Consider the following 55,637-nt stretch of genomic DNA (forward strand, 5'->3'; position numbering starts at 1 on the left):
TGAAGCAATCAAGGAATACATCGAGTATTACAACAACGATCGAATTAAGCAGAAACTAAAAGGCCTGAGTCCGATAGCGTATCGAAATCAGGCCTTGAAAGCCGCTTAGAACAGAGTCCAACTTTATGGGGTCAGTTCAAAATTGAGCTCTTTTTTTATGCCTGAAATTCAGGCAAAGTGTTGCTTTTCTATCGATCTAATATGAAAGGCTTTTCACATGAAAAATAAAGAGACGTGGTTCCCAGCCAAAGAGAATGGATTGGGTTGGGGAAAGCCGACTACTTGGCAAGGCTGGTTGGTCTTGTCATTGTACTTGTTTGTTTTGTGTCTGATTTCCATTCTCGTTGATCCCAAAGAAGCCTTAATGGCGTGGGCTTTTTGGGTCGTGTGTGACACGTTCGTTTTGCTCTTGATATGTTATTTAAAGGGCGAACCACCAAGCTGGAAGTGGAAGCCAATTGAAAAAGAAAAACGTAAGTGGTTTAAGTAATCTTAAAGATTTTAATCGCAGATTAATGCTTTAAACTGTCAGAAAATACAATTACTTGCTTTTAAAAGGATGTATTCATGCGAACTTCTGGCATTTTGTTACTGATTGCTTATTTGGGCTTTATTAGTCTCGGTTTGCCAGATGCGGCACACGGTATTAACTGGCCCTTTGTCAGGGCAGCGTTTCATGTTCCAACAGGATGGTTGGGGGTGGTGATTGCTGGCGGAGGGATTGGCTATTTAATCTCGAGCTTTTCAGTGGGCTGGCTATTGTCCAGATTGGGGGTAGGCTGGCTGCTTGTGCTGAGCAGTGGCTTAGTAAGTTTTGGCTTATTTGGCTTCTACCTAAGTACCAATTTCACGATTTTTGTTTTGTATGCCATGGTCATTGGTTTAGGGTCTGGAGCGATTGATGCGGGCCTCAATGCTTATGCCGCAGAGCACTTTTCCACTAAGCACATGAACTGGTTACATGCAGCGTTTGGGGTTGGTGCAACAGCTGGCCCTATTATTGTCACCAGTGTATTGCTGCATTTTTCGCAGCATTGGCGATTGGCTTATGCGGTGATTGGCAGCATTCTGTTGTTAATGGCATTGGTCTTTTTCTTCAGCCGTCATTTATGGCGAAGCCACCAACATGCACCGAAAACCTCGATTGAAGAGGTGAAAGAAGACGATCTAAACATTACCCAATGGCAAGCTCTAAAACATCCCGTTGTCCGTTTCCAAATCGCCTTTTTTTTACTCTATACTGGTGTTGAAGTCGGAGTTGGACAGTGGGCATTTACGCTTATGACGGAGACTAGAGGTATTTCCATTGCCAGTGCCGGCACTTGGGTGGCCGTGTACTGGGGAGCGTTAGCTTTTGGACGAGCCATCTTTGGTTTTCTGGTGGAGAGGTTTTCAGTCGATCGATTATTGGGCTTATGTTTGTTTGGCTTGGTGTTAGGCGCTTTGTCGTTTACCAGTAGTCTGCATGCTTATTTTAGCTATTTTGGTTTGGCATTAATGGGCTTTTGTGCAGCGCCAATTTTCCCTTGTATGATTTCTCAAACCGCCAATCGTGTTGGAAAAAAAATGGCTACTTATGCGATTGGGTTTCAAATGAGTGCCGCTGTAACAGGCGCTATGACCTTGCCATTTCTAAGTGGTTTAATGGGTGAGCAGTTTGGTTTGATGTTTGTCAGCTTAAGTTTTTTCGTTTATGCCGCGGCATTACTGATCCTATTTATGGTCATTATCAAGCGAGCAAACTGACGTTCTTTCGCTTGATATTCTGCCTGAAAAACGTTTTATTTTCTTTCTTCTTCCAATGTATTTCTTTGCACGAGTGTGGGGAACAAATACATCCAGATACCAACCACGGCAAGTGTGCCGACACCACCCACAATAATGGCCGGAACGACACCAAACCACGCGGCGGTGACGCCAGATTCAAATTCACCAAGTTGGTTAGAGCTGCCAATGAATATAGAATTGGCGGCACTGACTCGTCCCCTCATTTCATCTGGTGTTTCTAATTGCACCAGCGTTGAACGAATCACCACGCTGATCATATCGGAAGCACCCAATAATACCAGTGCGAACATGGAAAGGATGAGTTGATCTGATAAGCCAAACAGAATGGTCGCCACCCCAAATACGCCGACGGCAGCAAACATAATTTTGCCAACACTTTGAGTTAACGGATGTCTAGCCAAGTAAATAGACATGAGCAAGGCACCTAGTGCGGGCGAGCAACGCAGTAGACCAAGTCCCCATGGCCCGGTTTCTAGTATGTCTTTGGCAACAATCGGTAACAGTGCGGTCGCGCCGCCTAATAATACGGCAAACATGTCCAATGAGACGGAGCCCAGAATGACCTTATTACCTTTGATAAACATCAAACCGCCGAGTAAGTGTTCTAAGCTAACGGGCGTTTTATGTTTAACGGTAAAGTTGTAGCGCAAGAAGGACAAGATGACACAGGAAATAAGAAAACAGCTCATGCTGGTGCCGAACAAGGTTGTTGGCCCTAATAAGTAAATGACACCACCGAGAGCGGGACCAGCAATGACAGATATCTCGCGAGCAGATGCCATCGCACTGACCGCTCTGGAAAGTTGTTCACTGGGAACTAGGTTCGGCAGAATGGCCTGATTGGCAGGTAATTCAAAGGCCCTTGCTGTACCAAGTAAGGCGGCACAGGCATAAATCATATTAGCGGATACGGTATCGGTAAAATTGCCATAGACCAAAATTGCGACAGTGCAGGCCATGGTTAGGCGTGTAAACACGCAAATTAGACGGCGATTGTAGCGATCAGCCACATGGCCGACCAATAAGGTTAATACAAGTTGCGGTAAAAATTGACATAACCCCACAAGCCCAAGAGCTAAAGGACTGCCTGTTAAATCATACATCTGCCAACCAACGCCAACGCTGAGCATTTGAAAGGCAAAGGAGGACGCTATTTGGCCGATCCAGTAGTGTAAAAAGTTTCTGTGTTTGAAGAGGGAGGGTAAGTCTTGGCTCAAGTTGGCATACTCATTAGGTTACTGAATTTATATTCTATCCTGCTTTGAGGTTGAATAAAGGGGATTGGGTCTTCAGAAAAAGTTTAAGAATTGTGAATTTTATAATCTTTTTCCTGATAACTGCCTTTTTGTTCGATGAATCAGGAATAATGTCGAGTGGATATAAGCAAGCTTGGATGGCTTGCTTTTTAACAAGATAAAACAATAGGCACTTCCCCTTTACCCTATTGAATAAGCCACTCTGGCTTATGGTTTTATAACTTTATAAGGACAGATCTTGATCAATTCAGAAACCTATACCTCAATGCATGAGTCTGTATCCCGTTGGTTATTGCTGATTTGTTTGGCGGCAGTGGGCATTGGGCAGTCATTTGTATTTACTTCCTTGCCACCGATTGGTCGTGAAATCGGCTTGGCAGACGTTCGCATCAGTACCTTGATCACCGCAGGGGCGGCGACGTTTGTGATAGCGGCTTTTTTCTGGGGCAGTATTATTAATCGTATTGGTCGGGTGCGCTCAGTTATCTTTGGTATGAGTAGTTACGCAGTGACCATTTCAGCGACTGGGTTTGTGTTACAAGAAGCACTAGCGGGACACCTTTCTGCCGAGCAAACCTATGTCTTTGTGTTTACCTTGCGGATCATCTTTTCCATGGGGATTGCGGGCATTTTACCTTCTATCCAAACGTTTCTGATTGCTCATACGGACATTAAGCACCGCAGTGCCACGATTGCCATGATTGGCGCGGCTTTTAGTATTGGTATGATTTTAGGGCCTGCATTTGCTTCTTTGTTAAGTAACCTAGGTTTGACGGTGCCTTTTTACATTATTGCCTGTCTTGCAGGTTGCGCGGCGATTTTAGTGGCTTGCTTTGTGAAAGATGGTAAACATGTGCGTCAGTTTCAAAAACCGCCCAGAATTAATTGGCTGAAGCAGCCTGTCATGCCGTTTCTGGGAATGTCGACTCTGGCGATTTTGTCGGTAACTGGCATTCAACAGATTATGAGCTTTCTAATTCAAGACCGTTTCCAGTTAGACGTTGCAGAAACCACACATCAGTTGGGTTTTGTGATGATGACCATGTCTTGTTTTAGTATCTTGGTGCAGATGATTCTAGTTCCGCGTTTCCGGCTCGGTGTGGTCACATTGATCTCAGCTGGCGTGATATTGGGTGTATCCGCTCAATTAGCCTTTATTTTCTGGCATTCGATGGTCGGTGTATTTGTTGCCATGGCTCTTTTCGGTGCCGGCTTTGGCTTTCTTTTTCCCGGTATTGTGACCGCACAAACCTTACTTGTGAAAGACGATCAACAAAGTCGTTTGGCCAGTATGAATGCGTCAATGCAAGGGTTGGGAGCTGCCCTTGGCCCCGTCATTATGGCGTCGCTGTATCAACTGGAACAATGGGTGCCTTTTATTGCACTTATCATCGGGCTGCTTTTCTTGTGTGTGGTATTTGCCTACTGCAAAGCCAAGTTTGGTACGGCTTTTAAAACTAATTAATCAATTTAGCCTGAGCCACTTGACGTGGTGTGACACCAAAATGTTGGTGAAAGCGCCGACTGAAATGGCTTAGGCTCAAATACCCTAATTCATAGCTGACTTGGGTGACAGAACCGTTTTCTTTTAGTCGTTGGTAGGCTTTGCTCATTCTTCTTTGGTGCTGATATTCTAATGGCGTACAACCAAGTTGGCGTTTAAAACAGTCGTAAAAACGACTGCGACTCATGCACGCCATTTTAGCCAGTTGGCAGGTATCCAGAGGCAGTGATAAATTGTTTTCGATCCAATGAATCACATGGGTGATGCCATTAGTATCAGGGGCATTTTTTGTAAATTGCAGTAATGCTTCGCGACCATGGTGGCGTAAGATTCGAGTAATGAGTTCACTCACACCAAAGTCCACCAGTAAATCTCGATCAGGGTCATTTTGCACATAGTCACTCGCGAGGCGGTCTAGCACTTGCTGAGTGGCTTGGGTGTGTATGGTATGTAGATGCTGGTTGGGATCAATCGGTTGACTGGAAGGCAATGACGCGTGCATCACATCATTCATCCGATCGCATATTTGTGCCACTTTTTCGTTTGAAATTGCGATGGTTAGGCAGGTCGTAGGCTTAGTCAGTTCTGCTTCTGGGAAATCAATAAAGACTTCTTCATCTGGTGCGAGAATAAAAGATTCATGTGGTAGAAAAGGGATGTTGTTTTGGTCTTTGGTATGCATGACTTTCGCGCCCGTCACCATACCGCAATAGAGTAAGCTATCGGCTTTCAAGCTGACTCGATTGGCCTGCTCATAAGTATCGTAGATACTCAATTCTGAATGAGGGCCAGCAAAACAGACTCGATTCTCAACCAGTTGAACTGGCGAACGTTTTCGCGCCAAAATGGCTTTTGTAGATAAGGTTGAAACACTCATAATCACACCTCTTGTTAAACTTGTTATGTTGGCGTGTTGCGCTTTCTGTTGTTCATCATCGCCCGAGCTGAGCTAGGGGTCAATCCTAAAATTTGGATCACCAGACAAATATCATGGACTGGCAGGCAAGTTTTCTCCTCAGTTTGTTTCTACAGTTAGTTGTTAGTCAAAAACAACAAAAACAGAAACGATAACGGAGATAGAAAGTATGATTTATTCTAAACCTGGTACCAGTGGTAGCTTAATTTCTTTTGAAAGTGATTATGGTAACTTTATTGGTGGTGAATGGGTTGCGCCCGTAAAAGGCCAGTATTTCGATAACACAAGTCCTGTCGATGGTCAGGTATTTTGTCGTATTCCGCGCTCTACTGAAGAAGACATTAATTTAGCACTTGATGCCGCTCATGCAGCACGAGTTGAATGGGGTAAAGCTTCTGTCACCACTCGCTCCAATATTCTGCTCAAAATTGCCGATCGAATCGAAGCAAATCTAGAAGCATTGGCCGTCGCTGAAACTTGGGATAACGGTAAAGCGGTGCGCGAAACACTGAATGCAGATATTCCTCTAGCAGCCGATCATTTCCGTTATTTTGCAGGTTGTTTACGTGCTCAAGAAGGCAGCACCGCAGAACTAGATGAACATACTGTGGCCTACCATTTTCATGAACCTCTTGGTGTGGTAGGACAAATTATTCCTTGGAATTTTCCGATCTTGATGGCCGCGTGGAAACTTGCACCAGCCTTGGCGGCGGGTAACTGTGTGGTATTGAAACCTGCAGAACAAACGCCAGCGTCTATTTTGGAGCTGGTTAAGGTGATTCAAGATTTATTGCCTGCAGGCGTTTTAAACATAGTCAACGGTTTTGGTAAAGAAGCCGGTCAAGCTTTAGCAACGAGCAAACGTATTGCCAAAATTGCCTTTACTGGTTCTACGCCTGTTGGTTCTCACATTTTGAAATGTGCTGCTGAAAACATTATTCCTTCTACCGTCGAGCTAGGTGGTAAGTCACCCAATATTTATTTTGGTGACATCATGAAACAAGAAGAGTCTTACATTAGTAAATGTGTGGAAGGCTTAGTATTGGCTTTCTTTAACCAAGGTGAGGTATGTACTTGCCCTTCACGTGCTCTGATTCATGAGTCCATTTATGATGACTTTATGAAGCTGGTGGTCGAAAGAACCAAAACCATTAAACGTGGTAATCCGCTTGATACTGATGTGCAAGTGGGGGCGCAAGCGTCGAAAGAGCAGTTTGATAAAATTTTAAGTTACATTGATATCGGTAAAAAAGAAGGCGCTGAATTACTGATTGGGGGGGATGTAGAGAATATCGATGGCTTGGATAATGGCTTCTATGTGCAACCTACCTTGTTCAAAGGGTCGAATGAAATGCGTATTTTCCAAGAGGAAATCTTTGGTCCTGTGGTCAGTGTGACGACGTTCAAAGATGAAGCCGAAGCCTTGGCGATTGCGAATGACAGTGAGTTTGGTTTAGGCGCTGGAGTATGGACGCGTGATACTAACTTGGCCTATCGCATGGGAAGAAACCTAGAAGCAGGTCGAGTGTGGATGAACTGTTATCACCAATATCCAGCTCATTCTGCATTTGGTGGTTATAAAAAATCTGGGGTTGGTCGTGAAACCCATAAAGTGGCATTAGAGCATTATCAACAAACGAAAAACATGTTGATTAGTTACGATGTCAATCCGCTTGGTTTCTTCTAATAAGCAGCGAACGGTACATTTAGTATCTCAAGCCAGAGCATAAGCTCTGGCTTTTTTGTGTTGTTTGACCGAGTTTTTTGGTCTTGTCGCGTCATTTATTTGCCTATCATCGAATACTTTTCTTGTTTCCTATTGGAAACTATCTTTCATAAATGATAATTTCAGCGTATTCATTTTGTCTGTTCATCACAGATTAGGTCGCTAAATGGCGAGGACTTACTATGGCAATCAGTTTATTCGATCTTTTTAAAGTAGGAATTGGTCCTTCCAGTTCGCATACTGTCGGCCCTATGGTTGCAGCGAATCAATTTTCTCATCAGTTACAAGAGCATGGCCTTTTAGGCAGAGTCGCGCATTTAAAAGTGGATTTATATGGTTCTCTTGGCGCAACAGGCAAGGGTCATGGAACGGGTGTTGCTGTACTAATGGGGTTGGAAGGAGAGCTTCCAGAAAGCATTGATCCGAGCAGTGTGTCTGCACGAGTAGCACAGATTGAGTCTGCTTCTATGGTTCGTGTTTTAAAGGAACACAGTGTTGCTCTAAATGTGTCACAAGATTTGACATACCATCGCATTGATCGTTTAGAGTTTCATGCCAATGGCATGGTATTAGAAGCGTTTGATGAAAACGGCAAAAACCTGCATCGAGCGACTTTTTACTCTGTCGGAGGTGGGTTTATTGTCGAAGAGGATGAGCAAGGCAAGGTGTCTTTGGTTGAGGATACCACAGAGCTGCCTCATGTTTTCCATGATGCTGAAACCCTAGTGGCCTTGTGTCGAGAAACTGGTAAGTCCATTGCTGACATCATGTTGGAAAATGAGCTGGCATGGCGAACGGAAGACGAAGTGAAGCAAGGTATTTTGTCGATCTGGTCGGTGATGAAGGAATGTGTGCAGAAGGGCATTCAAAATGAAGGCATTTTACCTGGTGGTTTAAAGGTTAAACGGCGTGCCGCCAGTTTGTATCGAGATCTGTCGAGCAAAACACGCATGGATATGATTACCCCCTCTTTGGGTGCAATGGACTGGGTGAACTTATACGCTTTAGCGGTAAATGAAGAAAATGCAGCGGGAGGTCGAGTTGTGACGGCACCAACCAATGGTGCAGCTGGCATCATTCCTGCGGTTCTACATTATTATTGGGAGTTTTGCCCACGTTCCAGTGAAGAAGGTGTAATTGAGTTTTTGTTAACCGCTGCTGCGATTGGTTTGTTATTTAAAGAAAATGCGTCTATTTCGGGGGCAGAAGTCGGTTGCCAAGGTGAAGTGGGTTCGGCCTGTGCGATGGCGGCGGCTGGATTGGCGGCGGCAACAGGTGGATCACCAGAGCAAATTGAAAATGCGGCTGAGATCGGTATGGAGCACAATTTGGGGCTAACCTGTGACCCAATTGGTGGCCTAGTTCAGGTGCCTTGTATTGAACGAAATGCCATGGCTGCGATGAAGGCAATTAACTCTGCGACTATGGCGTTGAGAGGAGATGGCTCGCATTATGTCTCTTTGGATAAGGTGATTCGTACCATGAGAGAAACGGGTAAGGATATGAATGACAAATACAAGGAAACCTCTAGAGGCGGTCTTGCAGTGAATGTGATTGAATGTTGATGACATTTTTGTGGCAAAAATATGACAAGTAATAAAACTGTCATATAACTGTAGTATATTGATTTCCAGTGCCTTTCAGGGCACTTTTTTTTACCTGTAAATAATGTCGCTGTCTTTCTGTCTTGACTGGGGTTTTTATCTATTAATGCTCAGTGTAGAATGACGCCGCATTGAATTTTACAGAAATGTGACGGGATGATTTAAGCACCAAATTACGTCGTAATGCTGGGATAAGCATTCGTTTGAATTGAGAAAACTCATATTTCAAAGATTTGGTAGAAATTAATTATAGATAGTAGAGCCTCATGGATCTTACAAATAATTCCAAAAAAACGTCCGGTTTACTAGCCGGTAATGATTTTATCCGAGTTTTGGTTGCACTTGCCTTTATTCTTGCTTGTGGCTTTTATGCTTCAGTGAATGGTGTTGCCGCCTCTAATCTGTCCATCTTAGCCATTGCTGCGGCGATTGGTGCTTATATGGCAGTTAATATTGGTGCTAATGATGTGGCCAATAACGTAGGTCCAGCGGTTGGTTCAAAAGCCTTGTCGATGACAGGGGCGATCTTGATCGCGGCAATTTTTGAAGCGGCTGGTGCGCTTATCGCTGGTGGTACTGTGGTTGGTACGATCAAAAAGGGCATTATTAATCCGAATGCGATTGCCGATGCAGAAACCTTTATCTGGGTAATGATGGCGGCATTATTGGCGGGAGCAATTTGGTTAAACCTTGCCACCTACCTTGGTGCACCAGTATCAACGACTCACTCTATTGTCGGTGGTGTGCTTGGTGCAGGTATTGCGGCTGGCGGTTGGGACATCGCTAACTGGGATAAAATGGTTGCGATTGCTGCAAGCTGGGTAATTTCACCTGTATTTGGTGGTGTGATTGCGGCGGTGTTCTTGATTTATATTAAGCGTGCTGTTACCTACAAGAGCGATATGATTGAAGCGGCAAAGAAGACGGTTCCGCTACTTGTTGGCATCATGGTATGGGCATTTTCGACTTACTTAATCCTCAAAGGCCTTAAGAAAATCTGGAAATTAGACATTATTTCTGCAGGTCTGATTGGTTTAGCTATTGCTTTAACAGTTTATTTTATTGTTCGTCCAATTGTAGATAAAGCAGCGTCAAGTTTGAAAAACGACAAAGACTCAGTGAATAGCTTGTTTACCATTCCTTTGATTGTTTCGGCTGCTCTGTTGAGTTTTGCTCACGGTGCCAATGATGTGGCAAACGCGATTGGGCCGTTGGCGGCGATTAATGATGCTTTGATCTCAGGCACTGTGTCTGGCAAAGCAGCGATCCCGATTTGGGTAATGCTAATTGGTGGTGTTGGTATTGCTTTTGGTTTGGCTTTATTTGGACCAAAACTGATTCGCACAGTGGGGTCAGAAATTACAGAGCTGGATAAAATGCGTGCTTTCTGTGTGGCGATGGCAGCTGCCATTACTGTCATCATTGCCTCTCAATTAGGTTTGCCTGTGAGTTCAACACACATCGCTGTTGGTGGCATCTTTGGCGTGGGCTTTTTGCGCGAATACTTGAAGTTGTCTTACAACAAAAAACTGGCAGCTATTATTTCTCATTCAGAGTCTGCCGGTCATGATGCTGAACAAACGCAAGCTTTTGTTGAGCGCTTCGAAGTGGCGGATGTGATTGAAAAACGTGCCATTTTGCGTGAGCTAAAAGCAGCTAAAGCGTCATCGCCAATTAGTTCTTCTGAACGTAAAGGTTTGAAGAAAGCGACCAAGAAAGAGTTGGTTAAGCGTTCCGCACTACTAAAGATTGCAGCGGCTTGGGTGATTACAGTTCCAGCTTCGGCAACCTTAGCAGGTCTAATTTTTTACATGCTGTTGGGCTTCTCAGTTACCCACTCATAAGTTTGTCAAAATAGACCTTTAAATTTTGTTTTAACGAGCAAAGTTGGCGATAAAAAGACCAGTATTCTGGTCTTTTTCTGTTTTAATGGCTCTGTCTGTGGTATATAAATGTAAAGTTTTAATGCACAGATTTGTTTTGGCCCACTGGAATGTCTTAGTTAAGGGAATTACGCTTGTTAGGTTTTATTGCCATTCTTGTTACGATTGCTGTAAGTGGCTTGTTTTTCTTTGTACGCTGGAAACAGAAACAAGATGAACTGAGAAAACGTTTATTAGAACGATTATCAAGCCGCGGAGAGAAAATGCTGCATGCGTTTAGCATGTTGTCTGATCGATATTTCTTAAAAGAGACGAAGCTTTTTTTAATTGAGTATCTGTTATCCGTCATTCAACAGTTAAAGCGTGCGGGCATTAATACGGAATTTACTTATGAGCAATATAATTTGACCAAGTTATACTCTGAAATTGCGTCTGGTAAAAACGTATCAGAGAAACGCAGAGTAAACAGCCAAGTAGAGTTTGAGCAAACTCAGGGAGCGTTGCAATTTATCCTTAAAGAGCTTCGCAGCTTGTTGGATGGGAATAGTATGAGCCGAGTAATGATACGTCATCATATTGGTTTAGTTCGTTTTACTTATTCCTTGGCCTATCGAGATCACTTGGTGAGTCAGGCGAAACAAGATTTAGAGCATGAACGAAGAAGCCGAGCGCTGGAAAAGTATCGTTTGGCTTTAACGGTGATGGATAAACACAGTACACTCGGTTTGGCGCGAAAGGAATCTTCGCGTTTGCAAAATATGATATTGGATGTCGAAGAAGCGTTATTAGATAAAAAAGAAGAAAATCAAGAATAGTATTATCTTTAAATAGTGGGTGTTTAGTTTGAATCGACTAATCATCGACTGAATATTAACCTAGTAAACGACGTATTATATGAGTGCTGTTACCATTACCGTGCTGTTGTTAGTGATCGGAGGCTTTATTGCTTTTGCCATCGTGCTGCAATTAAAAGAGCAGGCTCGTTTGGAAAAGCTTCGTAAAATAGCTTCCTTGAACAACCAATTGCGTCAAGTACGTCGTTATTTGGATGAAATGCCGCCTCAATATCAACCAAAAGACATGCGAATATGGTTGTTTACTCGAATGCTGGCCATTTATGATCAACTACTCTCCTTACAACCTGATGCGAGTCTAAGTCGTCGTCGAAACCATTTGGCGGAAGAGCTGTCAGAGTTTCAAGAAAGCAAGCAAAAACGTCGTGCTCAACCCATGAACGATGAATTAAAAATCATCGAAGTGAAGCGTCTTTTTGAGTCGTTTAAATCTTTTTTAATACAAGCGCAAAAAGATAAAATTGTCGGATCCGATGTAGCTCATCGTTATAAAAAATTAATGGATTTCTATCATTATAAGGTCAATGCGGATTACCATGCCTATTTGGCACGACGAGCATTCCTAAGTGGGCAAATGGAAAGTGCGATTGATCTTTATAAGGAAGCTTTGGTGCAGTTGAACCCTATTCAAGAAGAGGTGGAAGCTCAACCTATTATCCAAAAATACCAGGATATATTACAAGAAATTGAAGAAGATTTAGCGCTACAAAAGGCGGAAGAAGAGCTAACCAAGAGCATGGACAGTGAAGAGGAAGAAGAGCTTGATGATGAATGGAATAAGTTTATCGAAGGTTCTACTTTTCAAGAGAAAAAACGTTTTTGAGGCATTTCTTTTTAAGTTCGTATCCCCTATCCTAGAGTGAATTCTCCACTCTCGCTTTGTTTTTATTTTAAAAGGATCTGCTCAGTGAATCTGGCTTTACTTTCTGCTTTTGTCCCGACATTTTTTTTTGTTTCTGTGACACCAGGTATGTGCATGACGTTAGCCATGACTCTGGGCATGACGGTTGGTATTAAGCGCGCATTATGGATGATGGTCGGTGAGTTAGTCGGCGTTGCAACTGTAGCGACCTTATCGGCCATTGGCGTGGCAGCATTATTGCTGAATTACCCAAGCGTGTTCATGGTACTAAAATACTTAGGTGGTGCTTATTTGGCCTTTATTGGTGTTCAAATGTGGCTGTCTAAGGGAAAGATGGCCATCAAAACAAATGACGACAGTACCCCAGCATCACGTAAAGAGTTAATGTCTCAAGGGTTTGTTACCGCGATTGCTAACCCTAAAGGTTGGGCTTTTTTTGTGGCCTTGTTGCCGCCTTTCTTAGTGGCTGATCAGCCATTAGCGAGCCAATTGGTTGTGTTGATTACTATCATTTTGACATTAGAGTTTAGCTGTTTGCTCATATATGCGGCTGGCGGCCGAACATTGAAATCCTTACTCATGAAAAGCGGCAATGTACGCATCATGAATCGCATTGCAGGCACTTTAATGATTGGTGTTGGCGTTTGGTTGGCAGCGGGTTAAAGGTGAGTCGCTAAGCTGGCTTTTTGGCTTTGCTTTTCGGGGTTCTCTTTCTAGTGGCAGAGCGCTTTTTAAACACTTTTTTCTTTGGTGCGGGCAAGTGTTGTAACGACACTGTTGAGATACTTCTAGATTGAGTTAAGAGTTTTGTTAGGTTATCGGTGAGTCCAGCCATAAAGTCTTGATAGCGACTCTCTCCTAAGCTCATGGCATTTAATTGAGCTTCCCACTGTGCTGTCATATCCGGTGTGACTAATTCAGAAGGTAAAGTGTCTGCAAACGCTCGGCCAGTTTGACTCGCATGAATTTGTTTACCTTGTCTGATTAAAAAACCTCGCTTAAATAAAATTTCAATAATACCTGCTCGCGTTGCATCTGTGCCGAGGCCGTCCGTTTCTTTTAAGATGGCTTTGATGTTTTTATCGGAAACAAAGCGACTGATTCCGGTCATGGCCGCTAGCAGAGTCGCGTCCGTGAAGGCAGCAGGTGGCGTGGTCACTTTATCTTTAATGATGCCTTGATTGCACCAAAGGGAATCCTCTTTTTTTACATTGGGCAGTTGTTCTTGATCTTCTTCTTGATCGGTTTTTTTCTTAGTAGGAAGAAGTGAGCGCCAACCTAACGATACTGGTGTACTGCCTTTTGCTTCAAATTTCCCTCCCGCGATATCGAGCTGAATAAGCGTGGAAAGATACTGATAGTCTGGATAAAACTGCATCAGATATTGACGTGCAATCAAGCCAAATATTTGGCTTTCGTTTTTGTTAAGTGAAGCGGCTTTATGTGCTTGTGATGTTGGAATGATAGCGTGATGGGCGGTGACTTGTTTATCATTCCACGCTTTGCTTTTAAGTTTAGCGTTGGCATTCTCCGCGCTGTTAGCGAGTGCTTCTGAACCTTTACTAAGAGCATCAATAATGGCTTTGGCGTCTTTATGTTGCAAGGTCGGTAAATAGCGACAATCAGACCTAGGATAAGTAATGATCTGGTGGCGTTCATACAAAGCTTGGCAGGTGTCTAATACTTGCTGTGCCGACATGGCAAAAATTTTCGCAGCATCAATCTGCAATGAGGATAAATTATAAGGTAAAGGCGGTGGCTGCTTTTTTTGCTTGTAATCTGCTTGTGTTACAACGGCAGGTTGGTTGGCGATTCGTGAGGCAACATTCTCTGCAAGGGCTCGATGAAGTACTCGGCCTTCTTCATCCATGTAGGGGTGACAAGCCTCACTTGGTAGCCATTTGGCTTGAAAGTGCTGATCTTCCGGGGTGGTGATTTGTGCCCAAACTTGATAATAGTTTTTAGCGACAAAATTTTCTCTTTCCGTATCTCTTGCCACAACTAGACCGAGTACTGGTGTTTGCACTCGACCTACGGATAAAACGCCTTGGTAGCCTGCTTGACGACCTCTAATGGTGTAAGCGCGTGTTAGGTTTAGGCCAAATAGCCAATCGGCTCTCGCTCTGGCTAAGGCAGAACGTGATAGGGCGGCGAATTCAGCATTGGATTTAAGTTGCTGTAAGGATTTTTTGACCGCTGCTGGAGTTAAGTCGCTGATGAGTACTCGTTGAGTTTGTTGTAGTTTCTGAGCGGGCACCTTGGTGTAATGCAAGACTTCGTCGACCAGCAGTTGACCTTCGCGGTCAGGGTCACCAGCGTGGACCAGCTGTGTAGCTTGTTTAATTAGTTTCTTTAAAATACTGAGTTGTTTTTTGGTATTGGTTTTTTCTTGCCATTGCCAATCATTCGGTATGATGGGCAAGTGATCAAGTTGCCATGCTTTAAAGGCGGGGTTATAGACGTGAGGTTCGGCCTGCTCTAATAAGTGGCCAATGCACCAACTAATGCAGTCGCCATTTGGCAACCAAATACAGCCTTCCTGTTTTTTTTGTGGACCTGGTAGGGCAGCGGCAATGGCTCGTGCCAAGCTGGGTTTTTCGGCAATATAAAGAATCATAGTTACACTTACTGTTTATATATACAGTAAGTGTAACTAAGAGTCGAAATTAAGACCAGCCTATCTGGCTATTTTATTGGCACAACCATGACAGGAATGTCGCTGGAGTGAACGACTTTGTTAGCGGTTGAGCCTAACACCATTTGCCCAATGGTACTGTGAGTACGACTGTTCATGATGATTAAATCTGCTCCCTGTTGCTGGGCGGCTTGCTGAATAGCTTCGGCTGGTAAGCCGCTAGTAATTAGGGTCTCTGGTTCTATGGTGAGTTCGCTCAGCTCATCTTGATGGCGTTCTATGAATTCTTTTAATAGTGTATTCATGCGTTGTTGCACGTGACTATTGGCTTCATTGCGCATGGTTTCTAAGACATCGTCACTGATGTAGTTATGAATCATACTTGCAGCTTGGGGATTGAGTGGCTCCATAACGTGCATCAAAACGATTTTAGCCTGATGCGTTAGCGCTAAACTGAAAACCAGTTCAATTGCTGACTGGGTTTGGTTTTCTAGATCGCAAGCGTAAAGTAGCGTGTTGATTTTCGGTAACATATTAAGGCCCTCTTGTTATGTTCCTTGATCGGATCCTTTTAGCTTAGTCTCTTTAGCTTTTTCTTTGCTGATCTGCATCAATTATTTGTGTACTGATTTTGAGTGATGTGCTCGAAGCGCTGGAGGTATTGGGTTTATTGACGTGATTGGCAAACAGAAAACAGCTGATTGATGAGATAAAAATAAAGCTGATAAACAACATGCTCCAGTAATCAGTCGCTTTGCTATCGCGTTTATTGAGTTTGGTTGCTGGAACAAAGGCTTTCGTCTTCATGACATTCTCCTTCTGTATCTGTTTATAGTTGATTAATGATAATCAATATCATTTAAAAAAGCTATCTCTCTGATAACTATTTTCAACTGCTGACAGAGAGGGGCGTGCCATGTTCCAAGCGGTTTGGCTATGTTATGATGGCGGCCTAATTTTTTAAGCGATAAAAAGAGAGTGTAAACATGTCAGAACTGTCGTTCGACTCAAATGAAGCAAAAATTGCATACGGCATTGGTCGTCAAATCGGTGATCAGCTACGTGGTAGTGATCTAGGTGAGTTATCTTTAACGCATTTGTTCGCTGCGATTGAAGACGCTTTGAACAATGCTGAAATGCGTGTTCCTGGTGCTGAGTTGGAAGCGGCATTTGCTGAACTTCAACAAAAAATGGAAGAGAAAAGCCGTGCTGCTTCTGAAGAAAACATTGCAGCGGGTGACGCTTTCCTAGCAGAAAACAAAGCGAAAGAAGGTATTCAGGTAACTGAATCAGGTTTACAGTACGAAGTACTTGAAGAAGGTACGGGTAACGTGCCAAGTGGTGATGCGACGGTTCGCGTTCATTACGAAGGTCGATTAACTGATGGCCAAGTTTTTGATAGCTCTATTGCTCGTGGTGAGCCGATTGAGTTCCCGCTAACTGGCGTGATTGCCGGTTGGACTGAAGGTCTACAGTTGATGAAAGAAGGTGCTAAATACCGTCTTACTATCCCAGCTGAATTGGCTTACGGCGCACAAGGTGCTGGCGCTATGATCAAACCTCATTCTGTTCTTCAGTTTGATGTTGAATTGATCGCGATTGTTTAGTCGTTAGATTGGTTGTATGAAAGCGAGCCCAAGTGGCTCGCTTTTTTTTGCTCATATTTTATAGAGGATAGATTATTTTAAGCCTATGAATAGGCCTTATATGCTTCTTTCCATACGCACGTGAAGTTTTCCTGCTTCTAAAAAGACTTTGCCGTCTGAGCGAAAGCTTTGCTTTTCATAAAAGCTTTGTACTTCTACTTGTGCATTTAAAAATACAGTTTGAATTCCCATTTCTCTTGCCACTTGAACCGCTTTTCGTAGTAGACGTTCACCATAGCCTTGATGTCGATAAGCAGGTAACACGGCCAGCCGACCAATTTGGCCTTTTTCTGTTAAGCGGCAGGTACCAGTCGGCACAGCAGTAGTGCCAAAAGAGACAAAGTGTACAGCGTGTTGATCTTCATCATCCCATTCATCAATCGGGTCTATACCTTGCTCGATGATAAAAACTTGGGTGCGAACGAACTTTAGTTGTTCTTTGCTGCTGTTCCAATCAGACGTTAGGATGTTCATTCCTCGTCCTCTTCAGGTTCGGGTTCGGTAAGTTCAATCAGTCCTTGCTGACCAATTAGGAAACGAACAAGAGGTTCTAGATCCTCATGTTGAGATAAGTCTAACCCAGAAAAATCAAATTCGCTCTGATCGCAAATCGCTTGAACAAACGTGGTTAATGTTTGATCCACCATGATGTGTTCGCCATTGCAAAACACCTTAATGCCATCAGTCGTATTGGCTTGTCGATAATAGCAAATACGAGCATCGCCAGGGCGGATAAAGGTCTTTCCTTGTTTGGCGGAAAAGAAGGCTTGGTCTTGTTCGACTTGATTCAATGGAGATAAATATTCAGGGTATTTGCTTTCGCTCATGGTGTCGCCGAGCCATTCAGCCAAGAGATCGGGTTGTTGTAATAAGCGGCTTAACTCATTCTGTAAGTAGAGAATATCGTCATGATGAATTTCCGCACTGTGTTCTCTTTGCTCTGGTTCAGGAGCGGCAAAACGGTTTTTCTCATTGATGCTTTCGCAGAGTTTATCGCGTACGCCCGTTAGAGCTTCTTGAAGGCTAGGTGCTCTAAAACCAATGGAGTAGGTCATGCAGTCATCATCAAGTGCTCGACCATTATGGGCAAAGTTGGGCGGCAAATACAAAATGTCGCCAGCCTCTAATGTCCAATCCATCTCAGGATCAGCTTGAAAGTTGTCTAAGATGTGTAAGTCAATATTGGCCAAAGCTGAGTCTTGATAACTGTCAGGCCCTAAAACTTGCCAGCGGCGTTTACCGGCTACTTGTACAAGAAAGACATCGTATTGATCGTAATGTGGTCCAACGCTACCGCCTTCAGTGGCGTAGCTGACCATGACATCGTCTAATCGCCAGCTCGGTAAAAACTGGAATTGCTCTTTTAGAGCTTGGATCTCTGGCACCCAATGGTCAACCGCTTGCACCAGTAAAGTCCATTCTTTCTCCGGTAACTGAGTAAAGTGTTCTTCATCAAATGGGCCTTGCTGTAATGCCCAGGGGCGATCACCATGCTCAATGACAATACGTGACTCCACTTCTTCTTCCATGGCCATGCCAGCCAGTTCATTGGCGTCCAGTGGTGGCGTGAAATCTGCGAGACCAGCACGAATCAGCAGAGGTCTTTTCTGCCAATATTCGGTGATAAAAGTGTGCGCTGTCATGCCACCCAAAATAGACAATGGAGAATGAAGGTCAATCATATTGTTGCTCATTAGAATGAATAATAATCTATTATTAGAGACAAAAAAGAGCCGATAAATCGGCCCTTTTTCTCTTAACTCAACGTCATTTCCCTAGCCGCGAATAGCTTTGGCTTGAGCGACAGCATTACCAATGTAAGTACTTGGTGTAAGTGCTTTGAGTTCACTTTTTGCTTGTTCTGGAAGTGCCAGAGTATCAACGAACGCTTCGATTGTAGCTTGGTCAATTGTACGGCCACGAGTCAGCTCTTTTAGTTTTTCATAAGGTGACTCGATACCGTAACGGCGCATCACTGTTTGGATTGGCTCGGCCAATACTTCCCATGCGGCATCTAGGTCTTGCTCTAGGCGAGGCGCATTGATTTCTAGCTTGCTAATGCCTTTTAACGTCGCTTGGTAAGCGATTAAGCTGTGTGCTAAACCGACGCCAAGATTACGCAATACTGTCGAGTCGGTTAGGTCGCGTTGCCAACGAGAAATTGGCAGTTTAGCGCTCAAATGATTCAAGATGGCATTGGCAATGCCCAAGTTGCCTTCTGAGTTTTCGAAGTCAATTGGGTTAACTTTGTGTGGCATGGTTGAAGAGCCAATTTCACCTGCAATGGTTTTTTGCTTGAAGAACCCCATGGAAATATAACCCCAAACATCGCGATCAAAGTCGATCAAGATGGTATTGAAACGGCTAATAGCATCGTACAGCTCGGCGATGTAATCATGTGGTTCGATCTGAGTTGTGTAAGGGTTCCAAGACAATCCCAAAGAGGTCACAAAGGCTTCTGCATGCGCTTGCCAATCTACGTCAGGGTAAGCTGAAAGGTGGGCGTTGTAGTTACCAACTGCACCATTGATTTTACCTAAAAATTCCACTTGCTCGATTTGTTTCAACTGACGGCTTAGACGTGCCGCCACGTTGGCCATTTCTTTACCTACTGTGGAAGGCGAAGCGGTTTGTCCATGAGTACGAGACAACATAGGTTGTTCTGCGTGCTCAATCGCCAAGTTTTCAATGGCTGTGATGACGTTTTTCAGTTCTGGAGTAATGCCTTCCTCCAAAGCTTCACGCAACATCAAGGCATGAGACAAGTTATTGATGTCTTCTGAGGTACAAGCAAAGTGAACAAATTCAGAAATGGCCGCTAGTTCACTGTTGTCAGCCATTTTGTTTTTGATGAAGTATTCAACCGCTTTGACATCGTGGTTCGTGGTTTTCTCAATGTCTTTGATTGCTTGAGCGTCTGCTTCGCTGAAGTTGTCAGCCAATTGATCTAGCAAGGTGCTTGCTTCATCACTCAGTGCTGGTACTTCAATAATTTGTGGGTGTTTGGCAAGAGCTTGTAGCCAGCGAACTTCAACAATGACTCGCATACGCAGTAAACCGTACTCGCTGACTGAGCGACGCAGTACGTTGGTTTTCGATCCGTAACGACCGTCGATAGGGGAAATCGCATTTAAGCTAGTTAATTCCATTGAGATAACGCCTCGAACATGGTTTTCAGGGAGCGGCTATTATAGGCAAAAGCAAGATGGTAATACAGGGATATGAGGTGAGGTTAGGCATAAAAAAAGCCCTGTATTGTCATTTCGACAATGCAGGGCTTGGTATTACGCGGTTAGCGAAAACTTATAGTGACGCCAACACTTGATTGAAGGTTGCACTCGGACGCATGATCTTAGCAACTTCGTCTAAGTTCATGTGGTAGTAACCAGACAAGTTCGCTGGTTTACCTTGTACTTCCGCCAATTCCGCAACAATTTTCGCTTCATTGTCTGTTAGCTGTTTTGCTAATGAAGCGAATTTCGCAGCCAAAGCAGCATCGTCTGTTTGTGCTGCCAATTCTTGTGCCCAGTACATGGCCAGATAGAAGTGGCTACCACGGTTGTCGATTTCGCCTGTTTTACGAGAAGGTGACTTGTTAGTGTCTAGCAATTTACCGGTTGCTTTGTCTAGGCAGCTAGCCAAGATTTTTGCTTTTTCATTGTTGTGCTTGATACCAAGCTCTTCAAATGAAACAGCGACCGCCAAAAATTCACCTAGAGAATCCCAACGTAAGTGGTTTTCTTCCATTAATTGTTGAACGTGTTTTGGTGCCGAACCACCCGCGCCTGTTTCATACATGCCGCCGCCATTTAGCATTGGTACGATAGACAACATTTTCGCAGAGGTACCCAATTCCATGATTGGGAACAAATCAGTTAGGTAATCACGCAATACGTTACCGGTGACAGAAATGGTATCTAGGCCTCGTACAATGCGTTCCATAGAGAAACGGATTGCTTCGTTGTAAGGCATGATGCGAATGTCTAGACCTTCAAGATCGTGTTCTTGCAGGTATGTCTCAACTTTTTTACGTAATTGTGCATCGTGAGCGCGTTCTTCTTCTAGCCAGAAGACGGCTGGTGTATTTGATTGACGGGCACGCGTCACACCTAATTTCACCCAGTCACGGATTGGAGCGTCTTTGGTTTGACAAGCACGCCAAATATCACCTTGTTCAACGTCATGTTGCATCAACACATTGCCTTGCTCATCAACAACGCGCATGGTGCCGTTTGCTGGCAATTCAAATGTCTTATCGTGTGAACCGTATTCTTCTGCTTTTTGCGCCATCAAACCAACGTTTGGCACAGTCCCCATGGTGACTGGATCAAATGCACCGTTGGTCTTACAGAAGTTAATCACTTCTTGGTAAATGCGCGCGTAAGTACTTTCTGGCATGACTGCTTTCGCGTCGTGAGCTTTGCCGTCACGGCCCCACATTTTACCAGAGTTACGGATCATCGCAGGCATAGAAGCATCGACGATGACGTCACTTGGTACGTGAAGGTTGGTAATGCCTTTATCTGAATCCACCATTGCAAGCTCTGGACGTGAGTTGTAGACGTCTTGGATCGCTTGTTTGATTTCTTCTTGTTGTGCTTCTGGAAGTGTTTTGATTTTGTCGTAAACACTGCCTAGACCGTTATTTGGGTTAACACCGATTTCTTTGAAAAGTTCACCGTATTTTTCAAATACGTCTTTGTAGAAAACCGTTACAGCATGGCCAAATACGATTGGGTGAGACACCTTCATCATGGTCGCTTTTACGTGAAGAGACCACATGATGTCGTTTTCTTTGGCATCTTGTAGAGTGTCTTCAAAGAAAGCGCGTAGTTTCTTGCTGCTCATGTTCATGCTGTCTAGGACTTCGCCAGCAATCAAAGGCAGAGTTTTCTTCACTTCAACGGAACCGTCTTGACCAACGAATTCGATGCGAACTGTTTGGTCTTTTTCCATGGTGATGGATTGTTCAGAAGAGAAGAAGTCGCCGCCACGCATATAATCAGCGTGAGAGGTAGAGGTTTTTTTCCATTTGCCCATTGAATGAGGGTTTTTTCGAGCAAAACCTTTTACAGCGGCAGGTGCACGACGGTCTGAGTTACCTTGACGAAGGACTGGGTTAACGGCACTACCAAGTACTTTTGCGTAACGTGCTTGTGCGTCTTTTTCAGCGTCAGTGGTTGGGTTTTCTGGGTATTCAGGAAGGTCGTAACCTTGCGCGTTTAACTCTTTAATTGCCGCGTTTAGCTGAGGCAGAGAAGCACTGATGTTAGGCAACTTCACGATGTTCGCTTCTGGAGAGGCTGTTAGTTCACCTAAAAACTTAAGGCCATCTGGAGCTTGTTTGTCAGCCGGTAACGTGTCAGAAAAAGAAGCGATGATACGGCTTGCTAAAGAGATATCGGTTAATTCTAGCTCGATGTCTGCTTCTTTTGCGAAAGTGCCAAAAATTGGCAGCAAAGACGATGTTGCTAATGCTGGTGCTTCATCGGTCAACGTGTAGTAGATGGTTTGTTTCGACATGTAATTCCCCTAACATTTCAGGCGTTATGCCCATTGGATCGAAGATGACTTTTAGCCGCCATTCCTAATTTTAACAAAACTGAGATGGTTAAAATTTTGTCCGACATACTAACGAAAAAACGCATTCAGAGATATCGGTTGCAAACTATACTCGTAATTAACGCAAGTTATTCTTGTGTATTTTTGCGCATTAAAAAAGGTCTCTGCGACCTTTTTTAATCATTAACTGCGTGAATCTAATGTGTTTAACAGAGCTTTTCGTTTAAAAATAAGGTGCCAGCGTTTACCACCTAATTGACGCCATAACATCGCAGCTCTGACGCCAGCCATCAAGATAGCACGAACTTGGTTGGCAACGTGGGCCTGCTGTAAAAAACGACTGTCGCCATGCACTTGAATTCGAAATGGCAATTTACTGAGAGTATCTTGATACATGCCTGAGATCGAGGCCATGATGTTTTCGTGCAACACCGAATCATAATGCTCTTTTTTACCCGCGATCTGAGTGATTTGCTGACCAATTTGGGACAACATCTCAGGGTGCTTTGCCAATTTACTTTCAAGATGAATCAAACTCAGAGTGTATCTTAAAGTATCTGGGTTCACGCTGTTACGATCTTTACCAAGCGCTTGCCTAGTAATCTTGCGACCGATCGCTAGGTTGCTCTGACAATCCCACTGACCACCATAGATGTCTTCCGTTTGATCTGCATTGAGAATCAACACACTGTCGATTAGGGGTTGCAGATAGGTCTTATCTACTTGACCTGTCTTAGCTAGATTAGCGACCAACTCCGCAGCTTGGAAAACGGCAGATAGGGCAATGGTTTGCTCTTTTTCTCTGTTACTCACGTTATCTACTCTTTTTCTATTTTGCGTGTAATCCGGTAATGAAATTAAGGCGTTTTGGGCTCAGGATTATTTATTAAAAGCAATGTTAATGATACCGCCGCCTAAGCAGACATCATCTAGATAAAATACCACGGACTGGCCAGGGGTAATGGCTCTTTGTGGTTCTTTAAACGACACTTCTATACGGCCGTCGGCTAATTCGTTAAGCGTACATTCTTGGTCTGGCTGGCGATAACGGCACTTTGCTTTACAGGTCAGTGGGAAACTTGGTTTTTCACGCGCTACCCAATCAAAGTTATCGGCAATTAAATGAGTTTTAAAAAGTGACTCATGCTGGCCACCTTGAGTCACCATAAGCACATTGCGCTCTAAATCCTTTTCCACTACATACCAAGGGTCATCCGAGTAGTTTGCTAAACCACCAATTCCCAAACCTTGACGCTGACCAATTGTGTGGTACATCAAACCGTGGTGGCGGCCAATTTTATCGCCCTCAAGTGTTTCGATGTCGCCAGGTTGGGCGGGCAAATATTGTTCAAGAAAGTCTTTGAAGCGACGTTCGCCGATGAAGCAAATGCCAGTGCTGTCTTTTTTGTTGTGGGTGATTAGGTCGTGTTCTTCTGCTAAACGACGTACTTCTGGTTTTTCTAATTCGCCTACTGGAAAAAGAGACTTAGCAATTTCGTCTTTTCCTACCGCGTGCAAAAAATAGCTTTGATCTTTGTTGTTGTCTAAACCTTTGAGCAAGATTGGCTCGCCATTTTGCTCTCCGCGACGAACATAATGACCTGTGGCGATGAAATCAGCGCCCAAAGCGACAGCGTATTCAAGGAAGGCTTTGAATTTGATTTCTTTGTTGCACAAGATGTCTGGGTTAGGCGTTCGGCCTGCTTTGTATTCGGCCAAGAAGTGTTCAAAGACATTGTCCCAGTACTCAGCAGCAAAGTTGGCAGTATGAAGTTTGATGCCTAATTTATCGCAGACGGCTTGAGCGTCGGCTAAATCTTCTTTGGCGGTGCAGTATTCTGTGCCGTCATCTTCATCCCAGTTCTTCATGAACAGGCCTTCAACCTGATAACCCTGCTGCATTAAGATTAAAGCCGATACAGAGGAGTCAACACCGCCTGACATACCGACGATGACTTTTTTGGCGCTGTTTGCGTTGTTCGCAAGGGAGCTGTCGTTCATTCTTTCTCTATTCTCATTTTTAGAGAGGCTAAGCCTCAAATACATTTATTGGCCAGAATTGTACCATTTTCATTTCCATGGATGCGAATGGCGCAAAGATATTGACGGCTTATTCCTATCTTTTTAACTATTTGCTGGCGTTAAAAATTGCTTGGATAAAAAGGTTAAAGGCAATGTGGGGTTGTTTTGTGCATCTTCAATACAGGCATTAATGAGAGGGCTGCGATGTGGAAAGTTTTGTATCTCTTCCCAGCTAAGCCAGTGTGATGAGATAATGTCGTCGTCCAATTGATCACTGATGTGTTGGACAGGGCGGCATAAGATGCACAGTCGATGATAAGTGTCAGCGCCTTCGTAAGGCGTAAATGCATATAATCCGACTAGGCCAATCGGCTCTACTAGCCAGCCAGATTCTTCTTGTGTTTCACGGATCACCGCTTGTAACACATCCTCGTTATTTTCGACGTGCCCGGCTGGTTGATTCAGAACGATTTGATTGTCTTGCCACTCTTTTACCATGAGGTACTTTTGGTCTTTCTGAACGAGGGCCGCGACGGTTAGGTGTGGTAGCCTGTTTCTTTCTTTGTTGTTCAAACTGGTTAACCTCGTTTTGCAGTTCGCTCGTTGTGTCCGTGTATTGCCATTCTCCAGGAGCCAGACCCTCGAGTGTGTATGGGCCGATAGCGTAGCGAATTAATCTTAGGGTAGGGAATCCAACCGCTGCAGTCATACGTCGAACTTGGCGGTTTTTTCCTTCGTGTATTTGCAGGCTAAGCCAGCTGGTTGGGATGTTTTTGCGCTCTCTTACCTGAGGGGTTCGAGGCCAAATATTAGGTGCCGTTATACGCTTAGCTTGAGCAGGTTTGGTGAGACCATCTTTTAGTTCAATGCCATGTCTTAGTTGTTCAAGTGCTTGGTCGGATATCTCTCCCTCAACTTGCACCCAATAGGTTTTAGGCATTTTGAATTTTGGCGATGCAATGAGATGTTGCAGCGGGCCTTGGTTGGTCAGTAATAATAAGCCTTCTGAATCATAGTCTAAGCGTCCCGCTGAGTAAAAATCGGGAGCGTCAATAAAACTGGATAGCGCCATTTTCTCGCCTTCAGAGGTAAATTGGCTTAATACTTGGAAGGGTTTATTAAATCTAATTAAGTGGCTTGGCATATTTGACTAAAGATTCGCTTATGTCGGTGATTTAGAAGGCAAACGAAAATATCTTACTTCTATTGAAAGGAAGTAAGATATCAAAATCGGCCCCAGATATCGACGATGGAAATGGCAGCGTAGTTTAGGCGGGGTGAGCTTCCTTTTTGTGTTCTTCTTTTACACTCTCATTTTCTGGAGGCTTATTGTCCACGTCCATTGAGATGGGGGTTATGTCAATTGCGTGCAAGCCGCGCTCTCCAGGCTCAACATCAAAGGTGACGGCCTGGCCTGCTTTTAAGGTTTTATACCCTTCAACATTAATGGCGGAATAATGAATAAATAAGTCTTCATTAAAATCCTCAGACACAATAAAGCCATAGCCTTTCGCATTGTTGAACCACTTTACGGATCCATGATGCATGAGTCACTCCTTATCCACTCAAGATATTAAATCGATGTTAAAAATTGCGTCGGCATGCCTTAGGGCTCGAGCTTTTGGCTGCTTCAGCGTTATCTGTTTAGGGTAGAATGCTAAATAAGTGCAAACTGTTTTTTGTTAAACAGTGTTAAAATCAACCTCAATAAGCATTGATTGCACTTTTAGTTACCCTAATAATGAGCGTAGAAGCCGTTTTGGGATTTGTAAAATCCAAGTGCGAATGTGTAGCGTAAATAAGTGGTAATGAGTCAAATTTGGCAAATTACGTGAAAAATTGTAGCCTCAGAGGCATAGAATGATTGTAAATCAGCAAATTAGGCTAACATCAGAAGATGAACAGCATGGTCATTCTGGTATAGCGATTGCGCCAGAAGAAACAGAATTAAAACCACCGTCCATGTATCAGGTGGTGTTATTTAATGATGACTATACGCCAATGGATTTTGTCGTATTTGTATTGCAGCGTTTTTTTTCAATGGATGGAGAGAAAGCTAATCAGGTAATGTTAGAAGTGCATACCAAGGGGAAAGGTGTTTGTGGCATTTATCCTTTTGATATTGCGGAAACGAAAGTGGCAATGGTTCAACAGTTCGTAGAGCAAAACGAGCACCCCTTAATGTGCGACCTACAAAAGGTTGACTGATTCAGAGAGAGGGAATAGCAATGTTAGATAAAGAACTAGAGCAAACCCTGAATACAGCTTTTAAAGCGGCCCGAGACAAGCGTCATGAATTTATGACGGTAGAGCACTTATTGCTAGCACTGATTGAAAATGGTGCCGCCTCCAGTGTGTTAAAGGCTTGTGGCGTGAATTTAGAGACGTTGAGTAAAGAACTCGAAGAGTTTGTCGACAGCACCACTCCCTTGATTCCTGAAGATGATGAAGAGCGAGAGGTTCAGCCAACGTTGGGTTTTCAACGTGTCCTCCAGAGAGCCGTTTTCCATGTTCAATCCTCAGGAAAGCGTGAAGTAACGGGTGCTAATGTGCTTGTGGCTATTTTCAGCGAGCAAGAAAGTCAAACTGTTTATCTGTTGAAACGTCATGGGGTTGCTCGAATTGATGTGGTCAATTACGTGGCTCACGGCATTTCTAAATTAGGTGAGGCCTCTGAAGAAGTGGATCAAGAGGACGACGCGGAAGACACCAGTACGGCACCCTTGCAAAAATTTGCTTTGAATCTGAATGAAGAAGCCAAAAACGGCAAAATTGATAAATTGATTGGTCGGGAATACGAAGTTGAGCGCGTTATTCAGACCTTATCCCGTCGCCGAAAAAACAATCCTTTGCTCGTCGGTGAGTCAGGAGTCGGTAAAACAGCCATTGCCGAAGGTTTGGCTAAACGAATTGTCGATGGTCAAGTGCCTGATGTGATTTCAAATGGGGTGGTTTACTCTCTGGATTTGGGCGCATTGCTGGCTGGAACAAAATACCGCGGTGACTTTGAGAAGCGCTTGAAGCAATTATTGAGTGAATTGAAAAAGCTGCCTAACGCGATTTTGTTTATTGATGAAATACACACTATTATCGGAGCTGGCGCAGCATCAGGCGGCGTGATGGATGCGTCGAATTTGCTGAAACCTGTCTTGAGTTCAGGTGGGTTGCGTTGTATTGGTTCAACCACTTTCCAAGAGTTTCGTGGCGTGTTCGAGAAAGATCATGCGTTGGCGCGTCGTTTTCAGAAGATCGATGTGAACGAGCCGAGCGTGGATGATACTTATCAAATCCTCAAAGGCATTATTGGGGCGTTTGAAGAGCATCATCAAATCAAATACGAAGAACCGGCTTTGCTGGCGGCAGCGGAACTTGCTCAGCGTTATGTGACAGATCGTCATATGCCTGATAAGGCCATTGATGTGGTCGATGAGGCTGGTGCATATCAGCGTTTACAACCAGAAGACAAACGCAAAGCGTCGATTACCGTTGCGGATATAGAAGACATTGTCTCTAAAATAGCACGTGTGCCGGTGAAAGCGGTGAATTCAGATGATAGACAAGTGCTGTCTAATCTAGAGCGTAATTTGAAAATGGTGGTGTTTGGACAGGACAATGCCATTGATTCCTTGTCTTCTGCCATCAAGTTATCTCGTGCTGGTCTAAAAGCAGAGCAAAAACCAATTGGTTCCTTCTTAATGGCCGGCCCTACTGGTGTCGGTAAAACCGAAGTCACCAAGCAGTTGGCTAAGCAATTGGGTCTAGAATTGATTCGTTTCGACATGTCTGAGTACATGGAGCGTCACGCGGTATCGCGTTTGATCGGTGCGCCACCAGGTTATGTGGGCTTTGATCAAGGTGGTTTGCTAACGGAAGCGGTGACTAAGAACCCACACAGTGTTGTTTTGTTAGATGAGATTGAGAAAGCTCACCCTGAAGTCTTTAACTTGCTTTTACAAGTGATGGACCATGGTACTTTGACAGATAATAATGGTCGAAAAGCAGACTTCCGCAATGTGATTTTGATCATGACGTCAAATGCTGGGGCTGAGGAATTAGCGCGTCGCTCCATTGGTTTCTCTAACCAAGATAATTCGACTGATGGTATGGAGGTGATCAACCGAACCTTCACACCGGAGTTTAGAAACCGTCTCGATGCTGTTATTCAGTTCCAGCAGTTGGACGAGCGTATTATCTTCAATGTGGTGGATAAGTTCCTTGTGGAGCTTCAGGCGCAATTAGATCCTAAAGGTGTCTTGCTGGATGTATCTGATACAGCTCGAGGTTGGTTGGCTCACAAGGGCTACGATAGACAAATGGGGGCTCGACCAATGGCCAGGGTGATTCAGGAGCATCTGAAGAAGCCGCTAGCGGATCAGATACTGTTTGGTGACCTGAGTGAAGGTGGTACGGTGAAAGTGACCTTGGATGAAAAGAAAGATGAATTGAAGTTTGACGTCATCAAGGAAGCCGTTGTCCATTAATTGCTTTCATGTCTTTTGTTAGATCAAATGTTAGATCAAAAAAAACCACAGTCCTATGGAATGTGGTTTTTTTATATCAATTCACTGACGATTCAGTGATTGATCGAATTAACGAGCTCGGTAGACAATGCGACCTTTAGACAGATCGTATGGTGTTAGTTCTACTTTTACTTTGTCGCCTGTTAGGATTCGGATGTAGTTTTTGCGCATTTTTCCTGAGATGTGTGCAACAACAACGTGTCCATTTTCTAACTCGACGCGAAACATGGTATTCGGCAACGTATCAATGATAGTGCCTTCCATTTCTAAGCCTTCTTCTTTTGCCACAATATGTGTCCTATGGTGTTAACTTATTTTGGTTGGTAGGCGCCGACCTGAATTTGTTCGAGAGCTGTAAGCCTAGAAGAGAGACTTCTTAGCTTAATGAGCGCTAAACGCATAATACGGTCTCAAAAATGCTAAGAACGATGTTTAGCAGCACCTGAAATTTTGTCGAGGCATATTTTGCCTAAAAACGCGCCACAAGGCAAATTCCCTGTTTTATTTAAGGCTATTTTTAGGCATTAATCGGCTGCTTAAGCGTATTTTTTGAGAAATTTATCAGTTTTGAGTTCGTTATTGGGGCGGGAATGAGGTTTTGTAGTTGTGAAATGAATTGTTTTCTTGGGCACAGATTAGCGCCTAATGAGATCAGATGCTCAGACTCAACCTGACAGTCGATTAAGGCAATATTGAATACTTCTGCGTGATCGCAGAAGACCTTAAGCGCCATTTTAGAGGCGTTTGGCTGTAATGAAAACATAGATTCGCCAAAAAAAACTTGCCCCATTGCGACTCCATAAAAGCCACCAACAAGCTGTTCGTCTTGCCATATTTCAATGGAATGGGCGAAGCCTAAGCTATGAAGACGAGAATAGGCTTGCTTAATATCGTCTGAAATCCATGTTCCTTCGTTTCGGGCTCGTAAATCAGAACAATGGCTAATCACTTGGTGAAAAGCTTGGTTAATCGAAAATTGCATGTTCGATTTTTTTAAAGCTTTTTTTAATGACTTTGATAGGTGGAAGTGAGTTGGCAATAATACGCAGCGTTGTTCCGGATGCCACCAAAGAATAGGATCTGGCTCGCTGTACCAAGGAAAAAAACCATGCTGATATAAATGGATGAGCCGTTGTGTCGACAAATCTCCTCCCATGGCGGATAGCCCTTCTGGGTCTTGGAGTGCCTTGTGAGGTTGAGGTGTGTCAAAGGGCGATTCAGATAGAATCATTAATTCACACTCTTCATTTGCATGGACATCGGTCATTGAATTCGCTCTGTGTTTTTCAAATTTCTCTTAAATTCAAATCAATATAACGTCCAAATCTGCCTAACGTCATGATCGAAAAGTATTATATTTTTTTCAGGAGTAAAAGCTACCTTTGATAAAAAGATCAAAAAAAGCCTAAAGCTTTATTTTTATTACCCGATATGCACAATGAGGAAGAAAAGATATTTAGGTTGCGACTTCCTGACACACTTTGTGATCTATTTTGATTGATTGTGCACGAATGAACAAAGAAAAATGGTCTTTTTAAATGCGATTGACTGTTTTTTGTTCGAAAAAGGGTATAAATTGAAAAAAAATAGAAAAAAAGTGCAAGGAGTGCTTGACCAGTAAAGGAAAACTTGGTTTTAATCGATGCAGTCCTAAACGGTAATTCGAAAAATTGTTGGATGCAGTTTTGGAACTACTAGATAATTTGCTTTTTTGGCAATTGTCACAAAAGTGAAACTGATCGGTTTTAAGATACATGAGTCGTTGATTTAACAACGTTTCTTGGTTAGACGAAAATCTATCAAAGGGTCTACAAGGCCACATAATATAATATAAAGGGGAATCTTGAATGAAAGCGATTAAACTTGCTTCTGTGTTTGCAGTATCTGCTGTTGCGGCTGCTGTTTCTACTACTACTATCGCTGCTGAGCCAGTTTTTTCTGGTTACGCTGGTGTTGAGTTTGTTTCTGACAGCAACGGTACTGATGAACTTAGTGGTACTAAAGAATTTGAACTTGAAGTTAACGTTGATACTGGTGTTGTTTTTGCTGAACTTGAAATTGCAACTGATGGCGAGGACGAAGGCACTAAAATTGGCATGGAAAAACTTTACGTTAAGCAAGGTGCTGTGAAGTTTGGTCGTTTCGACGGTACTGTTGCAACGGGTTCATTCTTCGGCATGGATGAGTACTACGGTGGTGTTGATATTGTAACTAGTGCAGACAACGATACAGATAACACTGGTATCCGTTATGAAGTTTCTCCAGAATTGACTGTTGCTCTTGAAGCTACTAATGCTGCAGGAACTGAAGATGGTGAAATTGGTTTCGCGCTTTCTTACGTTGCTGACCTTGGTGCTTTCAAAGCAGGTATCTCTGGTGGTGCGGTAGGTGATGCAAATGCTGTCAACGTTGGTGTTCAAACAGTATCTGGTCCAGCAACTGTATCTTTGAACTACGGTTCAGGTGCATCAGGTGCCAATGGTGAAACTGATGTAGAGCTAATGACTGCTTCTGTATCTGTTGCTCCTTCTGAAGCACTTACTTTGACTCTAGAATTCTCTAGCGACATGGAAGCTGAAAACGATGGTACTTACTTCGTAGGCGAATATGCTGCTGGTGATTTGATCTACTACGTGAAAAACTACGCTGGTGATCTAGGTTCTGAGCTAACTAAAGTTGGTGTTAAAGCTGAATTCTAAGATTTCCCTATCTTAGGAAATGCGAAAGCCAGCCCTTGGGGCTGGCTTTTTTTATGGTAAGCTTAACGTGTTTTGGCATGCAGTGGATTAAGCATGTGTTTGTTTTGGTTAGCATAAGATAGGAAGGCAGTTTTGTCAGAAGAGATGAGTGAGTCGGCACGATCACCAATTTGGGATATGTTTGCAAAGCAGGCAGCGTTTATTGCGGCTTTATTGCTGTTGTTTTTTTTCGGTTTAGCCACTTATTCCTATAATCCGCAAGATGCCGGGTGGTTTTACTCTGGTTCTGGCGGTGTCATACAGAATTCCATGGGTCCCATCGGGGCAACCTTAGCCGATTTGATGTCGGCTTTCTTCGGGACGTTATTTTATTCTCTACCACCTTTGTTCTTTTGGGTGGCCATTATCGTCTGGCGTAACCCTCACCAACTCTTACCGCTTAATAATGCTTTGCTAAGTGTGCTGGGCAGTATTCTCTATTTGTGTTTCGGTTCTACGCTCTGTTTTCTGCATACGGTTGGAGAACAGGGTCTGCAGTATGGTGCCGGTGGCATTTTGGGCCAAAGCTTGGGTATATTGCTTTATGGTGTCATTGGTTATGATGGCGCCACTCTGGTTAGTCTCGCATTTGTCATATTAGCCTTTACTCTGTTATCTCAAGTGCACTGGCTTAGCTTGATGGATAAGTTAGGGGAAGGTGTTTATCGTTTTGTCGCTAAGCGAAAAGAAAAGTGGCAGACAAGTAAGGAAAATAGGATCAACAAAGCGGCAATGCATGAAGACGCTTTGCCCGAGGATTTTGCCGAAGAAGAGCCCGCGATTTTTCGCAAACAAAAAAGTCGTCAGAAAGTCACATCAAAGGTGGCAGAAGAGAAGGCCGCCTCTCAGCACAATGTGGCTTTGGCTGATCAGCTTCAAGATCATTTGCCTGAACCGGATTCAATTGAAGCGCGACAGTCTAAGGGGAAATTCTCTTTGGCTTCGCTTTTTTCGAAATCAAATAGATCGTCAGCTGAGACAACGCTAGAAAATACCACAGAAAAAACTCAAAGAGAGCCGGATTTTGATGGACTAGACTCTCTTGCAGTTGATGATGCAGAGATTGATTTTGGTGACACGCTTTATATTGAAGAAGAATGGTCTTCAACGTCTAAGCCCGAAAAGCAGCATGTATCTGAGCCTACTCAGGCTCAAGTGACGGAATCGGTTGTTGAAGAAAAAATATCTGCTGAGGTTCTTAACAAGCAAAGGGCCGATGAGCTGTTGTTTGGCGATAACCAGGAGGCGGCTATTCCGCCAGCCCACAAGCCAGCAGTAAGAACATTATCGGAAGCTAAGCAACTTGATCATCTGGGTGGTCCGTCATCCTCTGAGGAGTCTGTGAAGCCCCAAGAAAAAGGCTATTCCTTGCCTGATCGTTCTGTTCTGACGCAACCTAAACCCAAACAAGGGGGATACAGTGAAGAAGAATTGCTGTCATTGTCTTCATTGTTGGAGCAAAGGTTGCAAGATTTTGGTGTCAAAGCTGAAGTAGTCGAAGTAAACCCTGGACCTGTGATTACGCGTTTTGAAATTCAGCCGGCGCCAGGTGTGAAAGTGTCTCGTATTACTAACCTGGCCAAAGACTTGGCGCGTTCTTTAAGTGTGATGAGTGTCAGGGTGGTTGAAGTCATAGCGGGTAAGTCCACCATAGGGATAGAAATTCCTAACCAGGTAAGAGATACCGTTTATTTCTCAGAAGTCATAAATTGCGATATGTACGATAATGCCACTTCTGGTCTTACCCTGTCCTTGGGTCATGACATATCGGGCGAACCTGTGGTGGTGGATTTGGCGAAAATGCCGCATGTGTTAGTCGCGGGTACGACAGGGTCAGGTAAATCCGTTGGTGTAAATGCCATGATCTTGAGTATGTTGTTAAAATCCACACCAGACGACGTACGTATGATCATGGTTGACCCAAAAATGTTGGAGCTGTCTATTTACGAAGGCATTCCGCATTTGTTGACACCAGTGATTACTGACATGAAAGATGCCGCTAATGGCTTACGTTGGTCGGTCGATGAAATGGAACGTCGCTACAAGTTGATGTCAAAGCTTGGGGTGCGAAATATTGCTGGCTACAACAAGAAAGTGCGTGAAGCCATTAAAGCGGGCAGTCCAATTGAAGACCCGTTATGGCAACCGGAAATGGCGATGTTCTCTGAAGACGGTGTGGCACGCACCGTGCCGCATCTTGAGCCCTTGCCTTACATCGTTATTATTGTCGATGAGTTTGCTGACATGATGATGATTGTTGGTAAAAAAGTGGAAGAGTTGATTGCCCGTATTGCACAAAAAGCCCGTGCGGCGGGGATTCACTTAATCCTCGCAACTCAACGTCCTTCAGTAGATGTTATTACTGGGTTGATTAAAGCCAATATTCCAACGCGTATGGCTTTCCAAGTCTCCTCAAAAATTGACTCTCGAACCATCCTTGATCAAGGCGGCGCGGATCAACTGTTGGGGATGGGGGACATGTTGTATCTGCCGGCTGGGCTACCAACGCCAATTCGAGTGCATGGTGCTTTCGTTTCGGATGAGGAGGTGCATGCGGTGGTGGAAGAGTGGAAACAAAGAGGTGAACCAGACTACATCAATGATGTGGTGGTCAATCCTGAGGATTTGATGTCAGGCGATGGCGGGGAAGAGAAAGATGCTTTGTATGATGAAGCCGTAAAGATTGTTATTGAAACACGTAAAGCTTCAATTTCTTCTATTCAGCGCCGCTTGAAAATAGGTTACAACAGAGCCGCAAATTTAGTCGAGGCGATGGAAGCAGCTGGCTTGGTTGGGCCAATGGGGACCAATGGACAGCGCGACATCTTAATTCCAGAATAGTCGCGGCTATCATTTCCATAGGAGAATTGTTTTGAAAACACGAATGCTGGCACTGGTTTCCTTATTTATAGGGGGGATATTCCAGGGTGTGGTACAGGCTGAGGAGACTTCCGCTCAGCGAGTGGCCACGTTATTGGAGCAAAATCGTAATGTCGAAGGGGAATTTCGACAAGTTACATACGATGAACAGGGTAAGCAATTGCAGGTCAGTGAAGGGGTGTTTCTTCTTGCCAAGCCAAATCAGTTTGTTTGGGACAGCATTAAGCCTTTTGCCCAGCGTATTGTGTCAGATGGTCGTACGATCACCATTTGGGATGTGGATTTAGAGCAAGCAACGCAGCGCCCTTTGTCTGGTGAAATTGGTTCTTCGCCTGCCGCTTTGTTGGGGCAGCCCGCAGAGACAGTATTGCCGCTTTATAATATTACGGCTCTGGGAGAGGAAAAGTTTCGTTTGTCTCCGAAAGCGGATCAGGATTTATTTCAGACACTTACCTTGTCATTTCGTGATCAAGTGATTGATGCCATGAGTATCTTAGATGCCTTGGGGCAGACCACGGTCATCGAGTTTAATCATGTTGAAGCACATGATGGTGTGGCAAAAGAGAATTTTAAATTAGATTTACCGGATGATGTCGATTTAATTGTAGAAGGGCAATAATGAAAGACCTGTTTTCGGATCTGGGTAACGGTGCCTATCAGCCGCTGGCGGCTAGACTCAGACCCACTCGTTTAGAGGATTATATTGGACAATCGCATCTGGTTGGACCAGGTAAGCCGTTACGACGAATGGTTGAAACAGGTCATTGTCATTCTTTTATTCTGTGGGGACCGCCAGGGGTAGGGAAAACCACCTTCGCTCAGCTATTGTGTCAGGCATTAGACGGCCACTTTATTGAAATTTCGGCGGTGATGTCTGGGGTCAAAGAGATTCGTGCCGCCGTCGATCAGGCCAAACAATCACGTCAAATGAACGGTACACAGACCGTACTGTTTGTGGATGAGGTTCACCGTTTTAATAAGTCACAACAGGATGCTTTTTTGCCGTTTATTGAGGATGGCACTTTTCTGTTTATCGGTGCCACCACGGAAAATCCCGCCTTTGAGTTAAATTCGGCCCTTTTATCGAGGGCTCGCGTGTATCGTTTGCAAACACCGAGTGTAGAGGATGTGAAACAAGTATTGGTGCGAGCCTTGCACGATGAAGAAAAAGGTTTGGCTAATATGAAGTTCGCTCTGGATGAACACTATGTTGAAGTTTTAGCCCAAGCGGCGGATGGTGATATCCGTAGAGGATTAAATTTCTTAGAGATTCTATCGGATTTAGTCGAACCTGGGGCGCAAGTTACTCAGGCTCAGTTAGAAGATGTGTTGGGCGGGAGTATTCGTCGTTTCGATCGTAATGGTGATGTATTTTACGACCAAATTTCGGCTTTCCATAAGTCGGTACGTGGTTCGTCGCCTGATGGCGCTTTGTACTGGATGGCGCGCATGTTAGATGGCGGTTGTGATCCGCTGTACATTGCTCGTCGCTTGTTGGCGATTGCTTCTGAAGACATAGGTAACGCTGACCCAAGGGCGCTGCAAGTAGGGTTAAATGCCTGGGATATCTTTGAGAGAGTTGGCCCAGGAGAGGGCAATCGTGCCATTGCGCAAGCCGCGGTGTATATGGCTTGTGCACCCAAAAGTAATGCTGTGTATCAAGCCTTTAATCAGGCAATGTCGGATGTGGCATCCCGGCCGAGTTATGAGGTGCCGATTCATCTGCGTAATGCGCCAACTTCGCTAGCGAAAAGCATGGGGCATGGGGATGAATATCGTTATGCGCACAATGAGCCTAATGCGTATGCGGCGGGAGAGAATTACCTGCCGCAAGAAGTTGCTGAAATACGCTACTACCAGCCTTCGGACAGAGGCTTAGAGAAAAAAATTGCCGAGAAAATGGATTGGTTGTCTGAATTAGATCGCCAAAGTCTGCTGCAACGTTATCCAATGGTGGATTGGGGAGATGAGTCATGATGTATCTGATGATTGCGTTTGGTGGAGCACTTGGGGCTGTTAGCCGATACGGTATGACCAAATGGGTCAATACTTATTGGCATCATCATTTTCCATTCGCCACCATGATGGTTAATCTCTTAGGGTGTGTGCTAATGGGCGTTGCTTTTGTGGTCATCAGTGAGAAAATGCCATCTCTTGAACCGTATCGACCTTTGATTATTGTCGGTTTTCTAGGGGCATTTACCACCTTCTCCACCTTTTCGTTGGAAATTGTCTCATTAATTCACATGCAGGCTTGGCTAACGGCATTAAGCTATTTATTATTGAGCTGCATTTTAGGTGTGCTTGGGCTCGCCATTGGTATGGCGTTAACTCGCTTCTTTTAATCTGTTGGTTTAGACAGATTGGTTTTTATTGGATATTAGAGGATATTGTTGCTGAAATGTTAGATATTAAAGCATTGCGCGCTGACCCTGAGGCCATTGCGGCTCAACTTAAAAAGAAAGGCTACGAACTGGATGTGGCTAAGTTTTCGTCGCTAGAAGAGCGTCGTAAAGCCATCCAGATTGAAACAGAGCAGCTGCAACAGTCTCGCAACTCGGTATCCAAAGAGATTGGTCAGGCGATGAAGTCTGGCGATAAAGAAAAAGCCGCTGACTTAAAAGCTCAAACAGCCACATTAGGGGATGACTTAAACGCTGCAAAAGAGCAATTGAGTCAAGTGCAAGCGGACATGGATGCCTTGTTAGAAGGTATTCCCAATATTCCTCATGAGTCTGTTCCAGCTGGTGTGTCAGAAGACGATAATGTAGAAATTCGTCGTTGGGGCGAACCAAAAAGCTTTGAATTTGAAGCAAAAGATCATGTTGATCTTGGTGAAGCGTTGCAAATGCTGGATTTTGAGGCCGCGGTTAAAATTACCGGTTCACGTTTTGCTGTCATGCGCTCTGATTTGGCGCGTCTGCACCGTGCTTTGACTCAGTTTATGATCAATACTCATGCCGATGAACATGGTTACAGCGAAGTATATGTGCCGTATTTGGTCAATGCTCATTCCCTAAAAGGAACGGGTCAACTGCCTAAATTCGAGCAAGATTTGTTTAAAGTGCCGGTTGATAAAGACAGTGGAAACAGCGATTTCTATCTGATTCCAACAGCAGAAGTGCCGGTAACCAATTTGGCCCGTGATGAAATTTTTAACGACGCAGATTTACATCAGAAATTTGTTGCTCACACACCTTGTTTCCGCAGTGAAGCGGGCAGTTATGGTCGTGATACGCGTGGCATGATTCGTCAACATCAATTTGAAAAGGTTGAGTTGGTGCATATTTGTCGTCCAGATCGTTCAGAAGCCGTTTTGGAAGAGTTGGTTGGTCACGCTGAAGCCATTCTGCAAAAGCTTGAATTGCCTTATCGTACGGTTATTTTGTGTGGTGGAGACCTTGGTTTCTCTGCTCACAAGACCTATGACATTGAAGTCTGGTTACCAGGTCAGGCCAAGTATCGTGAGATTTCATCTTGCTCTAACATGTGGGACTTCCAAGCTCGCCGTATGCAAGCTCGCTGGCGTAACCCTGAAACAGGTCGTCCTGAGTTGGCACATACCTTGAATGGGTCTGGTTTGGCTGTGGGTCGTACCTTGGTTGCTGTGCTTGAGAACTATCAAAATGCCGATGGCAGTGTACGGGTTCCTGATGTATTGGTGCCATATATGGGCGGTAAAACGTTATTAAGTAAGGCGTAATCTGCGCTTTTAATAAAAAAGCCTCCGTTGAGGCTTTTTTTGTGTGAGACAATATTATGACAGGTAAAGTCTATTTGATTGGAGCGGGGCCGGGTGATCCTGAGTTACTAACGCTCAAAGCATATCGACTATTAAAGCAGGCGGATGTGGTGTTATATGATCGACTAGTAGGGCAGGAGATCATCGAGTTAATACCAGAGGCTGCTGAAAAAATGTATGTAGGTAAAGCTAAGTCGATGCATAGCTTGCCACAAGAAGACATTAACTCTTTGCTCGCGGAAAAAGCAAAGCAGGGCCATCAGGTTGTTCGATTAAAAGGCGGAGATCCTTTTATTTTTGGTCGTGGTGGTGAAGAGCTGGAAGAATTGATTGAAGAAGGTGTGCCCTTTGAAGTGGTGCCAGGGGTAACGGCCGCTGCAGGCTGTGCCGCTTATGCGGGGATTCCCTTAACGCATCGTGATTATGCCCAATCGGTGCGCTTTCTGACGGGGCATCTGAAAGACGGAACGACAGATTTACCTTGGGAAGAATTGGTGCACCCTGCTCAAACTTTGGTGATCTATATGGGCTTAACCGGCCTTCAGGATATTAGCCAATCTTTGTTGAAATTTGGGATGTCGGCGACGATGCCTGTGGCCGTCGTTGAGAAAGGTACATCAAAAGCTCAGCGAGTGTTTACTTCGACCATTAGTGAGGTATATCAAGTGGCAACGGACAATGAAGTCAAATCGCCAGCCTTATTAATTATTGGTGAGGTTGTGACGTTACAAGATAGATTGGCTTGGTACGGTAAGTACTAGTCTCTAGACATAAAAACGGAGTCTCTTCTGTGCTGAAGGACTCCGTTTTTTTTGTCTTACGCGTCATGAGCCAATAGGCTGGCTATAGGCAGTTTGCTGGTTTTGGTAAGCCGGCAATCTTCGCGGCCAATTTTGGTGGGCTGCCTGGAAAGAGGGTCATCAAATAGATGCTTCGGCCTTTTTCCGCCCCTAGCTTTTTTGATACGGCTTTGGTTAATGGGCGCATAGCTGGGGACACTTCAAACTCGTGATAAAAATCACGCAGCAGGTGAATGATTTCCCAATGCTGCTCAGTCAGTGTAATGTCTTCTTGAATGGCCAGCTGTTGCGCTAGCTCAGGGGACCAATCGTCTAGGTTTAATAAATAGCCTTCTTCATCTAATAAGCTCGAATTTAACATAACCATCACCAACTAATGTGACTGGATGCAAAGAAGGTTAACTCGACCCATTCTGTGTCGCTGAGTGCTTTGCCTAAACTCGGTTGAACACCATACCCTTCCGCGTCTCTTTGTAAATAATAAAGACAGATATGATTCTCTTCTAGTAACGTCATAGGTGTTGAGTGAGGTTGCGTTAGTCTTAGTATCGCTTCTTCAATAAGAAGGACAGCATCACCTTGTTTTAGGCTTTGTTGCCAAAGGGATTCGGTGTTGTTTGTGTAACTTAATTGGTTAATCTGATGGAGTGTCATAATTAAAAGCGAAATACCTGTTGATAGCTTGAGAACAACTCAGACCATGCGGCTGAATCCAGTGAGGTGATGCCAGGCCATTGAGTGGCTGGGTCTGGTTCTAAGCTAGAAGACTCAATAAAAACGTTTTCAATGTCATAAAATTCCAAACCGTCAAGTAATTTGTGCAGGTTTTTACCTTGCTCTGGTGCAGGTTGTTGGTGTTTTGTAAGAAGCGAAAGTGCGGCATCAGATAGGCAAAGGTCGACTTTTTGCTCGAACGTTGCTAATACTAGAGCGAGGTCTAATCCTTCTTTACAAGCAAGGCTACTGTAAGGGCTCGATGTTAAATGGATTAAGGTGTTCTTCATCGTCGTCTTACCTGAATTGAATGATTTTTTGTGTTGAGCTCATCAGCTCGACGAAAGTACCTAGGCCTTCAAGCTGGAAACCATTGGACAGTGAGTGATGCTTTAATTCATAACGTTTGCTTTCTGTTTCGTTGATCACGCCACGCCGAACGGCCGCCGCAATACATAAATACAAAGGTAGGTTAAATTCACTGGCGAGAGTTTGCCATGCTTGTTTGAGGTTTATCTCATCACGAGGTGGCTGAGCTAGGTCGTTGCCAATAAGGACGGCATCTTCATAAAAAAACACCCCTTTGATGCTGTCAGGTTGCGCTTTTAACGCAGCTCTTGCAAAGCATAAGGCAGAATGGCAAGCCTTGCTTTGGTAAGGAGAACCGGTCACGAGAAGGGTGTGTTGCATGATTTGAACCTTAAATCGTCGATCAGAAGCAAATTTTACCGATAAAAAAGGCCGCAGTCAGCGGCCTTTTCATTTTTTGACTCAATATTAATCGTCGCTGCTAGACATGCCTAGCAAAGACAAGATACTGATGAACATATTGTATAAGGCAACATAGAGATTCACGGTCGCCATAATGTAGTTTGTTTCACCACCACGCACAATTTCACTGGTTTGCAGCAAAATGATGGCGGCAGAGAACAGTGCGAAGCCTGCTGAGATGAAGATTTGCAGAGCGGGCATTTGTACAAAGAAGCCGGCAATTACCGCGAACAAAAGTACAAAGAAACCCACTGTGATGAAGCCGTTCAAAAAGCTGAAGTCTTTTTTAGAGATCAGCGCGTAAGCGGATAATCCCATGAACGACAGACCTGTGATGCCCAATGCGCTCATGATTAAGCTGGCACCATTTGAAAGACTTAAGTAAGCACTTAAAATAGGGCCTAGTGTGAGGCCCATAAAGCCAGTTAGTGCAAATACACACAGAATACCAGCGGCACTGTTTTGGCATTTGTGAGTTAGGAACAATAAGCCGTAGAATCCGACCAAGGTTAGAATTAAACCTGGATGCGGTAAGTTAAAGGCCATGCTCAAACCCGCAGTGAAGGCGCTGAACAAAAGGGTTAGCGACAACAAACCGTATGTGTTGCGGAGCGTTTTGTTGGCCGCTTGGGACGTGTGTGTCGAAAGGGCTTCTGAGTAACGCATTAGAGTAACTCCTATAAAGTTTATGTTTAACTATGGACTTAATATGAGGTGGAAAGTTCCAAAGTTCAAGTAAGAATATTTGTTTTATAATGGAAAAGCGACAAGTGAGAGACTTATTGGTAAAAAATGTTGGTTTTTAGTCGTTATATTGATGAAGGCTGGTCGTGCTTATGGAACTGGCTTTTGATAGACTAAGCAACCTACTTAGGCGAAGCGAGACTTATGTTGGAACACGATTATTCCTTACCCATCTCATTTTCTATGGCGGCTCAAATCGGCTTAGAAGAAACGGTTCTACTGACGTATTTGCAGCAGCAATTTTATGCGCAAAACGCTCAGACACTGAGATTGGATATGCGTTTACTCAGCCGTCAATTGCCTTTTTGGACTGTGCCGATGATTTTGCGTTTATTGGCCAATCTTCAGCTCAGTCAGTTTTTGAGTTTTCAGCGTCAAAATGATTTGATAGAAGTGCAATTGGCGACAAAAAAGTCAGATCAAGTGGTATCGGTTACGGCGCCTAAAACGGCGGTGCAAGACGATCAATTAATGGATAAAATGGATCGTTTACACAAGGCGTCGCGTCAGAAAACGGAAGAATTCACGCCGCAACCAAAAAACTACACGACACAAGCGCCAACTCGACATTACGAAGCGTCGCCGCCAGTGGCGAAAGATCGCCGTGGCGTCACTGATTTCGACTTATATTTAGAGCAAAAAGAGCGAGCGCGTCAGCCAGATCAATGGCAACCCGAAGAGGCGACATTTGAGCAAATTTTGCAAGCGGGTATCGCTCGTGAGTTTGCGATGGGATTACAAACAGAGTTTTTGTTACGCATTAAAGAACAACGTAAAAACGTCAGAACTTGGAATAGTGAGTTTTTCAAATACGTAAAACGTCAGTGGCAATACAAACAATCGGATCGGGCTTCATATGAAGGAACCTCAGTCAGTTCAAAATTTAATAAAACCTCTCGAGAGCAAGTTAGCGACGCCCTCAGCAACATTCACGACACAGACTGGTGATCAAACCGAAAACGGTTACGGTGCGTCGAGAGAGTCGGGGCCATCGGAGGCAGAGCAACAAACCCGCGTGTTGGTTAATATGTTGTTTGCCCGTTTTAAAGCCATTTACACCCACAAGTTTGCCTCGGCTTATAGCAACCCTGATGAAGTAAAACTGGCAAAACGAGAGTGGGCAATTGCGTTAAAAGGTTTTCAAGAGCCGCTGTTGGCTTATGCTGTTGAGCGTACAAAAGAAACCTATGCTTGGCCGCCAACTATATCCGAATTTTTAAAACTGATTAATACGGCTTATAAAGCCTATGGTTTGATTGATCCTCGTTCGGCTTATAAAGAAGCCTGTGCTTGTCGAGTTGATCCATTGACTTTCCGTTGGAGTCATCCTGCGGTGTATTTTGCTGGTGCGGATACTGGCTGGTATAAGCTCAAATCAGAAGAAGAAATAATTACTTGGCCATTATTTGAACAAGCTTATTTAAAGATTATCGATCGTGTCATTGCAGGTGAACGTTTGAGGGTGCCGCAAGTGGTCATGATTGAAGACCAGCACACATTGGATATCACAACCTTGGCGCAGCAGATTGCTGAGCAATTGAGTATGACAGAAGAGGCTGTTGCCCCATTACTTTATTACACTCAAAAAACACCAGGGTCTGGTATTCGGCAGCGTTATCGTGAGCTGAGCAAAGCAAAGTTGATGGAACTTGGTTTTCATGGTCGCTTGCCTAACTAGGTGGACGAGACCGTAAATCAGATTTTCTGTTTATTGACAAAGGTACAATAGCAGGTTGTCATAAGCATCATAGAGATAACGAAACCTGTACTGAAAAATGACAGAGGTGGTTATGTTAAAAGTTTTAATTGTGGATGATCATGATATGGTCAGCCAAGGCATTAGCCTCGTATTACAGGACGTTAAAGGCGTCGAGGTGGTTGGCGTTGCACACAGTGGAGAGGAAGCCATTGCACAATCTAGAGCGACAACACCTGATATTGTATTGATGGATGTGCACATGCCGGGCATCGGTGGATTGGGTGCGACGAAAGAAATAAAACGCATCTTGCCGAAGACTAAGGTAATCGCACTGTCGGCTTTAGATGACAATCTGTACCCCGTAAAATTGATTGAAGCTGGGGCGTCGGGCTATGTCACCAAGGGCACGAACGCTTCCGAGTTACTAGACGCAATCAGCATGGTGTCAAAAGGTGAGCATTATATTTCCAAAGACATTGCTCAAAAGATGGCTTTATCTAAATTCTCGATTGATGATCAGGGTTCCCCTTTAGGCGAGTTATCTGACCGAGAGTTGCAGGTTGCACAAATGATTGTTGATTGTAAAAAATCCAGTGAAATCGCAGAACATCTTAATGTCAGTCCCAAGACGGTTAGTACTTATCGTACTCGAATATTCGCCAAGTTAAATATTGACAGCGACGTTGAACTCATCCATTTGGCCGTACGTTACAATGTACTTGGCATGGGCTAGAACGAGGTTTGTTTGAGCCACTCCGAATTTGATTCTAAACACTTCGTTAGTCATCTTACGACCCGTCCAGGGGTGTATCGTATGTATGATGAGCAAGGTGGATTGCTTTATGTTGGTAAAGCAAAAAATCTAAAAAATAGGGTCGCCAGTTACTTTCGTCCTACAGGTTTGACCACGAAAACCATGGCGCTGGTGAGTCGTATTCACCATATTGAAATCGCGGTGACTAAAAGTGAAACTGAAGCTTTGCTGCTTGAACAAACCTTAATTAAGCAACATCGACCGCCTTATAATATTCTATTAAGAGATGATAAATCTTATCCCTACATCTTGTTATCGAATCACCAGCATCCTGCCTTGTTATTTCGTCGTGGCGATAAAGCCAAGCAGGGCACCTTGTTTGGTCCTTTTCCAAGTGGCACGGCCGTCAAAGAAAGCCTGAACACCATGCAAAAGGTCTTTAAGGTGCGTCAGTGTGAAGACAGTACTTATGCCAATCGCTCTCGACCCTGTTTGCAATATCAAATTAAGCGTTGCTCTGGCCCTTGTGTTGGTTTAATCAGCGATGAAGAATACGATGCTGACGTACGTCATGCGAGAATGTTTCTACAAGGCCGTAATCAAGAGCTAACGGATGAAATTAGTCTACAGATGACGGATGCCGCTAAAGAGATGGAGTTTGAGCGAGCCGCTGAGCTTCGCGATCAAATGATCCAACTCAAACACATTCAAGAACAACAACATGTTTACGGTCAATCGGGTGAAGCCGATGTGATAGCCGCTATTATTCAGCCTGGTGGCTTATGCGTTCATGTGATGATGGTGAGAAATGGCAAAGTGATTGGCAGTAAAAGTCATTATCCGAAAATGCCATTGGAAATAAGCGAAGGAGAATTATTGTCTTCCTTTATTGCCCAGTTTTATCTAGGTGGTGTACAAGAACTGCCGAAGGCATTGATCCTAAGTCATGAATCAGATGATATTGATAGTCTTAGGGAAGGTATTTTTGAAACCACGGGCAAAAAAATCGACGTTGTTTCAAATGTCCGTGGTCAAAGGGCTCGCTGGTTAGAGCTGGCGAAACTGAATGCCGAGCAAGGCTTGCAAGCGCGACTTTCTGATAAACGAAATCATTTTAGCCGTATAACTGCATTGCAAAAATTGTTAGGCTTCACTGAGCCGCCAGCGCATATGGAATGTTTTGATATTAGCCATTCTAGTGGTGAGGCGACAGTGGCTTCCTGTGTTGTGTTTGGACCCGATGGACCAGACAAAAAGCGTTATCGGTCTTTCAATATCGAAGGGGTCGAAGCGGGTGATGATTATGCCGCCATGAAGCAAGCTTTAACACGCCGTTATAAGCGAGTGAAAAGTGGTGAAAACCCTGCACCAGATGTCTTGCTCATTGATGGCGGTAAAGGTCAGTTGAGCCAAGCGGAAGCAGTATTACAAGAATTGGGCTTGGTCAATATCTTTTTGTTAGGGGTAGCGAAAGGGGACACTCGTAAGCCTGGGCTGGAAACCTTATACATTGGATCTAAGGAAGATGAGGTTGTGTTACCGCCTGATTCAGCCGCACTCCATTTGATTCAGCATATTCGTGATGAGGCGCATCGTTTTGCGGTGAAAAGCCATCGTCGACGTCGCGATAAAAAACGGCGACATTCGGTTTTAGAGGAAATTCCAGGCATTGGTCCTAATCGTCGAAAAGAATTGCTAACGGCATTTGGTGGTTATCAGGAGTTGTTGTCCGCCAGTCAGGAAGACATTGCTAAGGTAAAAGGCATCAGTGCAAACAAAGCCGAAGAAATCTACCTCTATTTGCATAAGAGTTAAGCTCGCAACATTAAAGTTAGCAAAAGCTAAGTTTTTAAACGTTATGTTTTACTGGGCAGGTTTGCCCCAGCATTAATTGGATTTGAAATGAATATACCGAATATTTTAACTTCCGTTCGCATCTTGATGATTCCGGTATTGGTGGTCATTTATTATTTACCATGGGAAGGACGCTATTATACCTGTGCCGTCATTTTTGCTTTGGCGGCGATTACGGATTGGTTAGATGGTTATCTGGCGAGAAAGTTGAATCAGATGTCGGCCTTTGGGGCTTTTTTTGATCCCGTAGCGGATAAGCTGATGGTATCCATTGCTTTAGTACTGTTGGTTGCGAGTTATTCCAATCCCTTGATGACATTAGCCAGTGCGGTCATTGTGGGGCGAGAGATTGTGATTTCCGCTTTGCGTGAATGGATGGCAGAAATGGGCAAGCGTGCCAGTGTGGCTGTTTCTTATATTGGTAAGCTAAAAACCGCCATGCAAATGCTGGCGATTTTTATTTTATTGGGTTCCCGTCCGGATACTTTAGTTGCCCATATTGGTGAAGGCGTCTTGATCGCTGCCGCCTTGCTGACACTTTGGTCAATGTACGTTTACCTAAAAGCCGCTTGGCCAGAACTAATGTCTAAAGAATCGGATAAAAACTAATCAGAATGCAAAAAAGTGGCTAAGTTAGCCATTTATTTAGAATTTTTCCTTGACGTGAAAGCTCAAATACATAGAATAGGCACCGTCTTTTGAGACGCGGGAATAGCTCAGTGGTAGAGCACAACCTTGCCAAGGTTGGGGTCGCGAGTTCGAGCCTCGTTTCCCGCTCCATCTTTAAAGATTTCTGATAGAGGCCGGATGGCAGAGTGGTCATGCAGCGGACTGCAACTCCGTGAACGCCGGTTCGATTCCGACTCCGGCCTCCAAAATCAGATTGCCCGGGTGGTGAAATTGGTAGACACACAAGACTTAAAATCTTGCGCTGAATAAGCGTACCGGTTCGATTCCGGTCCCGGGCACCATTTATGGTGCCTTTTTTGTTTCTGCACCTTTCTAAATTCTTTCTATCCCTTCTATATTAAGCCTTTCAGGCGTTTTCTCGATTTTCTCAAATTGCTTACTTTTCCTATCCTGTGCTATGTTTTTAAAAATTTTGCACCAAATCTGCACCGCAATTTGCACCGGAGAGAGTTAAAGTGGCCTCAATATTCAAAACGGAAGATGGATCATGGCGTGCTCAAGTAAGCGTTCATGGAAAACGTAAAACAAAGCGTGGTTTCTCTACCAAGCGAGAAGCTCAGGACTGGGCATTTAAGCTAGAACAAGAAGCCAAAGAAAGCATCTCTTCCGAAATCCCAGATCGTCCTTTCAGCGAAGCCCTAGAGCGTTACCGTGATACCGTAAGCGTGACCAAGCGCGGACAAAAGTTTGAAATACGACGAATTGACCGATGGTTGGGCAACGGATCGGACGACACAGACCCTTTATGCTTTATCTCACTGCAGAACCTACAAGCAAAACACTTTGCAGAATGGCGTGACAGACGCCTACAGCAAGTTGCGGTGGGTACCGTACTAAGAGAATGGAATGTCTTGTCAGCCATTTGCAGTGTCTGCTCAAAAGAATGGGGATGGCTAAAGGACAACCCCATGTCCAAAGTAAAACGGCCAGCAGAACCAGAAGCCAGAACAAGGCGATTGCTACCAGGTGAGTTTGAACAACTCATGATCGCCACACAATACGACATAGACACCCCACCAGAATCCAAAAGCGAACGAATAGGCGCTGCCATCGTCTTTGCCATAGAAACCGCCATGCGTGCCGGTGAAATTTGCGGCATCACCTGGGAAGACGTGGACCTAACCAAGCGAACCGTATACCTACCCAAAACCAAAAATGGCAACCCAAGAACAGTGCCATTATCCAAAACCGCGGTAAAAGTGTTAGAACAACTTAAAACGCTCGAAGACTGCAAACGAAAAGCCTTCAATCTAAAGTCAGATTCCCTTGATGTGAACTTCAGAAAGATTCGTAACAAGTGCCTGATAGATGATCTACACTTTCATGACCTTAGAAGGGAAGCACTGACTCGGCTAGCGAAAAAAGTGGATGTGCTGAACCTAGCTAAGATTTCTGGCCATACCGATTTACGCATCTTGCAAAAGGTGTATTACGCACCAGATATGGGTGACATTGCTTTGATGTTGGATTGATTAAAAAATAGGCGTATCATAATTCCATCGATGAGATGGTGCCTATAGCACGCGGTGCAAGACCGTCAATCTTGCATCAACAAAGAACCGCCCAAGTGGCGGTTTTTTTGTATCTGAATCTTTCATTTACATTTAGTTACTTATGTTGAAAATTAAGAGGTTATTTTTTTATGTAAATTAAATATAAGATGTGTACATCAACTAATTGACTAATTTTATTAAGGATGTAGATATGAGTAGATGGAAAGAGGCTTTTGAGAATGGAACGTTTAAGGTTGCTTGGGATAAGCTTAGCGACACTGTCCTGTCTATTCAGGAGGAAAAAATAAATATTGAGGATGCTACAGAATTAGCCAGGTTAAAAAAAGTAGTAGTCTATCTAAATGACACTTTGAATTATTTAGATTTTGATCTTGTTTCTATTGCACTATTCAGTGATGCATTAACTCAACATTGTACAAAAGCATTTAATGAGCTTTCTTTGTACCTATCTAGCCAAAATAAAACTAATTTAATAAACACCAACACAAGTATTGATGTAATTCTTAATAATCTCAAAGGGTATGCGCCTAAGGTAGATGAAGGCGATAGTGGTACTTCTCATAGCCTAACCGTTTATAAAGAAAGTCTTGATAAGGCAATAAAGCACTTTGTCACCGATTTAGAGACTAAGAAGAAAGAAGTTGATGAAAATTATAAAAAAATAAATGATTTTCGTAATGTACTTCTTGATGATGTAGAGGGCCGTGAATCTTTAAAAACAAAGTTTGAAGAATTGCTAAGTAGTGCCGACCAAGAGTGTGTAAAAATACATAGCTTATATTCTAGATTATTTGATGGTGTCAATTCCATTTCCGCAAAAATTGAGCAGGCTAAAATTGATGCAGAGAAAAATGCAGAAGCAATCCGAAAAGCCTATGCAGGAGCAAGTAATAATTTAGAAGATATAGACTCATATTATATTCAAGTCATGGGAGAAGAAGATATCGATGGTGTTCGCAGTGGTGGACTGAAAAATGAACTTGATAAATTATTGAAAAATCTTTCTGATTTCGAGATTGAGCAGAAGAATAAATATACAGCTTTAAATGAAGAAATTAGGAGTGCTCTACCTAGCGCGACAAGAGCTGGTCTAGCAACAGCGTTTAGTGATATGAAAAAATCATTTACTCTACCTATAATTATAAACTCCATAATTTTTTATTTGGCAGTGATATCCCTTGTTGGAATATCAATTTATTTTTTAATTGATATTGATGATAAGGGAAAGATTATAGTTGTAACATTTACTAATCTTAGTGATGCTTTCAGCAACTTGGCTCAAAAATTACCCATAATACTTCCTTTAGTTTGGCTAGCTGTTTTTGCATCGAAAAGAAGGAGTGAATCTCAAAGGCTGCAACAAGAATATGCCCATAAAGAAGCCCTAGCTTTTTCATATCAAAACTTCAAAGAGCAAATTGATAAATTGGGTGCAGAAAATAAAGAGGAAATGTTAGACAAGCTATTGGTATCAGCTATATATGCTGTTGCATCTAATGCATCAGAAACACTAGATAAGAAGCATGGCGACAATTCACCAATACATGATCTTTTTGGTGGTTTAGTGAAGTCAATGTGGTCGAAAAAAAAGGATAAGAGTGAGTAAGTTTTAATATATCTCATTTTTAAAGGAGTAATCATGGACAGTTCAACACCGAATTACGCGCGAGCCAGTAACAAGAAAAAAGCCATTTATTCTTTGAAGGGGATTTTGCAAGGTGTGGTGGCAGATACCAAGCTCAACACGATGGAGGCACTTTACCTCAACACCTGGCTGTTGGATTCAAAGCCATTACGTGATGACCCTGATGCACAGGACTTGCTAGACCTAATTAGTGATGCGTTAGTAGATGGTCAGTTCACAGCGGAAGAATTGGACGATCTAAACGCACTCATTACCGACATCATCGAATTTCGCTCATTCGAGGACGTTACTGAATCGGATTACCTTAATGAATTTCTAGGGTTAGTCAGTGGCATTGTTGCAGACGATCAGATCAATGCTGAAGAATTCGAATACCTCATTGATTGGATAAACCGTCATTCAGATATAATGGACGACTCTACAATCAGAAGCGTTGCAGCTAAGCTGATGGAGTTTTCAGAGCTTCAACAACCAACCCCTACCGATGAAGAAAGTTTATTGTCTTTCTTAAAACAAACGGCTGGCATTCGCTTCCTTGAAACGGGTGCGGCAGATGCTCACCCTATGGATCATATTGCAGACCGCATCGACTCTATGAACCACGAGCGTGCGGCCATTTGCTTTACTGGTGTATTCAATACAGGCACCCGCAAAGAAGTAGAAGCGATTGCCATCAAGCTGGGCGCTACGCCTCGCAAAGACCCAAGCAAATCGATTCATTATGTAGTGATTGGTTCTCAGGTATCACCAGATTGGAAGCACACCAGCTTTGGCCGCAAGATACAGAAGGCAATAGAGCTACGAGAGAGTGGGCATCCGCTTATCATCCTAACGGAACAAGAGTGGATTAGGTTTATTTAGTCTATTGTTAATAACTAAGAAGTGAAGTCAATACAACGTTTTTGAAGTTGAGCATCGGCCAGAGCAAAGAAAGCAATTTTTCTGATTTCATTCACTAAAAGAGATACGCACATGGACAGTATAAGAGATAGTATGGTTAAAAGAGCTGAAGATAAAGGGTTCACTTTTTTCAGGGAAACAACCTGGAGCTCTTCTTTAAAGCAAAAGGACTTATCAAAAGTTCGAGATTTTTTGTCGAATAATTTTTTTGGTAATGTTGATGTCTCTCTTGTAGTACCTATGAAGAATGAAAATTTAGATTTAAAGTGGGTTAATTATTATGATGCAGGTAATGATATGCAGCCTTGCTCTACTCTACAAAATAAATTTATTCCTGCTGGTAGTAATAATATAAAGCTAACTTTTTGTTATTTTAGTGAAGAGGAAGAAAAGGCTAAAAACTCTCAGACTCTATATATTGTAAACTCTCTCAGGCTTATATTCGGAGTGCCTATTGCAAGAGAGCTTATTTTTGTTAGGCGTTTTTCTACTAAAAGTGATGCTGTGATGTCTTCGGATGTTGGTTATGCTTCAGTTTTTATTACTCAATCTTTGAATATGTTTGAAAATCCCCCTATTGAGGGTGCAGAACTTATTAATATATCTGAAGAGGCTATGATTTTACTAGATAAGGCTTTTCTTCAAAAATATGAAATCGAACGCTTTATTCTGATGTGGTTAGCTTTTGAAGCTTTAGGTAACGACTGTTTTAAAGGTAAAAATAATGGGAAGAAGCGTGAATGGTTTTGCATAAATGAATTGAAATCTAGTTTGATTAACGATGAGGTAAATAGGTTGTATCGAATTAGGTGTGATATGTTTAAAGAAGGAAAAAAATCGTCATCAACAATGGGTGATGAATGTTGGTCTCTTTACGCTATATTGCAGTTAGCTATTATGAAAAATTGTCCCCAGCGTGATGCTTTTTTGAGAGGTTATGAGAAAAAATTGTTGGCAAAAAATATTTAGAAGCCCTTATCGATATTAAGTTCCATATTAAAAAACCGCCCTTTGGCGGTTTTTTTGTGTCTGGTGAAAGTCACTTAATGGGTGATCTTTTGGGCGAGTGCCCAGGCCATTACGTCGCTGGCGACCCATCGCCAGTTGGTGCGGTTTTCTGAGCCGCCGACGTTGCGTGCTTTTGGAAAAGTTCGTTTGCAGGCTACGTCACCCATGAATTTCTTCTTTGATAGACCAAGGTAGGCGGCGCATTCGTTTGAGCCCCAAAGGGTTTTGTTGTCTGCCACTTTTGGTTTGCTTAGCGTCTGGATAAGTTGTTCTAGTTTTTCAGCTAGGGCGCTTTCGGCTTTTGTTTGCATTTGGGTGTTTGAGTTTTCCATGTTCTATATCCTTCTAGTTAGCGATGTGAAGTGTTTGGTTGTTTGCTTTGTCCAGTAGGGCAAGGCGAGTTAGGTATTTGCTTGTGACCAAATTGCTTAGTGGAGTTGTTATCCATTTGGCGCAAAGGTCTGTTTGGATAAGGTGGGACGTTGCTAGTGAGTAGGGTTCTAGGTCCAGCATGTAGGCCACAAAGAAGCGCCACATTCTGACAAGGGTTGGGTTTTTGAGGTTGTCCAACTGCTCGTTGATGCTCAATTCTGAGTAATCGGTAAAAAATGCTTCAATGTCTTGTTTGATTCTCTCGCCGCCTTCTAGCTCTGCAAATTCCATAAAGTCCTGATTTTGCATCGCAGTCGTGATAAGTCCGTGAGAGATAGGGTTATTAATATCTGAGTTGCTTGAATTTGGCATGTTAAGAATCCTTGTTTGTTGGAAAGTTTTCTTAACAATAGGTTCGAAAAAATAGTTTGTCAAGTTTACTTAACAAACTATTTTTTGATTAAAGCTTCATTTTTACTTCTGTAACGACACCAACAATGCGGCAATTACCATTTATGGTAATAGGGCTGTAAGTTGTGTTTAAAGGTCTTAGTGACTTCTGACCAGCATCAATGACGAGCTTTTTAAAGGTAACTTCGTCAGTACCATCCAGTTTAGCGACGACCAACTTTCCGTTTTCAGGAGCAATATCGGGATCAACTAAAATTAACATCCCTTCTGAAATACTTAGTCCGAATGGGGCTGTCATACTATCGCCAACTACTCGCAGCCAAAAGGCATTTTCACTGGCTGAACTTGGTGCTTCTTCCCACTCAACATCATCACCAGCTTCATAGTAATCAATGGCTTCAGTCCAGTTTCCTGCTTGAACATGGCTTATAACCGGTAGTCTTTTAGATGGTGGCTGGAGTGGAGCTGGTGCCAGATTATAAAAACCGTCAGGTTCTTTAATTGCACTACTACTTTCATTTCCATTTCGAATCCATTCTGGTGTTGTTTTCAATACCTTCGCTAGATTGAGAAGGTTTTCACCATTTGGGTAAGTCCTGTCAGTTTCCCACAGAGATATAGTCGCACCGGAAACATTCAAGAGCTTCCCTAGTGCGCGCTGTGAAATCTTAAGTTCTTTCCTTCTGTGAAGGATTCTTTCTGCAATTGTTTTCATAGAACTTATGTTAAGTCATCTTGACACAAGTATTCTTGTCAATTATGTTAAGAAAACTTGATGTTTTAAATGAGGTCATAGCATGCTTAAAAATAAGGTTCTTGCCTTCTTCAAAGAACAGAAACAAAACCAGAGCTGTATTGCTCAACAACTAGGTGTTTCGAGAGCTGCGGTATCAGCTTGGGCTGAGGTTATTCCTCAAGTTCAAGCCATGCGCTTAGAAAAAATCACCAATGGGGCTCTGAAATACGACCCTTCACTCTATGAATCCAAGCATAAGCAATCTGCTTAATCACAAATACATTTGATTTTCTGGGGAGAAAATGACGATGGATTACTTTCAGCAAGCACTTCACGATTTGGTTCACCAATCTAATCAGTCTTCGAAAGAGATTTCGGCCGCGTTGGGCATGAGCCACCAGGTATTGATCAACAAGGTCAATCCGAACAACACGGTCAACAAGCTAACCGTTCATGAGCTTCACGCCATTCAATTACTCACCGGAAACGATGTGGTGCTTCGCGCCATGCAGGGGGCCATTATTTTGTCGGCTTTAAAAGATGCGCCTTGTTCCATTGTGGAAGCGGTGGTGTCCAACGGCAAAGAATGCGGCGACGTGTTTTCGGCAGTACAGGAAGCCATGGCAGACAACCGCTTAACAGAGCGCGAGCGCAGTAAGATTTTGAAAGAAATTCGAGAGGCGATTGCGTCATTACAACGCACTGAGCTGGCGGTGTTGGCTCACGGCCAAGCATGAGGTGCTTATGGAATACGTTTGCGCTAACTGTGGCTGGGAAGGGCCAAAAGCCAAACTAGGAAAGTCATTGACCTTACTCGGGGTGAAAGACGAGTTTTGCCCCACCTGCGGTAAGGAGGACTTTTTAGTGAATGACACCGAGTTAGAAGAGATTGTGTTTCACCAAACGACAGGAGAGGGAACATGCCTACTACTTCGTCCATTGAACAATCCTACGAACAGTTAAAAGCCTTTGTGCTAAAGCGTCCGCCAGAGTCTATTCGAGCGGCGATTAATAAGTCTTGGGTATCCGAAAAAGCAACATTAGAGGCGATGAAACATGACCGCACAACCAGTAAGCGCACCACGAATTGAGGCTGTTTTATTCTCGTTTACGAAAACGGAAATCAATGTCATGCGTCTTATCTCGGCTCATTGGCAAAAGATGTATGCCTGCCACGAGATCGATAGAGGCGAGCCAGTAGGGTTGACCTTATACAGCGTTTGGTCCCCTTCGTTCACGTTAGAAAAGCTATCCCAACAGCCGAGTTTTAGAACGGATCGCGTAACTTCTGAATGTTACGACGTGGGCAGCATAGGCGCGCAATTGTCATTCCCGCTTTGTACTTGGGAACTGGACATGCTCAGTGCCATGGTGAACTTTGCTATCCGTGGTCAGCTGAATCGTTTTTTACTGACAGATAAAGGCGTCATGGCGGATGTGGTCGGCTCGCACTTTACTCAGTCATGGACGTGCAACAGTACCGCCATTGCGGTGGCGGAAAAGCTGGATTTACTGCGTAGTGTAGCTGGGTTGTTTTCTGGTCACAGTGGGTATGCCTTTGCTTTGCAAAGAGTAGAGCGCTTGCAAGGGGTTGAAGCCGTATGAGCAGTACCTTGAGTTATTGGAGTCGCCCACAGGTAGAGCAGGAAATACCGCCAGCGCCAGTGGGTTTTATGTGGCCTTATGAGTGTGAGCAGTGGCGCCGCAAACAGCTGGAAGGTTTAAGTCGTGAAGACGCTTCTGTTTTTCATGAGCGTCTTCAGGAGTTGGACAAACAGCAAGGTTATATCAAGGCCAATGCTTGGCTTTCCCACTCGGTTGAACGCTTCAAATTGCTGGAAAAACTGGCCGTATTGCGTCCGGTGGTAACAGGTGAGTTTGAGCGACTGCTAAAAGCCGCAGGGAATGATATGGCCATGGATTGGTTGCGTGACGTAGTAAAGCGATTGCACTACTGCGACAAGCTAATTACCGAATTAGATGGTGAAGAGCTTCACCGCTGGGCAGCGGAAAAGAGCAATTACTTTGAGGTGGAAATCTATGCCATTGGTACCCAAGGCACCCCAAGTGCGGTGAAAGCATTCATTGCTTTGCAGCTTGAGCAAGTGGGGGCCACGTTTGACCACTGGGATGACAACGACAGAGTAGCGGGGCTCGCCGCGCGAATGATCACCAATGAATGGTGGGTTCGCCAAGCCAAGCGCCAATGGATAGTGGTGGAAAATGTGCTGAGAGAATGCGGGCAGGTACACCGCTATAAGTCGCCTTATGTGTCTTGGTGGGCGTTGGGCAAAGCCGAAAAGCAAGCCGCAAATAACAAGGCGTTTTTGGAAGGCTGGGAAGCCGTGAATGATTTGGGGCAGTCGTTCACATTGGCCGAATTATCGAAAAAGGGCGTGTCTGACCCCGATAATCGCTTTGCGGAAATGGTCGTTAGAGCAAAGGGCATGGAAGAAATCGCCGACGAGTTAGGCCACGATGGTTGGTTTATCACGCTGACGTGTCCTTCTAAGTATCACCCCATTTCACGCGGTAAACGTAACTTGAAGTTTTGGCGAGCAGGAAGCCCCAGTGTAAGAACCGCACAAACCTATTTGAACTTGGTTTGGCGTCGCTTTCGTTCTTGGTGTAATCGCCACGAGATTCCTTTTTATGGTCTGCGAACAGTGGAGCCGCATCATGATGGCTGCCCACACTGGCACCTAATGTTATGGACCGATCCTAAACACTCTAATGACTTTTTACGCGCCTTTGCCAAGTACGCCTTGCAGGAAGATGGCAACGAGCAAGGGGCGAAAAAGCACCGCATAAAAGTGAGAAAAATCGACAAGGACAAAGGCTCGGCGGTGGGGTATATCGTCAAATACATTTCGAAAAACATTCACGG

The 55,637-nt window shown here is 43.8% G+C and carries 59 protein-coding genes and 3 tRNA genes (1 of these 62 running past the window's edge); 38 read left to right on the top strand and 24 right to left on the bottom strand.

Annotated features, from left to right (window positions below; translation table 11 throughout):
• The 3 genes from ACHUFM_RS00005 to ACHUFM_RS00015 form a co-directional block, all read left to right on the top strand.
• On the top strand, nt 1-109 hold a 109-nt coding region (locus ACHUFM_RS00005; protein WP_394179054.1), incomplete at its 5' end, for an IS3 family transposase.
• A gap of 108 nt (nt 110-217) precedes the next feature.
• Nucleotides 218-490, top strand: coding sequence for a hypothetical protein (locus tag ACHUFM_RS00010; RefSeq protein ID WP_394178340.1), 273 nt, complete (start codon nt 218-220; stop codon nt 488-490).
• A gap of 77 nt (nt 491-567) precedes the next feature.
• Nucleotides 568-1,746, top strand: coding sequence for an MFS transporter (locus ACHUFM_RS00015; RefSeq protein ID WP_394178342.1), 1,179 nt, complete (start codon nt 568-570; stop codon nt 1,744-1,746).
• 35 nt (nt 1,747-1,781) lie between these two features.
• On the opposite strand, the gene ACHUFM_RS00020 is transcribed toward ACHUFM_RS00015, so the two are convergent.
• Complete coding sequence (locus ACHUFM_RS00020) at nt 1,782-3,005, bottom strand: MFS transporter (RefSeq protein ID WP_394178344.1); 1,224 nt, start codon at nt 3,003-3,005, stop codon at nt 1,782-1,784.
• 277 nt (nt 3,006-3,282) lie between these two features.
• Between ACHUFM_RS00020 and ACHUFM_RS00025 the strand changes: the two genes are divergently transcribed.
• Complete coding sequence (locus ACHUFM_RS00025) at nt 3,283-4,509, top strand: MFS transporter (protein ID WP_394178346.1); 1,227 nt, start codon at nt 3,283-3,285, stop codon at nt 4,507-4,509.
• Here ACHUFM_RS00025 and ACHUFM_RS00030 read toward each other — a convergent pair.
• Nucleotides 4,502-5,425 (bottom strand): helix-turn-helix domain-containing protein, encoded by a 924-nt coding sequence (locus tag ACHUFM_RS00030; protein WP_394178348.1) that lies wholly within the window; start codon nt 5,423-5,425, stop codon nt 4,502-4,504. The genes ACHUFM_RS00025 and ACHUFM_RS00030 overlap by 8 nt on opposite strands.
• Nucleotides 5,426-5,633: 208 nt before the next feature.
• On the opposite strand from ACHUFM_RS00030, the gene exaC reads away from it, so the two are divergent.
• The 6 genes from exaC (at nt 5,634) to ACHUFM_RS00060 (ending at nt 13,056) form a co-directional block, all read left to right on the top strand.
• Complete coding sequence (exaC, locus tag ACHUFM_RS00035; RefSeq protein WP_394178350.1) at nt 5,634-7,151, top strand: acetaldehyde dehydrogenase ExaC; 1,518 nt, start codon at nt 5,634-5,636, stop codon at nt 7,149-7,151.
• A gap of 221 nt (nt 7,152-7,372) precedes the next feature.
• Nucleotides 7,373-8,755 (top strand): L-serine ammonia-lyase, encoded by a 1,383-nt coding sequence (locus ACHUFM_RS00040; RefSeq protein ID WP_394178352.1) that lies wholly within the window; start codon nt 7,373-7,375, stop codon nt 8,753-8,755.
• Between the two features lie 305 nt (nt 8,756-9,060).
• A complete protein-coding gene (locus ACHUFM_RS00045) occupies nt 9,061-10,638 on the top strand; it encodes an inorganic phosphate transporter (protein WP_113874315.1) in 1,578 nt (525 codons plus the stop codon).
• 173 nt (nt 10,639-10,811) lie between these two features.
• A complete protein-coding gene (locus tag ACHUFM_RS00050; RefSeq protein WP_394178355.1) occupies nt 10,812-11,492 on the top strand; it encodes a hypothetical protein in 681 nt (226 codons plus the stop codon).
• Between the two features lie 79 nt (nt 11,493-11,571).
• Nucleotides 11,572-12,354, top strand: coding sequence for a hypothetical protein (locus ACHUFM_RS00055; RefSeq protein ID WP_394178357.1), 783 nt, complete (start codon nt 11,572-11,574; stop codon nt 12,352-12,354).
• Nucleotides 12,355-12,438: 84 nt separating this feature from the next.
• Nucleotides 12,439-13,056, top strand: coding sequence for a LysE family translocator (locus ACHUFM_RS00060; RefSeq protein ID WP_394178359.1), 618 nt, complete (start codon nt 12,439-12,441; stop codon nt 13,054-13,056).
• Between the two features lie 10 nt (nt 13,057-13,066).
• Here ACHUFM_RS00060 and ACHUFM_RS00065 read toward each other — a convergent pair whose 3' ends face one another.
• The 3 genes from ACHUFM_RS00065 to ACHUFM_RS00075 form a co-directional block, all read right to left on the bottom strand.
• On the bottom strand, nt 13,067-15,010 hold the full coding sequence (locus ACHUFM_RS00065; protein WP_394178361.1) for a DNA topoisomerase III: 1,944 nt from the start codon (nt 15,008-15,010) through the stop codon (nt 13,067-13,069).
• 68 nt (nt 15,011-15,078) lie between these two features.
• A complete protein-coding gene (locus ACHUFM_RS00070; RefSeq protein WP_394178363.1) occupies nt 15,079-15,561 on the bottom strand; it encodes a universal stress protein in 483 nt (160 codons plus the stop codon).
• 52 nt (nt 15,562-15,613) lie between these two features.
• The gene (locus tag ACHUFM_RS00075; protein WP_113874320.1) at nt 15,614-15,835 is read right to left on the bottom strand and encodes a hypothetical protein; all 222 of its coding nucleotides are present in this window, start codon (nt 15,833-15,835) and stop codon (nt 15,614-15,616) included.
• A gap of 179 nt (nt 15,836-16,014) precedes the next feature.
• Here ACHUFM_RS00075 and ACHUFM_RS00080 point away from each other — a divergent pair, with 179 nt between their 5' ends.
• Complete coding sequence (locus ACHUFM_RS00080; RefSeq protein ID WP_394178365.1) at nt 16,015-16,635, top strand: FKBP-type peptidyl-prolyl cis-trans isomerase; 621 nt, start codon at nt 16,015-16,017, stop codon at nt 16,633-16,635.
• A gap of 96 nt (nt 16,636-16,731) precedes the next feature.
• On the opposite strand, the gene ACHUFM_RS00085 is transcribed toward ACHUFM_RS00080, so the two are convergent.
• The 9 genes from ACHUFM_RS00085 to ACHUFM_RS00125 form a co-directional block, all read right to left on the bottom strand.
• Nucleotides 16,732-17,148 (bottom strand): GNAT family N-acetyltransferase, encoded by a 417-nt coding sequence (locus tag ACHUFM_RS00085; RefSeq protein ID WP_394178367.1) that lies wholly within the window; start codon nt 17,146-17,148, stop codon nt 16,732-16,734.
• Nucleotides 17,145-18,356 (bottom strand): ribosomal protein uL16 3-hydroxylase, encoded by a 1,212-nt coding sequence (locus tag ACHUFM_RS00090; protein ID WP_394178369.1) that lies wholly within the window; start codon nt 18,354-18,356, stop codon nt 17,145-17,147. Before ACHUFM_RS00090 ends, ACHUFM_RS00085 begins: the two co-directional genes overlap by 4 nt.
• Before the next feature lie 93 nt (nt 18,357-18,449).
• Entirely contained in the window at nt 18,450-19,823 is a 1,374-nt protein-coding gene (gene purB / locus ACHUFM_RS00095; RefSeq protein ID WP_394178371.1) for an adenylosuccinate lyase, read from the bottom strand.
• Between the two features lie 154 nt (nt 19,824-19,977).
• Complete coding sequence (locus tag ACHUFM_RS00100) at nt 19,978-22,197, bottom strand: NADP-dependent isocitrate dehydrogenase (protein WP_394178373.1); 2,220 nt, start codon at nt 22,195-22,197, stop codon at nt 19,978-19,980.
• Between the two features lie 222 nt (nt 22,198-22,419).
• Nucleotides 22,420-23,049 (bottom strand): high frequency lysogenization protein HflD, encoded by a 630-nt coding sequence (gene hflD / locus ACHUFM_RS00105; RefSeq protein ID WP_394178375.1) that lies wholly within the window; start codon nt 23,047-23,049, stop codon nt 22,420-22,422.
• Nucleotides 23,050-23,115: 66 nt separating this feature from the next.
• On the bottom strand, nt 23,116-24,237 hold the full coding sequence (gene mnmA, locus ACHUFM_RS00110; protein ID WP_394178377.1) for a tRNA 2-thiouridine(34) synthase MnmA: 1,122 nt from the start codon (nt 24,235-24,237) through the stop codon (nt 23,116-23,118).
• A 123-nt stretch (nt 24,238-24,360) separates the two neighbouring features.
• Nucleotides 24,361-24,756 (bottom strand): NUDIX domain-containing protein, encoded by a 396-nt coding sequence (locus ACHUFM_RS00115; RefSeq protein ID WP_394178379.1) that lies wholly within the window; start codon nt 24,754-24,756, stop codon nt 24,361-24,363.
• Nucleotides 24,692-25,402 (bottom strand): pseudouridine synthase, encoded by a 711-nt coding sequence (locus ACHUFM_RS00120; RefSeq protein ID WP_394178381.1) that lies wholly within the window; start codon nt 25,400-25,402, stop codon nt 24,692-24,694. Before ACHUFM_RS00120 ends, ACHUFM_RS00115 begins: the two co-directional genes overlap by 65 nt.
• 124 nt (nt 25,403-25,526) lie before the next feature.
• On the bottom strand, nt 25,527-25,805 hold the full coding sequence (locus ACHUFM_RS00125; RefSeq protein ID WP_394178383.1) for a cold shock domain-containing protein: 279 nt from the start codon (nt 25,803-25,805) through the stop codon (nt 25,527-25,529).
• 313 nt (nt 25,806-26,118) lie between these two features.
• Between ACHUFM_RS00125 and clpS the strand changes: the two genes are divergently transcribed.
• Nucleotides 26,119-26,466, top strand: coding sequence for an ATP-dependent Clp protease adapter ClpS (gene clpS / locus ACHUFM_RS00130; RefSeq protein WP_013795498.1), 348 nt, complete (start codon nt 26,119-26,121; stop codon nt 26,464-26,466).
• A 20-nt stretch (nt 26,467-26,486) separates the two neighbouring features.
• A complete protein-coding gene (gene clpA, locus ACHUFM_RS00135) occupies nt 26,487-28,739 on the top strand; it encodes an ATP-dependent Clp protease ATP-binding subunit ClpA (protein WP_394178385.1) in 2,253 nt (750 codons plus the stop codon).
• Nucleotides 28,740-28,847: 108 nt separating this feature from the next.
• Here clpA and infA read toward each other — a convergent pair whose 3' ends face one another.
• The gene (gene infA / locus ACHUFM_RS00140) at nt 28,848-29,066 is read right to left on the bottom strand and encodes a translation initiation factor IF-1 (protein ID WP_013795500.1); all 219 of its coding nucleotides are present in this window, start codon (nt 29,064-29,066) and stop codon (nt 28,848-28,850) included.
• A 229-nt stretch (nt 29,067-29,295) separates the two neighbouring features.
• Nucleotides 29,296-30,045 carry a leucyl/phenylalanyl-tRNA--protein transferase gene (gene aat / locus ACHUFM_RS00145; protein ID WP_394178388.1) on the bottom strand — a complete coding sequence of 250 codons (750 nt, stop codon included), beginning with the start codon at nt 30,043-30,045 and terminating at the stop codon, nt 29,296-29,298.
• Nucleotides 30,046-30,625: 580 nt separating this feature from the next.
• Here aat and ACHUFM_RS00150 point away from each other — a divergent pair.
• From ACHUFM_RS00150 to cobA, 7 genes are all read left to right on the top strand, one after another.
• Entirely contained in the window at nt 30,626-31,477 is an 852-nt protein-coding gene (locus ACHUFM_RS00150; protein ID WP_394178390.1) for a hypothetical protein, read from the top strand.
• A 144-nt stretch (nt 31,478-31,621) separates the two neighbouring features.
• Nucleotides 31,622-34,357: a DNA translocase FtsK gene (locus tag ACHUFM_RS00155; protein ID WP_463514076.1), complete on the top strand. Its 2,736-nt coding sequence runs from the start codon at nt 31,622-31,624 to the stop codon at nt 34,355-34,357.
• A gap of 31 nt (nt 34,358-34,388) precedes the next feature.
• A complete protein-coding gene (gene lolA / locus ACHUFM_RS00160; protein WP_394178394.1) occupies nt 34,389-35,015 on the top strand; it encodes an outer membrane lipoprotein periplasmic chaperone LolA in 627 nt (208 codons plus the stop codon).
• Entirely contained in the window at nt 35,015-36,373 is a 1,359-nt protein-coding gene (locus ACHUFM_RS00165; protein ID WP_394178396.1) for a replication-associated recombination protein A, read from the top strand. The genes lolA and ACHUFM_RS00165 overlap by 1 nt, the downstream gene beginning before the upstream one ends.
• The gene (crcB, locus tag ACHUFM_RS00170) at nt 36,370-36,741 is read left to right on the top strand and encodes a fluoride efflux transporter CrcB (RefSeq protein ID WP_394178398.1); all 372 of its coding nucleotides are present in this window, start codon (nt 36,370-36,372) and stop codon (nt 36,739-36,741) included. Before ACHUFM_RS00165 ends, crcB begins: the two co-directional genes overlap by 4 nt.
• 56 nt (nt 36,742-36,797) lie before the next feature.
• Nucleotides 36,798-38,099 carry a serine--tRNA ligase gene (gene serS / locus ACHUFM_RS00175; RefSeq protein ID WP_394178400.1) on the top strand — a complete coding sequence of 434 codons (1,302 nt, stop codon included), beginning with the start codon at nt 36,798-36,800 and terminating at the stop codon, nt 38,097-38,099.
• Nucleotides 38,100-38,155: 56 nt separating this feature from the next.
• Nucleotides 38,156-38,899 (top strand): uroporphyrinogen-III C-methyltransferase, encoded by a 744-nt coding sequence (cobA, locus tag ACHUFM_RS00180; protein WP_394178402.1) that lies wholly within the window; start codon nt 38,156-38,158, stop codon nt 38,897-38,899.
• A gap of 82 nt (nt 38,900-38,981) precedes the next feature.
• On the opposite strand, the gene ACHUFM_RS00185 is transcribed toward cobA, so the two are convergent.
• The 5 genes from ACHUFM_RS00185 to ACHUFM_RS00205 form a co-directional block, all read right to left on the bottom strand.
• Entirely contained in the window at nt 38,982-39,299 is a 318-nt protein-coding gene (locus tag ACHUFM_RS00185) for a TusE/DsrC/DsvC family sulfur relay protein (protein WP_394178404.1), read from the bottom strand.
• A 5-nt stretch (nt 39,300-39,304) separates the two neighbouring features.
• The gene (locus ACHUFM_RS00190) at nt 39,305-39,592 is read right to left on the bottom strand and encodes a DsrH/TusB family sulfur metabolism protein (protein ID WP_394178406.1); all 288 of its coding nucleotides are present in this window, start codon (nt 39,590-39,592) and stop codon (nt 39,305-39,307) included.
• 2 nt (nt 39,593-39,594) lie between these two features.
• Nucleotides 39,595-39,942, bottom strand: a complete 348-nt coding sequence (locus tag ACHUFM_RS00195; protein WP_394178408.1) for a DsrE family protein — start codon at nt 39,940-39,942, stop codon at nt 39,595-39,597.
• 7 nt (nt 39,943-39,949) lie between these two features.
• Nucleotides 39,950-40,342 (bottom strand): sulfurtransferase complex subunit TusD, encoded by a 393-nt coding sequence (gene tusD / locus ACHUFM_RS00200; RefSeq protein WP_394178410.1) that lies wholly within the window; start codon nt 40,340-40,342, stop codon nt 39,950-39,952.
• A gap of 87 nt (nt 40,343-40,429) precedes the next feature.
• Nucleotides 40,430-41,089, bottom strand: a complete 660-nt coding sequence (locus ACHUFM_RS00205) for a Bax inhibitor-1/YccA family protein (RefSeq protein WP_113874344.1) — start codon at nt 41,087-41,089, stop codon at nt 40,430-40,432.
• A 222-nt stretch (nt 41,090-41,311) separates the two neighbouring features.
• Between ACHUFM_RS00205 and ACHUFM_RS00210 the strand changes: the two genes are divergently transcribed.
• The 12 genes from ACHUFM_RS00210 to ACHUFM_RS00265 all read left to right on the top strand — a co-directional run bounded on the left by ACHUFM_RS00210 (nt 41,312) and on the right by ACHUFM_RS00265 (nt 51,192).
• On the top strand, nt 41,312-42,115 hold the full coding sequence (locus ACHUFM_RS00210) for a DnaT-like ssDNA-binding domain-containing protein (protein WP_394178412.1): 804 nt from the start codon (nt 41,312-41,314) through the stop codon (nt 42,113-42,115).
• The gene (locus ACHUFM_RS00215; RefSeq protein WP_394178414.1) at nt 42,024-42,845 is read left to right on the top strand and encodes a replication protein P; all 822 of its coding nucleotides are present in this window, start codon (nt 42,024-42,026) and stop codon (nt 42,843-42,845) included. The genes ACHUFM_RS00210 and ACHUFM_RS00215 overlap by 92 nt, the downstream gene beginning before the upstream one ends.
• 112 nt (nt 42,846-42,957) lie before the next feature.
• Nucleotides 42,958-43,599: a response regulator gene (locus ACHUFM_RS00220; RefSeq protein ID WP_113874347.1), complete on the top strand. Its 642-nt coding sequence runs from the start codon at nt 42,958-42,960 to the stop codon at nt 43,597-43,599.
• Nucleotides 43,600-43,611: 12 nt separating this feature from the next.
• On the top strand, nt 43,612-45,435 hold the full coding sequence (gene uvrC / locus ACHUFM_RS00225) for an excinuclease ABC subunit UvrC (protein ID WP_394178416.1): 1,824 nt from the start codon (nt 43,612-43,614) through the stop codon (nt 45,433-45,435).
• Between the two features lie 87 nt (nt 45,436-45,522).
• Nucleotides 45,523-46,083, top strand: a complete 561-nt coding sequence (gene pgsA / locus ACHUFM_RS00230) for a CDP-diacylglycerol--glycerol-3-phosphate 3-phosphatidyltransferase (RefSeq protein ID WP_394178418.1) — start codon at nt 45,523-45,525, stop codon at nt 46,081-46,083.
• A 96-nt stretch (nt 46,084-46,179) separates the two neighbouring features.
• Nucleotides 46,180-46,254, top strand: a tRNA-Gly gene (locus tag ACHUFM_RS00235).
• A 21-nt stretch (nt 46,255-46,275) separates the two neighbouring features.
• Nucleotides 46,276-46,349: transfer RNA gene (locus ACHUFM_RS00240), tRNA-Cys, on the top strand.
• Nucleotides 46,350-46,359: 10 nt separating this feature from the next.
• Nucleotides 46,360-46,445 (top strand) — tRNA-Leu (locus ACHUFM_RS00245).
• A 174-nt stretch (nt 46,446-46,619) separates the two neighbouring features.
• Nucleotides 46,620-47,636, top strand: coding sequence for a site-specific integrase (locus ACHUFM_RS00250; RefSeq protein ID WP_394178420.1), 1,017 nt, complete (start codon nt 46,620-46,622; stop codon nt 47,634-47,636).
• Nucleotides 47,637-47,868: 232 nt separating this feature from the next.
• Nucleotides 47,869-49,284 carry a hypothetical protein gene (locus ACHUFM_RS00255; RefSeq protein WP_394178422.1) on the top strand — a complete coding sequence of 472 codons (1,416 nt, stop codon included), beginning with the start codon at nt 47,869-47,871 and terminating at the stop codon, nt 49,282-49,284.
• 33 nt (nt 49,285-49,317) lie between these two features.
• Nucleotides 49,318-50,184 (top strand): BRCT domain-containing protein, encoded by an 867-nt coding sequence (locus ACHUFM_RS00260; RefSeq protein ID WP_394178424.1) that lies wholly within the window; start codon nt 49,318-49,320, stop codon nt 50,182-50,184.
• 111 nt (nt 50,185-50,295) lie between these two features.
• Nucleotides 50,296-51,192 (top strand): hypothetical protein, encoded by an 897-nt coding sequence (locus ACHUFM_RS00265; RefSeq protein ID WP_394178426.1) that lies wholly within the window; start codon nt 50,296-50,298, stop codon nt 51,190-51,192.
• A gap of 74 nt (nt 51,193-51,266) precedes the next feature.
• Here the strand turns inward: ACHUFM_RS00265 and ACHUFM_RS00270 are convergent, their stop codons facing one another.
• From ACHUFM_RS00270 to ACHUFM_RS00280, 3 genes are all read right to left on the bottom strand, one after another.
• The gene (locus ACHUFM_RS00270; protein ID WP_394178428.1) at nt 51,267-51,563 is read right to left on the bottom strand and encodes a helix-turn-helix transcriptional regulator; all 297 of its coding nucleotides are present in this window, start codon (nt 51,561-51,563) and stop codon (nt 51,267-51,269) included.
• Nucleotides 51,564-51,576: 13 nt separating this feature from the next.
• Complete coding sequence (locus tag ACHUFM_RS00275) at nt 51,577-51,975, bottom strand: hypothetical protein (protein WP_394178430.1); 399 nt, start codon at nt 51,973-51,975, stop codon at nt 51,577-51,579.
• Between the two features lie 88 nt (nt 51,976-52,063).
• Nucleotides 52,064-52,729 (bottom strand): LexA family protein, encoded by a 666-nt coding sequence (locus tag ACHUFM_RS00280; RefSeq protein WP_394178432.1) that lies wholly within the window; start codon nt 52,727-52,729, stop codon nt 52,064-52,066.
• 82 nt (nt 52,730-52,811) lie between these two features.
• On the opposite strand from ACHUFM_RS00280, the gene ACHUFM_RS00285 reads away from it, so the two are divergent.
• The 6 genes in view from ACHUFM_RS00285 to ACHUFM_RS00310 are tightly spaced (at most 31 nt apart) and all read left to right on the top strand, a layout consistent with a single transcriptional unit that may run on beyond the window.
• Nucleotides 52,812-53,021, top strand: a complete 210-nt coding sequence (locus ACHUFM_RS00285; RefSeq protein WP_394178434.1) for a Cro/CI family transcriptional regulator — start codon at nt 52,812-52,814, stop codon at nt 53,019-53,021.
• A gap of 31 nt (nt 53,022-53,052) precedes the next feature.
• Nucleotides 53,053-53,487, top strand: a complete 435-nt coding sequence (locus ACHUFM_RS00290; RefSeq protein ID WP_394178436.1) for a phage regulatory CII family protein — start codon at nt 53,053-53,055, stop codon at nt 53,485-53,487.
• Nucleotides 53,488-53,494: 7 nt separating this feature from the next.
• Nucleotides 53,495-53,713, top strand: a complete 219-nt coding sequence (locus ACHUFM_RS00295; protein WP_394178438.1) for a hypothetical protein — start codon at nt 53,495-53,497, stop codon at nt 53,711-53,713.
• Entirely contained in the window at nt 53,671-53,841 is a 171-nt protein-coding gene (locus ACHUFM_RS00300; protein ID WP_394178440.1) for a hypothetical protein, read from the top strand. Before ACHUFM_RS00295 ends, ACHUFM_RS00300 begins: the two co-directional genes overlap by 43 nt.
• The gene (locus ACHUFM_RS00305; protein WP_394178442.1) at nt 53,807-54,355 is read left to right on the top strand and encodes a hypothetical protein; all 549 of its coding nucleotides are present in this window, start codon (nt 53,807-53,809) and stop codon (nt 54,353-54,355) included. Before ACHUFM_RS00300 ends, ACHUFM_RS00305 begins: the two co-directional genes overlap by 35 nt.
• Nucleotides 54,352-55,637 carry the 5' portion of a replication endonuclease gene (locus tag ACHUFM_RS00310; protein ID WP_394178444.1) on the top strand. The gene runs 520 nt beyond the window's last position, so only the first 1,286 of its 1,806 coding nucleotides appear in the window; it begins with the start codon at nt 54,352-54,354; its stop codon lies beyond the right edge, outside the window. Before ACHUFM_RS00305 ends, ACHUFM_RS00310 begins: the two co-directional genes overlap by 4 nt.

The organism is Marinomonas posidonica, assembly GCF_043643765.1.
In the GTDB taxonomy this organism is placed as follows: Bacteria; Pseudomonadota; Gammaproteobacteria; order Pseudomonadales; family Marinomonadaceae; genus Marinomonas; species Marinomonas posidonica_A.

What these genes read in the sequence shown, in the direction of transcription:
- clpA (WP_394178385.1), top strand. Translation starts at nt 26,487, where the DNA reads ATGTTAGATAAAGAACTAGAGCAAACCCTGAATACAGCTTTTAAAGCG.
- ACHUFM_RS00080 (WP_394178365.1), top strand. Translation starts at nt 16,015, where the DNA reads ATGTCAGAACTGTCGTTCGACTCAAATGAAGCAAAAATTGCATACGGC.
- ACHUFM_RS00205 (WP_113874344.1), bottom strand. Translation starts at nt 41,089, where the DNA reads ATGCGTTACTCAGAAGCCCTTTCGACACACACGTCCCAAGCGGCCAAC.
- ACHUFM_RS00055 (WP_394178357.1), top strand. Translation starts at nt 11,572, where the DNA reads ATGAGTGCTGTTACCATTACCGTGCTGTTGTTAGTGATCGGAGGCTTT.
- ACHUFM_RS00165 (WP_394178396.1), top strand. Translation starts at nt 35,015, where the DNA reads ATGAAAGACCTGTTTTCGGATCTGGGTAACGGTGCCTATCAGCCGCTG.
- ACHUFM_RS00265 (WP_394178426.1), top strand. Translation starts at nt 50,296, where the DNA reads ATGGACAGTATAAGAGATAGTATGGTTAAAAGAGCTGAAGATAAAGGG.
- ACHUFM_RS00270 (WP_394178428.1), bottom strand. Translation starts at nt 51,563, where the DNA reads ATGGAAAACTCAAACACCCAAATGCAAACAAAAGCCGAAAGCGCCCTA.
- ACHUFM_RS00030 (WP_394178348.1), bottom strand. Translation starts at nt 5,425, where the DNA reads ATGAGTGTTTCAACCTTATCTACAAAAGCCATTTTGGCGCGAAAACGT.
- ACHUFM_RS00120 (WP_394178381.1), bottom strand. Translation starts at nt 25,402, where the DNA reads ATGCCAAGCCACTTAATTAGATTTAATAAACCCTTCCAAGTATTAAGC.
- ACHUFM_RS00015 (WP_394178342.1), top strand. Translation starts at nt 568, where the DNA reads ATGCGAACTTCTGGCATTTTGTTACTGATTGCTTATTTGGGCTTTATT.
- ACHUFM_RS00190 (WP_394178406.1), bottom strand. Translation starts at nt 39,592, where the DNA reads ATGACACTCCATCAGATTAACCAATTAAGTTACACAAACAACACCGAA.
- ACHUFM_RS00010 (WP_394178340.1), top strand. Translation starts at nt 218, where the DNA reads ATGAAAAATAAAGAGACGTGGTTCCCAGCCAAAGAGAATGGATTGGGT.
- ACHUFM_RS00215 (WP_394178414.1), top strand. Translation starts at nt 42,024, where the DNA reads ATGAAGGAACCTCAGTCAGTTCAAAATTTAATAAAACCTCTCGAGAGC.
- ACHUFM_RS00040 (WP_394178352.1), top strand. Translation starts at nt 7,373, where the DNA reads ATGGCAATCAGTTTATTCGATCTTTTTAAAGTAGGAATTGGTCCTTCC.
- ACHUFM_RS00285 (WP_394178434.1), top strand. Translation starts at nt 52,812, where the DNA reads ATGCTTAAAAATAAGGTTCTTGCCTTCTTCAAAGAACAGAAACAAAAC.
- ACHUFM_RS00100 (WP_394178373.1), bottom strand. Translation starts at nt 22,197, where the DNA reads ATGTCGAAACAAACCATCTACTACACGTTGACCGATGAAGCACCAGCA.
- ACHUFM_RS00070 (WP_394178363.1), bottom strand. Translation starts at nt 15,561, where the DNA reads ATGTTACCGAAAATCAACACGCTACTTTACGCTTGCGATCTAGAAAAC.
- ACHUFM_RS00195 (WP_394178408.1), bottom strand. Translation starts at nt 39,942, where the DNA reads ATGAAGAACACCTTAATCCATTTAACATCGAGCCCTTACAGTAGCCTT.
- ACHUFM_RS00085 (WP_394178367.1), bottom strand. Translation starts at nt 17,148, where the DNA reads ATGAACATCCTAACGTCTGATTGGAACAGCAGCAAAGAACAACTAAAG.
- clpS (WP_013795498.1), top strand. Translation starts at nt 26,119, where the DNA reads ATGATTGTAAATCAGCAAATTAGGCTAACATCAGAAGATGAACAGCAT.
- ACHUFM_RS00305 (WP_394178442.1), top strand. Translation starts at nt 53,807, where the DNA reads ATGACCGCACAACCAGTAAGCGCACCACGAATTGAGGCTGTTTTATTC.
- ACHUFM_RS00275 (WP_394178430.1), bottom strand. Translation starts at nt 51,975, where the DNA reads ATGCCAAATTCAAGCAACTCAGATATTAATAACCCTATCTCTCACGGA.
- ACHUFM_RS00045 (WP_113874315.1), top strand. Translation starts at nt 9,061, where the DNA reads ATGGATCTTACAAATAATTCCAAAAAAACGTCCGGTTTACTAGCCGGT.
- serS (WP_394178400.1), top strand. Translation starts at nt 36,798, where the DNA reads ATGTTAGATATTAAAGCATTGCGCGCTGACCCTGAGGCCATTGCGGCT.
- ACHUFM_RS00210 (WP_394178412.1), top strand. Translation starts at nt 41,312, where the DNA reads ATGTTGGAACACGATTATTCCTTACCCATCTCATTTTCTATGGCGGCT.
- pgsA (WP_394178418.1), top strand. Translation starts at nt 45,523, where the DNA reads ATGAATATACCGAATATTTTAACTTCCGTTCGCATCTTGATGATTCCG.
- purB (WP_394178371.1), bottom strand. Translation starts at nt 19,823, where the DNA reads ATGGAATTAACTAGCTTAAATGCGATTTCCCCTATCGACGGTCGTTAC.
- ACHUFM_RS00075 (WP_113874320.1), bottom strand. Translation starts at nt 15,835, where the DNA reads ATGAAGACGAAAGCCTTTGTTCCAGCAACCAAACTCAATAAACGCGAT.
- ACHUFM_RS00280 (WP_394178432.1), bottom strand. Translation starts at nt 52,729, where the DNA reads ATGAAAACAATTGCAGAAAGAATCCTTCACAGAAGGAAAGAACTTAAG.
- tusD (WP_394178410.1), bottom strand. Translation starts at nt 40,342, where the DNA reads ATGCAACACACCCTTCTCGTGACCGGTTCTCCTTACCAAAGCAAGGCT.
- ACHUFM_RS00255 (WP_394178422.1), top strand. Translation starts at nt 47,869, where the DNA reads ATGAGTAGATGGAAAGAGGCTTTTGAGAATGGAACGTTTAAGGTTGCT.
- ACHUFM_RS00260 (WP_394178424.1), top strand. Translation starts at nt 49,318, where the DNA reads ATGGACAGTTCAACACCGAATTACGCGCGAGCCAGTAACAAGAAAAAA.
- aat (WP_394178388.1), bottom strand. Translation starts at nt 30,045, where the DNA reads ATGACCGATGTCCATGCAAATGAAGAGTGTGAATTAATGATTCTATCT.
- ACHUFM_RS00155 (WP_463514076.1), top strand. Translation starts at nt 31,622, where the DNA reads ATGAGTGAGTCGGCACGATCACCAATTTGGGATATGTTTGCAAAGCAG.
- ACHUFM_RS00290 (WP_394178436.1), top strand. Translation starts at nt 53,053, where the DNA reads ATGACGATGGATTACTTTCAGCAAGCACTTCACGATTTGGTTCACCAA.
- ACHUFM_RS00185 (WP_394178404.1), bottom strand. Translation starts at nt 39,299, where the DNA reads ATGTTAAATTCGAGCTTATTAGATGAAGAAGGCTATTTATTAAACCTA.
- ACHUFM_RS00150 (WP_394178390.1), top strand. Translation starts at nt 30,626, where the DNA reads ATGAAAGCGATTAAACTTGCTTCTGTGTTTGCAGTATCTGCTGTTGCG.
- crcB (WP_394178398.1), top strand. Translation starts at nt 36,370, where the DNA reads ATGATGTATCTGATGATTGCGTTTGGTGGAGCACTTGGGGCTGTTAGC.
- ACHUFM_RS00125 (WP_394178383.1), bottom strand. Translation starts at nt 25,805, where the DNA reads ATGCATCATGGATCCGTAAAGTGGTTCAACAATGCGAAAGGCTATGGC.
- ACHUFM_RS00090 (WP_394178369.1), bottom strand. Translation starts at nt 18,356, where the DNA reads ATGATTGACCTTCATTCTCCATTGTCTATTTTGGGTGGCATGACAGCG.
- ACHUFM_RS00115 (WP_394178379.1), bottom strand. Translation starts at nt 24,756, where the DNA reads ATGGTAAAAGAGTGGCAAGACAATCAAATCGTTCTGAATCAACCAGCC.
- exaC (WP_394178350.1), top strand. Translation starts at nt 5,634, where the DNA reads ATGATTTATTCTAAACCTGGTACCAGTGGTAGCTTAATTTCTTTTGAA.
- ACHUFM_RS00065 (WP_394178361.1), bottom strand. Translation starts at nt 15,010, where the DNA reads ATGATTCTTTATATTGCCGAAAAACCCAGCTTGGCACGAGCCATTGCC.
- cobA (WP_394178402.1), top strand. Translation starts at nt 38,156, where the DNA reads ATGACAGGTAAAGTCTATTTGATTGGAGCGGGGCCGGGTGATCCTGAG.
- ACHUFM_RS00295 (WP_394178438.1), top strand. Translation starts at nt 53,495, where the DNA reads ATGGAATACGTTTGCGCTAACTGTGGCTGGGAAGGGCCAAAAGCCAAA.
- ACHUFM_RS00300 (WP_394178440.1), top strand. Translation starts at nt 53,671, where the DNA reads ATGCCTACTACTTCGTCCATTGAACAATCCTACGAACAGTTAAAAGCC.
- mnmA (WP_394178377.1), bottom strand. Translation starts at nt 24,237, where the DNA reads ATGAACGACAGCTCCCTTGCGAACAACGCAAACAGCGCCAAAAAAGTC.
- ACHUFM_RS00220 (WP_113874347.1), top strand. Translation starts at nt 42,958, where the DNA reads ATGTTAAAAGTTTTAATTGTGGATGATCATGATATGGTCAGCCAAGGC.